Genomic DNA, 42,681 nt, shown 5'->3' with positions numbered 1-42,681 from the left:
GCACGGTGCTGTTCGTGGAGCTGGCCGTCGGCGGCTGTGTTTTCTAGCTCGGGCAAGGCCGCCCTGTCGCCTTCGGCGAGCGGCCTCGGGTCGGGTTGCTTGGGGGTTGCGGGCCGGGGTGGGTGGTGGGGTGGCGTGGGTGGTCGGCTGACGACGCCTGCGGGCAGGGCTCGTTCCTCGCCCTGCCCTTGTCGTCGTGTGGCGGCCGCCCTCGCCAAAGATCGGTCGACCCCAGCGCAGTTTCAAGATCGGCCGCCTCGCCAAGAATCGGCCGTCCTCGCCAAGATCGGCCGTCCTCGCCAAAGATTGGCGACCTCAGCGCAGTTTCAAAGATCGGCCGGCCCCGGCGCACTTTCGAAAGCCCGACCTTTAGCCGGCGAGGACTCCGTCGAGCCGGCCGGGGTGGTCGGCGAGGATGCGGCCGGCGTCGGCATCCAGCACGCCGGCCAGCAGGGTGGCGTAGATGTCGCGGAAGTCGGTGGTCTCCTTGAGGTCGCCGTCGACGAGGTCGGTCAGGCCGGGCTGGCGGCCGTGGAAGCCGCCGCGGATCCGCTCGCCGAGCAGGAACGCCGGGCCGGCGGTGCCATGGTCGGTGCCGTGGCTGGCGTTCGCGCGCACCCGGCGGCCGAACTCCGAGTAGACCAGCACCACCACCGCGCGCCCGCGGTCCGTGCGTTGCATGCGCTCGACGAACCCGGACAGCGCGGCGTCCAGCTCGGTGAGCAGCCGCTGCTGGGTGCCGCGCTCGTCGGCGTGAGTGTCGAAACCGCCGAGGGACACCGAGTACGCCCTGGTGGGCAGGGCGGCCTCGATCAGGGTGGCGACCAGGTCCAGCTGGGCGCCGAGCGCGCCGCGCCCACCGGCGGACGCACCCTTGGTGCGCTCCTCGTCTTCGGGCGGCTCCTCGTCCTGGCGGGCGCGCGCCTCGCCGAGCAGCCGGGCGGCCTCGCGCAGGTCCGCGATCGACCTGGCGGCCCGCGCGGCGTCGGCGGCCTCGCCCGGCTGCGGTGCGCCGAGCGCGAGGAACGCCTCGCCGAGCGGCCCGGTGGGCAGCCGCAGCCCCGACTCCGGCAGCGACGCGCCGGCGACGCGCTCGCCGGCCAGCAGCGGGGGCAGCGTCGGCTCGACGGACAGCGCGCGCATCGGGTCGTCGCCGGTCGCGTCGAGCCAGCGGCCCAGCCAGCCGGCCGTGGCTGGCCGGTCCGGGGAGGCGGTCTGCCAGATCGCCATGGAGCGGAAGTGGCTGTGATCCGGCTCGGGGTAGCCGACCCCGCGCACGATCGCCAGTTTCCTTGCGTCCCATAGCTTTTTCATGCCGGCCATGCCCGGGTTGAGGCCGAGCCCCTCGCCGAGGTCGAGCACCTCCTCCGGCTGGTAGGCAAGCTCGTGCCGGGCGTCCTGGTAGGCCGGGTCGGCGGCGGGGATCACCGTGTTCAGCCCGTCGTTGCCGCCGTAGAGCGTGACGACGACGAGCACGCCGGCGCCCGGGGCCAGCGGATCGCGCTGCGCCGCGGTGAGCAGGTCCATCCAGTTCACCTGGGTGGCGCCGGCGGCAAGCGTACCGGCCGCGGTGACCCCCGACATCGTCAGGAACCGGCGCCGCGTGACCTTGTCCACAGTAGACATCCTTTCTCACCCACCCACCATCCCCCTCCGCGTCCACGCTCTATCCGCTGACGACGTACTCGGGCGCGACCGCGGCCACCGTGGCGAGCTGCGCCGGCTGCCCGGCCACCCGGCGCAGCGCCGCGGCCGTCCGCTCGCTCCAACCGTCCACACCGAACAGAGCGCCGGCGGCGGCGACCGGATCCCGGCCGGACAGCGCGGAAAGGTCGGCGTGCGCGGTGAGCAGCCGGGCCACCTGCAGCCGGGCAAGGGCCGCGGAGGTGGTCAGCCAGGCGCCGCCGGACGGCCAGCCGCCGACGCTCGGCGGCAGGAACGGAACCTGGCCCATGCCGCGCAACCCCGCCAGCAGCTTGGTCCGGTCGGCCTCCGGCAGCGCCGACGGCCGGATCCGCAGCGCCCGCATCAGCCCGACGGCCCACTCGACCGGTTGCTTGACCAGCGTGCTGCGCTCGTCGCGAAAGCCCGGCTCGGCGGTGATCGCGCGCAGCAGCCCGCGCACGTCGCGCCCCGGCCCGTAGGCGGCGACCAGCCGGCCGAGCGCGTCGTCGTCCGCGGGAGCGGTGCTCACCAGGCGGAACCACAGTCGCTGCGCGACGAACCGGGGCGATGCGGGCTGCGCCACCAGCACGTCGACCAGCGACGCCGCGTCCAGCGCGCCGGTGTGCCCGAGCACGGTCTTGGCGCCGGCGTCGTGCTGCCTGCCGGCCAGGCTCGCGGTGATCGTGTTCCGGTCGACCTTCCAGCCGGTCAGCGCCCGCGCGCCTTCCCGGACGTCCTGCTCGGTGTAATTGCCGACGCCCAGCGTGAACAGCTCCATCAGCTCGCGCGCGAGGTTCTCGTTGGCCGCCTTCGCCGTGTTCTTCTGGCCGTCGAGCCAGATCAGCATCGCCGGATCCACCGCCATCGCCTTGGCCAGCACGGCGAAGTCGCCGAGCCCCAGCCGGCGCAGCGTCTGATTCTGCGCCAGCATGAGCCGGGCGCTGCGCACCTTCTGCGCGCTGGTGGCGAAATGCCCGTGCCAGAACCAGGTTAGCCGTTCCACCAGCGGCACACCGGCGGCCACCATCCGGTCCAGCCACCATACGGTCAGCGCGGCCTGCTCGAGCCGCAGTTGCTCCTGTGCCTGCCTGCGCGCCTGCTTGTCCTTGCCGGGCTTGGGCTCGGGCGCAAGGGCGGGCGGCGCCGGCGCCGCGGGATCGTCCGTGGCGGACAGCAGGGCGTCCGCCGCCCGGTCGAAGCCCCCGGCGGCATCCGGCTCGCCCGGCCGCGGGCCGAACCCGAACCGGTCGAGCAGCCGCCGCACCGCGGCACGTTCACTGAGCGGAGCCATGCGCCCAGTCTTGCCCACCGCGGGGCCCCACACACCCGTCCGAACACAACCCTTACACGGACCGAACGCAAGGATGACGCGGCGGACTCGAACCGGGGAGAAGGGCCTAGCCCGCCGCGTCAGGCGGCTACGGCTGCGCCGCGAGTCAGATACTATTTATGCTCGTAGCGTTGCCACAATCCCATGGAACAATGGGAAAGTTGCCGTTTACCCGATTTCCTCCCCGCGGGCTACTCGACGAATCCGGCGGTGGCGAGGCGGACGAGATAGTCGTTGAACATCCGGACCTGCCCGACCTTGTTGCTGACGCCGATCTGGTTCTTCGTGCGGTACAGGTAGATGATCGGCACGTCCTCGTGGATCTTGGTGATGACCTTGCCGTACAGCTCGCGGCGCTTGTTGACGTCCTGGCTGCGGCGGGCCTCGGTGAGCCAGGCGTCGACCTCGGGGTTGGTGTAGCCGGAGGTGTTCTGCGAGCCCTTGGTCTGGAAGAACTGGGAGATGTTGCCGTCCGCGTCGACGAGGCCCGACCAGCCGATCCGGAACATCTGGTACCTGCCGGCGTCGACGGCGTCCAGCGCGCTGGCGAACTCGACCGGCTCGAGCTGGATGTCGAAGCCGCCCTCGGTGGCCATCGACTTGATCGCCTCGCCGATCCGCTTGCCGTCCGCATTGTTGATCACGGTAAGGCTGACCTTGACCGGGGTGGCCACGCCCGCCTCGGCGAGCAGCCGCTTGGCCTGCGCCGGGTCGTGCGGCGGGCAGGCCTGCGCCGCGTCGGACGACAGCGGGCTGGCCGGGCTGATCGGCCCGCACGCCGGCGTGTAGACCCCGCGGAACACGGTGCGGTTGAGCGCCTCCCGGTCGATGCTGAGCATCAGCGCCCGCCGCACCCTGGCGTCGGTGGACAGCGGCGAGGCGAACGGCGCGGCGAGCGGGGCGGGATCGCTGGTCTTGCCGGCCGCGTTGCCGATGTTGATCGTGATGCCCTGGTACCCGATGCTGTCGTTGGCGATCAGGCGCAGGTTGCCGTCCGCCTTGAGCTCGTCGACGTTGATCGGGCTGACCGTGAGCATCACGTCGATGTCGCCGGAGCGCAGGTTGTTCAGCCGGGTGGTGGCGTCGGGGATGGTCCGGTAGATGATCTTGTCCAGCTTGACCTTGTCCGCGTCGTAGTAGTTGGGGTCCTTGACCACCTCGATGCGGTCCTGGGCGACCCGGGTGGCGAACTTGAACGGCCCGATGCACACCGGGGCGGTCGCGAAGTCCTTGCCGCTGGCCAGCGCGGTCGGCGACATCACGATCCCGCCGCTTGCGGTCAGCGAGCCGGTCAGCGGGGCGTACGGCTCGGCCAGCTTGATCGTCACGGTCGCCGGGTCGGCGACGGTGATCTCGGTGATCGGCCCCAGCTCGCTCTTGCGGGCCGAGCCGGTCAGCGTGCGGTGCCGGTCGAGCGAGGTCTTGACGGCGGCGGCGTCCATCGTGGTGCCGTCGGCGAACTTCAGCCCGGTGCGGATCTTGATGGTCACCGTCTTGCCGTCCTGCGACACCTCCGGCAGCGACGCGGCCAGCTTGGGCACGATCTCGAGCTTCTCGTCGACCTCGTACAGCGTCTCGCAGATCGACTGGAACACCTCGCGGCCGACCAGTGTGCGGGACAGCGTCGGATCGAGCTTGTCCGGCTCGGCGTCCAGCGCGAAGCGCAGCGTGCCGCCGGTCTTGATCGGTCGCGTGTCCTGATCGGCCGGCTGCTGCGGTTGCTGGCCACCGGAATCCTCGATCTTGCCGCATCCGGTCAGTACCAACGAGAACGTCGCTGCCGCCGCGATCAGGCGGGCACCGACGCGAGCACGGGAACGAATCATGGCGCCCTCCGCGGCGTAGCAGGGAACACTCGACCATACTGCATACAATTTCGCCGACGAAAGGGCCGAGGGGATGGCGGACAAGGAGCGGACGCGGGACCCGGGTGGGTGGCCGGGTTGGCCTCGCGGGAGCGACCATCGGACACACCGGTTGGGGCCGGACGGCGTCCACACCTACTGGAGCAACGAGCTGCCGCCGCGGCTGACCGTCCGGCCCGGCGACACCGTGACGTTCGAGACGCTGGACTCCAGCTACGGCCGGATCGCAAGGGAGATCGACGAGCTGGCCCAGCCCGGCGCCGACCCGGACCTGCTCGCGCTGATCTCCGCCGGCGCCTACCCCGAACAGTCCACAATGGATCATGCGGCGATCCTGGCCCGCGGCCACCCGCTGACCGGGCCGGTCGCGGTGGCCGGCGCCGAGCCCGGCGACACGCTGGCCGTGGAGATTCTCCGCGTCGACGTCGCGGACTGGGGCTTCACCGCGTGCAGCTCCGATCCCGACCGGCTCGGCCTGCTCAACGACTACCTCGACGAGGACGCCGGCTCGTACGTCCACATCTGGGACCTGCGCGGCGGAGTCGAGACGCAACTGCGGCCGGGCATCCGGATCCCGATCGACCCGTTCTGCGGGATCATGGGCGTCGCGCCGGACGAGCCGGGCCAGCACTCGACCGTCCCGCCGCGCCGCAACGGCGGCAACCTGGACCTGCGGCACCTCACCGCCGGCGCGACCCTCTACCTGCCCGTGCTGGTCCCCGGCGCCCTGCTGTCGCTCGGCGACGCGCATGCCGCGCAGGGCGACGGCGAGGTGTGCGGCACCGGCATCGAGACGGCGGCCGAGGTGACCGTGCGCCTGAACCTGATCAGCGGGGGCGCGCCGATCCCGGCGCCCCGGCTGGTCACGCCGGACCGGCCGCTGTCGATTCCCGGCCCCTACCACGTCGCCGTCGGCTGCGAGCCGGACCTGCGCGAGGCCGCGCGCACGGCGGTGCGCGGCACGATCGACCACCTCACCGCCGAGCACGGCCTGAGCCGCCCCGAGGCCTACGTGCTGTGCAGCGTGTGCGTCGATCTGAAGATCAGCCAGCTGGTCGACATGCCGAACTACACCGTCGGCGCCTACCTGCCGCTGGGCATATTCGCTTGACCATGGAGCGGGGTCCATGGTGCACCCTTGGTCACGGACACCGGGGGTGCGGATGAGCATGCGGACCGAACAGCCGGCGTGGCGGGTGCTGCTGGGCTATGTGCGCCCGTTCCGGGCGGCGCTGGTGCTGGGTGGCGTGTTGAGCCTGGCCACCGCGGCGACCGGGCTGGCGCTGCCGCTGGTGGTGCGGGAGCTGATCGAGGCGCTCAGCGCGGACGCCACGATCATCGGGTTGCTCGTGCTGATGACCGTGCTGGTGCTGGCCAACGCGGGGATCGGGGCGATCGGGTCGTTCCTGCTCGAGCGCACGGCCGAGTCGGTGGTGCTGGTCGCCCGGCGGCAGCTGGTGTCGCGGCTGCTGTGGCTGCGGATCCCGGCGCTGGACGACACCGAGCCGGGCGACCTGATGTCGCGGGTGAGCGCGGACACCACCCTGCTGCGCGAGGTGAGCACCCAGTCTCTGGTGTCGGCGGTGACCGGCAGCCTGACGCTGATCACCACCGTCACGATGATGGCGCTGCTGGATCCGGTGCTGCTCGCGGTCACCCTGGTGGCGCTGACCGCAGCCCAGGTCGTCGTCGGGGTCGTGGTGCCGCGGATCTCCCGGGCCGCCAAGCAGGCGCAGGAGTCGGTCGGGGAGATGAGCGCCGCGCTGGAGCGCGCGCTGGGAAACCTGCGCACGGTCAAGGCGTCCGGCGCCGAGGAGCGCGAGCGCGACCGGCTGCACCGGGCCGCGGCCGAGGCGTGGCGCGGCGGGATCCGGGCGGCCAAGTGGCAGGCGGTCGCGGGCAACACCGGCGGGCTGGCGATCCAGCTGTCGTTCATCGTGGTGCTCGGCCTCGGCGGGGCCCGGGTCGTCTCCGGCGCCATCGACGTCGGCACCCTCGTGGCGTTCCTGCTGTACCTGTACTACCTGATGCCGCCGATGCGGGAGCTGGCCCACGTGGCCGCGCAGTACCAGGTCGGGGCCGCCGCGATCGCGCGGATCCGGGAGATCGAGGCGCTGCCGGCCGAGCCGGCAAATCCACATGAGACGGTTGTGGGGAATCCCGATCCGCGCCCGGCGTCGATCGAGTTCGACACCGTGCGGTTCCGGTACCGCCCGGAGCTTCCCGAGGTCCACCACGGTGTCACGTTCGCCGTCCCGGCCGGCGGCATGACCGCGTTCGTCGGGCCGTCCGGCGCCGGCAAGACCACCGTCTTCTCCTTGATAGAGCGGTTCTACGAACCCGACTCCGGGCGGATCCGGCTGGACGGCGTCGACCTCGCGGACTGGCCGCTTGCCGAGCTGCGCGCCGCCATCGGCTACGTCGAGCAGGACGCGCCGGTGCTGTCCGGAACCCTGCGCGACAACCTCGTGTTCGGCGCCCCGGACGCCGGCGCCGACGACCTCGACGCGGTGCTGGCGATCACCCGGCTCGACACGATGGTGGCCCGGCTGCCCGAGGGACTGCATACCCCGGTCGGGCACCGCGGCATCAAGCTGTCCGGCGGCGAGCGCCAGCGGGTGGCCATCGCCCGCGCGCTGCTCCGCCGCCCGCGGCTGCTGCTGCTCGACGAGGTCACCTCGCAGCTCGACGCCGTCAACGAGGCGGCCCTGCGGGAGACCATCGCCGACGCCGCGGCCACCACCACCGTTCTGGTCGTGGCCCACCGGCTGTCGACGGTGACCATGGCCGACCGCATCATCGTCATGGACACCGGCCGGGTCCGCGCCGTCGGCACGCACGCCGAGCTCGTCTCCGCCGACCCGCTCTACGCCGAGCTGGCCGCCACCCAGCTACTCAGCCCCGCCGCCGACAACGCATAACTGAATATGTGGTCGCCGGGTGGACCGGTCAATACACTGCGCCCTCGTGATCGGAACTCGCGGTGTGGCACGGATATCGGTTCTGCTGGCGGCAATCGGGCTGGGGGTGGCCGTTCCGGCCGTGTCCCCCGCCGCGCCGGGATGGGTGCCGCGCACCGGTGCGGTGGTCAGCCTCGGCGACTCCTACATCTCCGGCGAGGCCGGGCGGTGGAAGGGCAACTCCGCCGACTCGGCCGGCGACCGCAACGGCACCGACCGCGCCTTCGTCGACACGCCAACGGGTCCGACGTACGACCCGGCCATCGTGTACGGCGCCACCGCGGCCAACGGGTGCCACCGCTCGGACGTGGCCGAGGTGCACCACGTCTTCCGGCTGCCGCCGCGCACGACGATCAACCTGGCCTGCTCCGGCGCCACCACCGCCAACGTGCTGCGGTCCAGCGCCGGCGGGGTGCCGTTCAAGGGCGAGGCCCCGCAGAACGACCAGCTGGCCCTGATCGCCGCGGCCAACCGGGTGACCGCCGTCGTGCTGTCCATCGGCGGCAACGATCTGGGCTTCGCCGACATCGTCACCAGCTGCGTGGTCGCCTACCTCACCGCGGGGCCGCCGTGCCGGACCACCCAGCAGGCCGTCATCGATGCGCGGATGCCGGCCATGCGCGAGGCGGTGGCGCGCACCCTCGACGACATCCGGGCGACCCTGGCCGCCGTCGGCTACCGGGACGGGTCCTACCGGCTGATCCTGCAGTCCTACCCGATCCCGCTGGCCCGCGCGGCCGACCTGCGCTACCCGGAGCAGGGCCCGGAGCGGCAGGCGGTGGGCGGCTGCCCGATCCTCAACGCCGACGCCGACTGGGACCTGGCCCAGCAGATCTCCAACAACCTGCGGCTGGTGGCCGCCGACCGGCGCGTGCAGTTCCTCGACGTGCGCGACGCCTTCCGCGGGCACGAGCTGTGCTCCGCCGCGGCCACCCAGTCCGACGGCACGCCGAACGAGGCCACCAACGAGTGGATGCGCTGGATCGACCTGGCCGCACAGGGCGACCTCAACGAGTCGTTGCACCCCAACGCCTTCGGCCAGCGCGCGCTGGGCCGCTGCCTGGCCCTGACGTTGCTGACCCGGCGGGACGTGAGCTGCCACGGCGTCCCCGGCCGGTCCACCTCCTGGATGTTCCTGCGGCCCCTGTGACATAAACCTGTCATCGTCCGGATCCACCGACGCCGAGGTAACCGAGTCGACTCCCATGGTGGTGATCTGGCAGGCTCGCCAGGATGCGTGAGGTGGCCTGCGACGAGTCGGGCTCGGAGGGCGAGAAGCTCATCGGCGGCGAGACCGACGTCTTCGCCCACGCCAGCGTGCTGCTGGACGCCGAGGCGGCCACCGCGTGGGTGCGGGAGGTCCGGCGCCGCATCGGTTCTCCCGCGTCGGAGTACAAGGCGAACCACCTGCTGCGCCGGAAGCACCGGGCGGTCCTCGAGTGGCTTCTCGAGCCGTCCGGGCCGATCGACGGCAGCGCGCACGTGCACCTGATCGACAAGGCCTTCCTTGTGGTCGAGCGGATCGTCGAGCTGCTCGACGGCGACCGGGAGATGGCCGTGACCCTGTATCGCGACGGGCCGCTTGTGTTCGGCCGGGAGCGTTGGGCGGCGTTTCTCGACTCGTTCAACACCGTGCTGCGGGTCAAGAACCGGCGCGGTGTGCCGACCACTGTGGACTCGTTCTTCGGCGCGGTCGACGAGCTGCGCGCCGCTCCGAGCCCGGTTCGTCAGATCATGGAGCGGCTGCGGCGGGCCAGGCCGCGGGTGGAGGCCTTCCGGGCACTGCTGCTCGACGACCCGGCGACCACGCCGCCGATGGATCCGATGATCCCGGCCCTCGCCAGGGCCATCGACTACTGGAGTGCCGACGGCACACCGGTGTCCCTCGTCCACGACGAGCAGCCGGGGTTGTCGCCCGAGCGGATCATGCGGCTCCCCGCGGCCGGCCGGCTGGCCGGCCTGCGGTTCGTCGACTCCCGGGACGACCCCCGAGTGCAGATCGCCGACTACCTCGCCGGGATCGCCCGGAAGATCGCCTCGGACGAGCTCGACAACCGGGGCGACGCGGAGCTGGTCGCGCTCCTCCGGCCCTACGTGGACCCGTTGTCGACCTGGGGTGACGACCGAAGCCGGGCGCTGCTCGCGGGTCCGCTCAGGCGGGCCGGCGCAGGCCGCGCGCGCCCACGATGATCGCGACCAGGCCGGCGACCGCGACCACGAGGCCGATCACCAGCCAGGTCGGCGAGTCCGTCATGAAGCTGCCGCCGATCACCCCCATCCCCTGCAGCGCCCAGACGCCGCCGATCAGAATGCACACCGCGCCGATCGTCACCAGCACCCAGCCCTTCATGCGGTAAGTCTGTCACGGTTTGCCAGCCGCACCTGCGCGGAAAAGCTATGGGGTTGGTGGGGTTGACCCGAGTCGTGGGCCTGCCCGGACTGACGCGTGGAAGTCGGGGGGCCGGGGGCGATCTCCCTGCCAGATCGTCCCCGGCCTCGGTTACCCCGCCTGGCCGATCGTGATGCCAGGGAGGTCGAGCTCGGCTGCTCGGTGGCAGCGAACACGGCGGCCGGGAGTGATCTCCTGCCAGACCGGGCGCTCCACTCGACAGACTTCCGTGGCGAACGGGCAGCGGGGGTGGAAATAGCAGCCGCTCGGTGGGTTGGTGGGGTCGGCGACCTCGCCGCGGGGCGGGCTGAACGCGAGCCGGGCGGTGGGGTCGGGCCGGGGGACGGCTGCCAGCAGGGTCGACGTGTAGGGGTGGCGGGGGGTGAACAGGACCTCGTCGCGGGTGCCGAGCTCGACGACCTGGCCGACGTACATGACGGCGATCCGGTCGCTGATGTGCTTGACCACGCTGAGGTCGTGCGAGACGAACAGGTAGGTCAGCCCGAGCCGATCCTGCAACTCCAGCAGCAGGTTGAGGATCTGGGCCTGCACCGATACGTCCAATGCGGACACCGGCTCGTCGGCGACGACCAGCCGGGGGTTCAGCGCCAGGGCCCGCGCGATGCCGATGCGCTGGCGCTGGCCGCCGCTGAAGGCGTGCGGGAACCGCCGCATGTACTCCTGCCGCAGGCCGACCAGCTTGAGCAACTCGGCGACGCGCTCGGTGCGCTCCTGCTTGGTACCGACACCGTTCACCAGCAACGGCTCGGCGATGATGTCGAGCACGGTCATCCGCGGGTTGAGCGACGAGTGCGGGTCCTGGAAGATCATCTGCAGCTCGGAGCGCAGCGGGCGGACCTGCTTTCGGGACAGCTTGGCCAGATCCACGGTCTCGCCGCCGGACTTGCGGAACAGGATCTCGCCGGAGTCGGGGTCGAGCGCCCGCAGGATGGCGCGTGAGGCGGTCGTCTTGCCGGAGCCGCTCTCGCCGACCAGGGCGAGGGTCTCGCCCTGGCGCAGGTCGAACGAGACCTCGTCCACCGCGCGGACCCTGGCCCGCACCCGGCCGAGGAAACCGGACCGGATCGGGAAGAACTTGGTCAGCTTCCGCACGTCGAGGAGCACCGGCAGGTCCGTACGGTCCACTGTGGCCGGTGTGATCTCGGCCTTGACCGGCTCGGCAACGCGCAGCTCGGCCAGCGGCACCGGGATCGCCGACGCCGGCGACACCGCCTCGTCGTACAGGTGGCAGGTCACCTCGTGGCGCGGGGCGATGGCCGTGGTGCCGGGCTCCGCCTTGTCGCACAGGCCTTCCACCGCGTGCCGGCAGCGCGGGTGGAACGCGCAGCCCGACGGCCGGTTGAACGGGTGCGGCACCGAGCCGGCGATCACCGGAAGCTTGCCCCTTGCCACGGCGTGCGCGCTGGGGATCGAGTTGAGCAGCGCCCGGGTGTACGGGTGGCGCGGCGCGGCGAAGATCTCCTCGACCGGGCCCTTCTCGACCACCCGGCCGAGGTAGATGACCAGGACCTCGTCGGCCATCTCCGCGATGACGCCGAGGTCGTGGGTGATCAGCATGATCGCCATGTCGGTCTGCCGCTGCAGGCCGCGGATCAGCTCGAGGATCTGTGCCTGGGTGGTGACGTCCAGCGCGGTCGTCGGCTCGTCGGCGATCAGCAGCTTGGGCTGGCCGGCCAGCGCCATGGCGATCATCGCGCGCTGGCGCAGGCCGCCGGACAGCTGCCAGGAGTACTCGTTGAGCACGCCTTCGGCCCGCGGGATGCCGACCATCCTGAGCAGCTCCAAGGCCCGCTTCTCGGCGTCCTGTTTGGACATCTCGCAGTGCAGCCGCACGGCCTCGATGATCTGGGCGCCGACGGTGTGCACGGGGCTGAACGAGCTCATCGGCTCCTGGAACACCAGGCCGATGTCGCCGCCGCGGACCTCGCGCATCTCCGGTCCGTTCGGGGGCAGCTTGGCCAGGTCCACCCAGCCGCTGTCCCGCCGGAGCAGCATCTCCCCCTCGATGATCCGTCCCGGCGGGGAGATGATGCCCAGCAGCGAGCGCGCCGTGATGCTCTTGCCGCAGCCGGTCTCGCCGACCACGCCGAGCGTCTTGCCGGCGGCCATGTCGAAGCTGACCCCGTCCACGGCGCGAGTGGTTCCCTCGTCGGCGAAGAAGTGCGTCTTGAGGTCGCGCACCGACAGCAGCGTGGTTTCGTCCTGCGGCGGGCTGATCAGCTCGCGGGCAGCAACGTTGCTAGAGGTCATAAGGGTCCGCCGCATCTCGTAGGCCGTCACCAAGGAAATTGAAGGCGAGAATCACCACGATCACCGGGAGCACCGGTAGGAGCATCCACGGCGAAAGCGCCACCGCCTGCACGTTCTGGGCCTGCTGCAGCATGGTCCCCCAGGAGATCGCCGGCGGGCGCAGCCCGAGCCCGAGGAAGCTCAGCGACGTCTCCGCGACGATCATCAGCGGCAGCGCCAGCGTGGTGGCGGCGATGATGTGGCTGGCGAACAGCGGCACCATGTGCTTGAAGATGATCCGGCGGGGCCGGCTGCCCACCAGCTCGGCCGCGGTCACGAAGTCCTCGCCGCGGATCTGCATCATCCGGCCGCGGACCACCCGCCCGAGCTCGGTCCAGCCGATGATCGACAGGATGACCGTGAGCGCAAGGTACACCTGGGTGACGCTCCACTCCCTCGGCATCGCGGCGGCCAGCCCCATCCACAGTGGAATGACCGGGATGGACCGCAGGATCTCGATCAGCCGCTGGATCACGGTGTCCACGGCGCCGCCGTAGTAGCCGGAGATCCCGCCGAGCACCACACCCAGCATGATGCTCAGCGCCACCCCGGCCAGGCCGATGAACATCGACGTGCCGGTAGCGTGGATCAGCCGCGAGTAGATGTCGCGGCCCTGCTGGTCGGTGCCGAACAGGAACAGCGACTCCTCGGCGCGGGTCCCCTCCGTTCCGATCAGGTGGATGTTGGTGGGAATGAGGCCGAAGAGCTTGTACTCGTAGCCGGAGGCGAACAGCCGGACCGGGATCTTCTGGTTCGGGTCCACCGTGTAGTGCCGCTGCAGCGTGATCGGATCGCGCTCGCCGCGCACCGCGTAGACGTGCGGGGAGAAGCTGCCGTTGTCGAAGAAGTGCACCGACTGCGGCGGCATCATCGACCGCTGGCCCTCGGAGGCGAGCGGGTCCGATGTGGACAGGAAGTCGCCGAACAGCGCCACGAAGTAGAAGAACAGCACGATGATGCCGCCGACCATGGCCAGCTTGTGCTTGCGGAACCGCCACCAGATCAGCTGGCGCTGGCTGGCTACGGAGATCCGCTCCTCGTCCTGGCTCGCGGTCAGGGTGGCGTTATCGGGCATGTCGGATCCTCGGGTCGAGCCACATGAGCACCAGGTCGGAGATCAACGTGCCGATCACGGTCATCACCCCGAGCAGCAGCACGATGGCCCCGGCCAGGAACATGTCCTGGGCCTGCAACGACCGCAGCAGCAGCGGGCCGACGGTCGGCAGGCTCAGCACGATCGACACCACGATCGCGCCGGAGACGACCTGCGGGAACAGGAAGCCGATTGAGCTGGCGAACGGGTTGAGCGCCACCCGCACCGGGTACTTGGCGACCATGCGGCGCTCGGAGAGCCCCTTGGCCCGCGCCGTGATCACGTACGGTTTCTTCAACTCGTCGAGCAGGTTGGCGCGCATGATGCGGACCAGCTGCGCGGTCCCCGTCATGCCGAGCACGACCGCCGGCAGCAGCAGGTGCTTCAGCAGATCCCAGGCCTTGGCGAAGCTCCACGGCGCGCTCTCGTACTCCGGGGAGAACAGGCCGCCCACGTTGGCGTCGAAGACGGCGAAGCCGAGGTACATCAGGATCAGCGCCAGCAGGAAGTTCGGGATCGCCAGGCCGAGGAATCCGAGGAAGGTGAAGGTGTAGTCGCCGACCGAGTACCGGCGGACCGCGGAGTAGACCCCGATCGGCAGCGCCACCGCCCAGGTGAAGATGATCGCGGCGACGGAGACCACCATGCTCAGCAGCAACCGGTCGCCGATGACGTCGGCGACCGGCCGGTTCCAGTCGAAGGACATGCCGAGGTTGCCCTGGATGACCTGACCGATCCAGGTGAAGTACTGGACGAAGATCGGTTGGTCGAGGCCGTACTCGGCGCGCAGCCGCTCCGCCTCGTAGACGGCGGACGGGTTGCCGGCCGCGGCGAGCTCGGCCAGCCGGGTGGTGGCGAAGTCTCCCGGTGGCAGCTGGATGATCAGGAAGGCCAGCACCGAGACCGCCCAGACCGTGAACAGGCCGAGGGCGAGCCGCCGCCCGATGTAGCTAAGCACTGTGGTCCCCGCCCCTCCTACGCGTAGAAGAAGGTCATCGGATAGGTGTTGTTCATGCTCTTCATGTGCAGCGAGTTGACCACCCGCGCCGGCACGTTGCGCAGGTTGTTGTTGGTCAGGTAGACGCCGTTGAGCGCCAGTCCGAAGCCGACGATGCCGATCGACCACACCTGGTCGGCATGCATCTTGTACAGCTCCTTGCCGATCCGCACCCGCTCCGCGTCGTCCGGTTCGGACAGACCCTTCTCGTAGAGGGCCATGGCGTCCTTGAGCAGCTTCATCGACTCCGGCGGCTCCTTGCCCTGCTTGCCGCCGGAGGCGAACCACTGGGCGTACGGAATGCCGATCATCCCGGGGTAGTTGTTGGTGATCGTCGGCAGGAACGTGTCCGCCTTGAGGAACGGGTCGTCGGTGCCGACCTGTTGCCCGGACAGCATCAGCTGGTTGGCGGTGGCCCGCTGGATGAGCAGGTTGGACTCGGCGGCCTGCACGTTGAGGTCGATGCCGATCGCCTGCCACTGCCGCTTGATCATCTCGCCGATCCCGATGAAGTCGGCGAAGCCGGGGAATGCCTGGTAGTCAAGGCGAATCCGGCCATTGCCGTCCTTGCGCAGCCGGTAGCCCGCGCTGTCCTTCGCGGTCAGCCCGATGCCGTCGAGCAGCGAGTTCGCCTGCGCCGGATCGTGCGTCGCCCACTTCGTGCGCCACTCCGGGCCGGGGTCGTAGATGCTGCCCTCGGCGGCCATCGTCGCCGACGGGGTGCAGGTGCCGAGGAAGAAGGCCTCGTTGACCTGGCCCCGGTCGATACCCATCGACAGCGCCCGGCGGAACTCGACGGTGCGGATCAGCTCGCCGAGCTCCTTGTCCTCCTCGTAGGCCAGGTTCACCCGGATCCCGCAGTCCAGCTCGGTGAACGGGGCGCGGTGAATCGTGTAGCCGCTGCGCTTCTCGTTCTCCAGCAGCACGGGCAGGTTCGTCACGCCGAGGTGGCGGTCCTGCATGTCGTACTCGCCCGCGGCCGCCCGCAGGCCGAGCACCTCGGTGTTCTCGATGTTGCCCATCGTGATCTTGCCGATGTACGGGAGCTGGTTTCCCTCGTTGTCCACCCAGATGCTGTACGGGTTCGGCCCGAACTCCCATGGCGGGTTGCTGATCGGCCGGGTGAGCACCCAGGGCGTGACCGTGGGCAGGTTCGGGTTGCGGTGCCAGGACGCCTGGTTGCGGAAGAACGCCGCCCACCCCTTGAACCCGGCCTCGGCGGCCAGCTTGTTCGCCGCGTCCACGGAGGAGTACTTCGGGTGGAACTGCGACAGGTAGTGCTTCGGCATGAACCCGCCCCCGCCGAGGTGCCCGGTCGCCACCATGCCGGCGACGTCGGTCCACCCGGCCAACCGCTCCGGCAGCAGCGGGTTGGGCACCTTCGACACGAACCGCACGGTCAGGTCGTCGACCTTCTCCACCCTGATCTGCTCGCCGCCGATGCGCATCGACGACGAGCCGGAGCCCAGCTCGGCGGTCAGGCTCACGTCCTCGCGCCAGAACACGATGTCGTCGGCGGTGAAGGGGTGCCCGTCGGACCAGCGCATGCCCTTGCGCAGGTGCAGGGTGAGCACCGTGTCGTTGTCGCTGAGCTCGAAGGCGCGGGCGATGTTGGGCACCACGTTCTCGAACTTGTAGTCCCAGTACAGCAGGCTGTCCGGACCGGAGCAGAACCGGACGGCGTTCTGCCAGTCGCCCTGCCCGACGAACCCGCGGCGGATCTGGCCGCCGTAGCGACCGACGCCCTCCACCGGCTTGAGCACCAGCGGCTCGGCCCCGACGCGCTCGGCGACCGGCGGGAGCTTGCCGTCGGCGACGAGCTTGGCGAGCTCGGGCGCCTCCCGGAACGTCTTGGGGAACCTGGCCGGATCGATGATCAGCTCGGCGCCCTGCACATCGGGCAGGCCGGCCATCGCGCGGCCGCCGCGACCGGCCGACGCTCCCGTTTGGGCGACCGGCGTCGAGGTGCACGCCCCCAGCACCAGCGCGCCGCCGCTGACCAGAACGACATCCCGCAGGAAGCCCCGTCTCGAGTAGCCGCCGGTGGTCATTGCGTGGCCTTCTTTCCGCATGGTCTAGTCCGGACAGTTGCGCGCGACGACTCAGCTCCGCCCGAAAACGACGCGGGCGAGAGTTATGAATTGTCTACTGTGGATGACGGGGATTCAGCGTGGTGCGTCAAGCGCCGGTTGGGGCGGTTCTTCGTCGCCCACCGGGATGCCCGACAGTGCGGGCATTGGCAAGAGCCCGCCGACGTGTTGCTCGATTCCCGGTGCCAGGCCGAGCTTTCCACGGCCACGCCGCCACCATCGCGGAACGGGCGCGCGAGCATTCGGTTCGCTGGTGATCGGCATCACGGTCTCCAATCCCGTTCAGCCCCGAGCGCCAGGAGATACCGCCACCGAATCCGCCCGTGGTATTAGAGAGACAGGCGATCGGCACCGTCACCCACTCGATGCCGATCGCCCACTTTCCTTGACGGATCCGGTGCCGATCACCGATCCCACCCGATGATCGACGGTGATTAACCTAAACATGCTACTTGTCGGTAACTGACACGACCGGTGGTACGACAGTGCGCCACCCGACGTGGCGCTGACCCCCTACGTGGCAGCTACTAGGAGTGTGAGTCATTAGTCCGGCCGCAGCGGGGTGGCCAGGGCGGACAGGATCTCGTCCGCGGTCCTTGTCCACAGGAACGGCTTCGGGTCGGCGTCCCGGGTGTCGATCCACCGGCGGACGGCGGTCTCGACGGCGCCGCGATCGGCGAGCCGGGCCAGCCAGCGCTGCACCAGGTTGAGCCAGGAGGCGCCGGCCGAGATGAAATGTACCTGGAAGCGGGACCGCCGCGACAGCCATTTCTTTGCCGCCGGCAACCGGTGAATGGCGTCATTGTCGCAGATCAGGTGCAGTTCCAGCTCGGCCGGCACCGCCGCGTCGACGGTCTGCAGAAAACGCAGGAGCTCCTCGTGCGGATCGGCGATCGCCAAGCTGGCCGGGATATCCAGCGCCGGAAACGAGCCGGCCATTGTCGGCGGGACCGACCGGAACGGATCCGCCGGGCCGGTCGCCCGCGCCGGAGTCGGCTTCTCGACGCACAGCGCCAGCACGTTCTGACCCGCCCACCGCCTTCCCACCGCGTCCCCGGCGTCCGGCGGAGCCAGGAAAAGGCCCACCACGTCCCGGACCCGCTCGACGAACTCCGGATCGGTGGTCAGCGTCCAGGTCTCCGGCAGGTGCGGCTTGAGCCCGGCGGCCCGCCAGATTCGGGATATCGCCGATTGGGACAATCCCGATAGCGTCGCCATCGACCGGGTGGACCAATGGGGGTCGCCATTCGGCGGCGGCCGGCGCAGCGTGGTCAGGATGACCAGCTCGATCTGATCATCGGTGATCGTGCGCGGGCGCCCCGGCCGGGGCTCGTCGGCCAGCCCGGCGAGCCGGCGCCGCAGGAACCGCGAACGCCAGGTGCGCACCATGTCGCGGGACACCCCGAGCTCGGCCGCGACCGCGGTGTTGGACTTCGCGCTCGTCCCGCACGCCAGCACGATCGCGGCCCGCACCGCCAGCGGACCCGCACCGTCCCGCGCCCAGTCCCGCAGCGTCCGGCGTTCGGCCTCGGTCAGCTCGAGCGGCTCCAGCCGCGGACTCGGCACCCCCGACACCGCCTCAGTAGCTGAGCACTCCCATGCGATCCGCCAGCGGCCGAAGCTCCGTGCGGGTCAACGAGTTCTCCCGGCGCAGCTGCTCGCGCACCATCGCCCGGACGTCCACGTTGAACCGCAGCTCCTCGGCCGACTCGCGCTCGGCCCGCAGCAGCATGTGGACCGCGGCGACGTCCTCGCCGCGCACGCTGTAGGCCCTTGCCAGCTCGACGAAATAGGAGAACCGCCGCTCCACGCTGGGCAGCGCGGTGACGTCGCACTGCTGCGCGGCGCGGATCGCCTCGCCGGGCTTGGACAGCTCCACCGCCAGCCACACCCGGTAGATGCCGACGTTGGTCGGGCCGAACACCGTGCGGAAGTCGTTGCGGAGGTCGCCGACCTTCGCCGCCGCCCGGTCGGCGATCTCCAACGCCTGCACCACCCCGTGCTCGTCGCCCAACCGCGCGAACTGCATGGCGCGCAACAGATGCAGGGCGCCGAAGATGCTCATCCGCTCCAGCGGGGCCGACGGCAGCGTCGGCTCCAGCATCGCGGCGGCGTCCCTGGCCAGCTCGGCGACCTCCTCGGTGTGCCCCTGCTCGGCCAGGATCATCCCGACGTTCCACGCCGCCGCCGCCCGGTAGTCCAGATCGTCGGCCTTGATCGCCGCGGCCATCGCCCGGTCCGCGGCCAGCAGCGACACGTCGTGCGCGCCGACCCGCTTGGTGAACGCCCGGGTCAGGAAGTACAGCATCGAGGCCGTGCGCAGCAGCTGGTCCCGGTCCGGCCCGTCCACGACGGGAATCGTGGCCCGCACCTCGGTGATCAACCCGGGCAGCATCGTGCCAAGCTGGGTGAACGGCCGCCGGTCCTGCCAGATGTCCCAGGCCGTCTCCACCGCCTCGCCGAGCCGCCGCACGTTCGGCTCGTCGGTCAGCACCGGGTTGAACGACACCATCGCCGCCCGGATCGCCGGCACCGTGTCGTGCTCGGTCGGCTCCTCGGGCAGCTCCCCCACCGGAAGCCCGGTCAGCTTGTACAGGTCCCGCACCCGCAGGATCCGCGCGATCTCGATCCAGTCCGAGAACGAGGCCACCTGCCGCTCGCCGGACTCCCACTTGCGCCACGCCGAGACCGTGCAGCCCTTCAGCTGCGCGCACTGCTCCTGGGTCAGCCCGACTCGTCGCCGGTACAACCGAATTCGCTCACCCGGGGGTAACCCGGGCTCCGCCGCTGCCGCCGCCGCCACACCACACCTCGCACACTAGGTTGGTCCGCTCATGCTAAGCCGCGAACCGCGCGGTGGCTGATCTTGCACCGGGAATTCTTCCCGCTCCGACGTTTCGTGTCCGATCGGTCGCTGTCCGTGTCCACCAGCTCAGCTCGCCTGGCGGTCCAGCCACTCCGGCCGCGCCTCGTCGGCACACCACTCCAGCGCGCTGACCGTCCACTTGAGCGCCAGCACGACCACCTCCACGCTGGCCTGCTGACCCCCGGCCAGCGCCAGCGCCACCTGATCGGCCGCGTCCTCCGGGCAGCCGTTCACCGCGGCCAGCATCGCCCGGATCAACGCGCGCACCGGCGGGTCGACCCCGTCGATGTCGATCAACGACTCGTCGGCGCGCCGTAAGTCCGCGCTGAACGTCCCGCTCAACCCCATTCCCGCGGCCCGCCACATCACCATCGACGCGCTCGCCTCGACCAACTCCCCCACGATGTGCCGCAGCCGCTCCTGCGGCCCACCCCCGGCATACGCCAGCAGGCTCAGCGACCCCCGCACCGCATCCCACTCCCCCGCGCGCGCCAGCGTCACCAACCGCCCCGCGGTCGCCCGCGCATCCCGACCCATGCCCACCACCCCGACTCGACGATCGTCTGCCGGCCGGATACCCACCCCGCCAATCGCCGAATCCAGGATCCGGGACGGCCATTGAGCTTGGCTTGCGCCGGCCACGATCACCGCCGGGTCACCGCACGGGTGGCCGCTCACCGTGGAGCTGGGAGTGGTCCTGCAGGTGCTGGAGCACGACGCTGGCGGCGTCGGCGAAGTTGAGGGCGTCGACCAGCTCGGGTCGGGTGAGCCGCCCGAGGGTGTCCCGGTACAGGCCAAGGAATCCGAGGCGGTGCGGACCGACGCCCAGCGGGAAGGCGAAGAGGGAACGGACGCCGATGGGCAGCACGGTCTTGCAGAACTTCGGCCAGCGGCTCGGGCCGGTCATCGCCAGCTCGGGGTGGAGCACCGGCCGGCCGGTGGCCGAGGCCTCGAGACCGGGGCCCTCGCCGAGGGCGAGCTGCAGCTCGTCCACCGCGCGGCACCGCGGGTCCGTGGCCGCCAGCACCCTCCCGCCGGCGGTCGTCAGCGTCATGGCGACACCGGTGACCGGCAGTGCCGACAGGCATTCGGCGCACAGCCGGACCGGCAGGGCGGAGCGCCGGACCCGGACGTCGGTGATCGCGGTCAGGATCGCGGTGACCCTCGGATTTCGCATCTGGTCAGCCGTTCGAGCCGATCATGAGCCGGCGCGGGCGCGATGAAGGACGGATGTCATGACCCCGTTTTCTGGATTGCCGGCGTGGCTGGCACTTCGAAACGGAATGTCACCGTGTCCGGATACCCCCACGCTACACGCGCCCGCCAGGGGGATGCTCCTACGCCGCGGGTTCCGGCGCCGGTGCCTTGAGCTTGCGGGCCAGGCGCTCGGGTCGCGGCCAGCGGACCCGGGTGGCCCAGCCGAGCTTCTCAAGGATCCAGATGATCCGCGCCGAGACGTCGATCTGTCCACGTTGGACACCGTGCCGGGCGCAGGTGGGGTCGGCGTGGTGGGAGTTGTGCCAGGACTCGCCCATGGAGGCGATGGCAAGCGGCCAGAAGTTGGCGGACCTGTCGCGGGCGTCGAAGGGCCGGTCGCCGATCATGTGGCAGATCGAGTTGACCGACCAGGTCACGTGGTGCAGCAGCGCGACCCGGACCAGGCTGGCCCAGAAGAACGCGGTCAGCGCGCCCCACAAGGACATGGTGATGAGCCCGCCGAGCACGGCCGGGGCGAGCAGGGTGACGGTGCTGAGCACCGGGAACAGCCGGTCGATGCGCCGGATGTCGGGGTCGGCGAGCAGGTCGGGAGCGAAGCGGCGTTGGTTGGTCTGCTCGCGGTTGAACAGCCAGCCCATGTGGGCGTGCCAGAATCCCTTGGCCAGCGCCACCGGACCGGTGCCGAACAGCCAGGGTGAGTGCGGGTCACCCTCCTTGTCCGCGTAGGCGTGGTGGCGGCGGTGGTCGGCCACCCAGCCGATGACCGGTCCCTGCATGGCCATGCTGCCGGTCGCGGCGAGGGCGATCCGCAGACCGCGGTTGGCCTTGAACGCACCGTGGGTCAGGTAGCGGTGGAAGCCGACGGTCACGCCCAGCGCGGTCAGCGTGTAGAAGAACAGGGCAAGACCGACGTCGACCCAACCAAGCCCCCACCCCCAGGCGATCGGCACGGCCGCGACAAGAGCCAGCAGCGGAACGATCGCGAAGACCTTGACCAGCGCGGCGTGGCCTGCGGATTGCTCTCCCGACACCATCGGCTCGGGACCGCTTGACGACGTCGGGGCGGAATGTTGGACAGTGGCGGTCACAGTGCTGCCTCCGGGGCTGTGGTGATGATCGCCACCGGGGTCTGGGGTGACTCGTCACCAGGATTGACTGTCCGACGACGGCACAAACCTGCCGTTCGCATCACCGGGGGTAACGTGGCGAGGCACAGGCCCCGGACCCCGGCGATGTCGGCCGATCGATGTGTCCGCCGGGAGTGACCATGGTGCACGACGCCCGGGTCAGCGAGATCCTGTCGCTGGTCGTCGCGGACGGCGGGCAGGACGCGTCCTTGCCGGTGCGGTTGTCCGTGCGCTGCCTGTCGGCGTTACCGGTCAGTGGCGTCGGAGTGGCGCTGATGACCGACGACGGGCCGAGCGGGGTCGTGCTCGCGGCCACCGACGGACGGGCCCGCCATCTGGAGGAACTGCAGTTCGCCCTCGGTGAGGGCCCGTGCGTCGAGGCCTCGCGCAGCGGCCGCCCGGTCCTGCAACCCGACCTCCTGGCCACCGGGCCGGCGCGCTGGCCGGGCTTCGCGGCGGCCGCGCTCGACGCCCGCATCAGCGCGATCTTCGCCTTCCCGCTGCAGGTCGGCGCCATCCGGGTCGGCGTCCTCGACCTGTACCGGGACACTCCCGGGCAGCTCGAGACGGCCGAGTTGGCCGACGCGCTCGCCTTCGCCGACGCGGCCACCGTCGTGGTCCTGCACCTGCAGGACACCGACGGGTCCGGTGGGCACCCCGCCCTTGCCGGGCCGATCGACAGCCGGGCGGAGATCCACCAGGCCACCGGCATGATCGCGGTCCAGCTCGGCGTCGGCCTCGCCGAGGCCCTGCTGCGGCTGCGCGCCCACGCGTACGCTGGGGGACGCCCGGTGGCCGACGTCGCCGCCGATGTGGTCAACCGGCGACTGCGCTTCGACGACAGCGCGTCCGGCGGCGAGAGACAGTGAGCCATGACGACCCGAGAGCAACTCATCGCGACGACGTTCGTCGATCTGGCCGACACGCTCGTGGCCGATTTCGACGTCATCGACTTCCTGCACACGCTGGCCATCCGCAGCGTCGAGTTGCTCGACGTCAGCGCCGCGGCGATCATGCTGGCCGACCAGCGGGGCGGGTTGCAGGTGATGGCGTCCTCCACGGAGGAGGCTCACCTGCTCGAGCTGTACCAGCTGCAGCGCAACGAAGGCCCCTGCCTGGACTGCTTCCGGTCCGGACGGCCGGTGGCGCGCCCGGATCTGCCGGCCATGCGCCGGTCGTGGCCGGTCTTCACCGAGCGGCTCCTCGAGCTGGGTTTCGCCTGCGCACAGGCGCTTCCGATGCGGCTGCGCAGCGAGACGATCGGAGCGCTCACCATCTTCCGGGTCGACCAGGAACCCCTTGCCGAGGCGGATCTGCGGCTGGGCCAGGCCATGGCCCACGTGGCCACCGTCGGCCTGCTGCAGGAACGCGCCATCGCGGCCCGCGAGCTGCTCGCCACCCAGCTGCAGGCCGCGCTGACCAGCCGGATCCGGCTCGAACAGGCCAAGGGAATGCTCGCCGAGCGCACCGGTCTTCCCATGGACCAGGCATTCCGGGCAATGCGCTCCTACGCGCGCAGCCACAACACCCGCCTTGGCGAGGTCGCCGCACAGATCATCGACGGAACGATCGACGACCTGCCCGGCGGGGACGCGTCTCGGCCGCCCACGTGAGGTTCGGCTGAGAATCGGCTGTGAGTATCCGGCGTCCGGCACCGACGCGGGCCGTGCCCGTGTTGTACGGGTATGAGAACCACGGAGGTGCGACCCATGACCACCGCATTCACGCCCGGTCCGTCGACCATGAACCTGCCGACGCCGCCGGAGGGCTGGCCGATCGGCTCCTACGACACCTACCGGGACGCCCAGCGCGCCGTGGACCACCTCGCCGACAGCGGGTTCCCGGTGCGCGGCGTCACGATCGTCGGCGTCGAGCCGATGCTCGTCGAGCGCGTGGACGGGCGGCTGACCTGGGGCCGGGTGCTGCGCTCCGGCGCGATCTCCGGTGCCTGGCTGGGCCTGTTCGTCGGCCTGCTGCTGAGCCTGTTCACGATCGGCGCCGGCCTGTTCCCGATCCTGATCGGCCTGATCACCGGCATCGGTTTCGGTGTCGCCTCCGCCGCGTTGCGGTACGCTGCCACCAGGGGAGAGCGCGACTTCGTTTCTCACAGCCAGCTGGTGGCCCGCCAGTACGACGTGCTGTGCGAGCCGCGCAACGCCCAGAGCGGACGTGAACTGCTCGCGGCACTCGCACTCAAGGGCGCCTGAGGGCCACTCGGAGCCACACCTCGACTGTCCAGAAAGGACGGTTCATCATCAGTACGAACACACCGAAGACAGACACGGCGGACAAGCGCCGAACCCTGTTCAGCCACCCGCCCACCCCGACCGCGCACGATCAGGACAACCCACGCGTCGGCGAGCCGATCTCGTACGACAACCTGTTCCGCGAGCCGACCGCCGGAGCGCCCAGCCGCCGGCACCGGGCCGCTTAAGCGCTCCTGGCCGCGTTGCGGCGCAGCGCGAGCTCGTCCTCCCACTGCGGGTGGCTGTAGGCGTGCATGGCCGAGACCAGGCGGGCGACGTCCTGCTGGGGCCGGACGACGAGGCGGACGAACCGGTTGGACATGCCCAGCTTGTTGCCGCACTCGCGGATGAACAGCTGGTGGCGGGAGATCAGGTAGTCGCGCAGCTCGGTGCCGTCGATCGCCGCGGACAGCTTCACCAGCAGGAAGTTGGCCTGCGAGGAGTACACGGTCAGCTCGGGGAGCTGGGCGAGGTGCATGCCCATCGTGTAGCGGTCGCGGGCCAGCAGGCGCAGGCTCTCGCGGTACTCCGCGCCGTGCTCGGCGAGCATGTACACCACGGTCTCGGCCAGGGAGTTGAGGTTCCACTTGGGCAGGGTCCGGCGCATCGTGCCGGCGAGGCCGGGGTTGGCCACCAGGTAGCCGAACCGGATGCCGTGCAGGCCGAAGTTCTTGCCGAGGCTCTTGAGCACGACGACGTTGGGGCGGATCGCGGCGTCCATCGCCACCGACGGGTCGCGCTCGGCGTCCACGAAGTCGATGAACGACTCGTCGATCACCACCAGGTCGAGGTCGGCGAGCTCGTCCATGAACCGGATGACCTCCCGGCGGGGCAGGTAGCCGCCGTCGGGGTTGTTCGGGTTGCACAGCACGGCGACCTTCGACCGGCGGGCCCGGATGAACCGCAGGTAGTGATCGACGTTGAGGCGGAAGCCGTCGATCTCCCGCAGCGGGAACATGTCGACCCGCTTGCCGGTCTCCATGGGCTGGTCGGTCCAGCGGCCGAAGGTGGGGATCGGGATGGCCACGCTCTCGGTGAACCACAGGTGATCCATCCACGTGATCAGCTCGGTGGAGCCGTTGGACATCGCCATCGTGGCCGGGTTGAGGCCGAGCACCCTGGCCAGCTGCGCGGCGATCGTGTCGGCGTCACTCGGGTAGAACTTGAGCACCGCCTCGAGGTTGCGGCTCAGCTCGTCGAACATCTCCGGTGTCGGGAAGTACGGGTTGCACGGGATGCAGAAGTCGACCAGCTGCCGGCCGCCGTCGCCGAGCCGTCTGGCCAGCTCGAAGTAGGACGGGCTGTGTGCGGTCTGCTGGAACAGACCCGCGTCCACGGAATGTCGCACACAAGCGGATACGTACGGAACCAGTGATCAGTTCACGGGATGGTTTCGCTCAGGTCTCGGCGGAGTAACGGTGAGTGATCACACCGAGACGCCGGTCGGGATGGCCATCCGCGACCGGCGCCTCGGGCTCCCCCGTTCAGAGTTGAGCTTTTCCTGCCTTGGCGGCCGACTTCGTCGCCCCCGCCCGCCGCTGCTCGATCCGCTGCGGCGCCGCGCGCTCGCGGCTCGGGGCGGCCAGCGCGGCCGCCGCGGCCGGTGGCTGCCAGTCACCGGTGATGCCGCCGCGGATCCGGTTGGTCGGCGCCACCACGGCCACCGGGTTGTTCGCGGTGAACTGCAGCTGGCCGTTGACGATGTTGTCGTCGACCCGGATCGGGCCGGTCGTGTCGGCGATGCTGACGTTCCGGCCCCAGTAGCCGCCGGAGGCGCAGCTGTCGAGGGCGCCGTTCGGGCCGAGCTGGACCCCGCCGCCGTTGCCGCTGAACGTCGCCGCGCCCTGGACCGCACCGCCGCACACCACGCTGCCGGTCGCGTTGCCCGCGACGGACAGCGTTCCGTCCACAAAGGAATCGTGGACGTCGGTGTAGTAGGCGCCGGTGGTGCCGAGGTTGCCGGTGATCTCGCTGCCGGCGTCCACGAGGACCTCGCCCACCGAGGACGCCACGTTCCCGGACACCCGGACGTGCTCGAGGAACAGGAAGCCCTCGATGGTGGCGGCGCCCTTCGGCTGGACCGTCACGCCGGCGGCCGCGGTGTCCCGCATGAAGATGCCGAAGCCGCCGGGCGCCAGCGTGACCTGGCCGTCGATCGTGGTGCTCCGGGCGTCGAAGTAGCCGTCGGCGTCGATCTGCACGTCGTGGTTGAACCGGCCGCCGGTGACCACGAGGTCGGCCCCCGCCGCCACCCGCACGTTGCCGGTGACCGTGGTGCCGTCGAGCGTGCAGGACTCGTTCGGGGGCACGAACAGATCGCCGGGCACGGTCACCGCCCCGCCGGAGCCGATGCAGTGCGTGACGAGATCGGCATCCGCGGTGGAGGCGGCCAGCGCCATGGACAGCGCGGTCAGGGCGCTCGCGGCGAGCGCGACGGTGGTCTGTCTGTTCATTTGCTGCTCTCCCTTGCTAGTTGCCGATGTCCGAGCGGGCCGCCGCGCGCACGATGCTGCCCTTGTCCCTGAGGGTGAGAGTTCCGCCGGCCACCAGCTCGTCGGTGACCGAGTCGACGTGCCTGACGAAGCCGGCATGATCGGCGTACGTGCCGTCCTCGTCGATCAGGTCGTTGATGGTGCAGCCGTTCCCGGTGTCCACATTGGCCACCCCGGTGTCGTACCCATCGATGATCACCATGCTCCGCGTGTCCGAGTCGGGACACGCGTCAGGCCCAGTCTCAACAACCCGGAACGACACGGTGCCCACATCCGACACGTTGCCGGCCACATCGGTCGCCCGATACTGAACAGTGTGGGAGCCGGTGGAGTCGATGGTCACGGGCTCGGTGTAGTCCGTCCAGTCGCCGCCGTCGCGAGAATATTCGATCCGGTCCACTCCGGACTGAGCATCCGTTGCCGTGATGGTGACCGTCGCACTGCCGATGTAGTTACCGTCGCCGTCCCGCGTCCCCGACACTACGGCCGACACGGTCGGCGGCGTCGTGTCGCCGGGATCCGGCGCCACGACCGTGAACGACTCCATCCGCTCCGGCGAGGTGTTCCCGGCAACGTCCCGCGCCAGGTAGTGCACCATGTGCGCGCCGAGCGCCGTCACCTCCACCGGCGCCGTGTACCGCACGAACGCCGCTCCGTCGAGCGAGTACTCGATCCGGTCCACTCCGGACTCGGTGTCGGACGCGCTGATGGTGACCGTGGCGCTGCCGATGTAGTCCCCGTCGGGCTCCCGGTTGCCGGAGATCACGGCCGACACCGTGGGCGGGGTGGTGTCCTCGACCGGCGGCGCCACCACCGTGAACGACTCCATCCGCTCCGGTGAGGTGTTCCCGGCAACGTCCCGCGCCCGGTAGTGCACCATGTGCGTCCCGACCTGGTTGACCAGAACCGGCTCGGTGTACCGCACGAACGCCGCCCCGTCCAGCGAGTACTCGATCCGGTCCACTCCGGACTCGGTGTCCTCGGCGGACAGGGTCACCAGCGCCGACCCGATGTAGTCCCCGTCGGGCTCCCGATCACCGGTCACCACGGCCGACACAACCGGCGGGGTGGTGTCCACGGGTGTGGGCTCGACGACCCGGAACGACACCGAACCGTCCGGGGACACGTTGCCGGCCGCGTCGGTGGCGCGGTACTGCACCGAGTGATCACCGAGCGTGGACACCACGACCGGCCCGGTGTACCGCTGGAACCCCGTGTCGTCCACCTCGTACTCGATGAGCGCCACCCCGGACTGGGCATCCGACGCCGTGACGGTGACCGTGGCGCTGCCGAGGTAGTCCCCGTCGGGCTCCCGGTTGCCGGAGACCTCGGCCGTGACCGTCGGCGGGGTGGTGTCGCCGCCGCCGGAGGTGACGGTGAGCTCGCCGACCATCGTGCTGTGGCCGGGGATTGCACAGAAGTACCGGTATGTGCCCGGGGTGAGGGTCACCGTCGCCTCGTGCCGGCCGCCGTTGGCGTCGAACGGGTTGGCCAGGATGTTCAGGTTGACGTCGTGGTTGTAGCCCGGCGTCGAGGTGTCGAAGGTCAGCGTGTGCGGCATGCCGCTGGTGTTGCCGGTCGCCGCGCTGTTCTCGAAGACGATCGTCGTCTCCCCGGCGACGGCCGTGGTCGGCGCGGAGGCGTACCGCGTGGTGCTGTCGTTCGCCGTCCAGGTCAGCACCTGCGCCACGACCGCCTGCGGTAGGGCCGAGCTGGGCACGGCGACCAGCGCTGCCGCCAGCGCCGTGCCCAGAACGGTTGCGAGCACTCGTCGGATCATCACAGCCTGCGCACCCGGATGTTCCTGAAGTCGATCAGATCGTTGTTGCTGTGGTTCTGCAGCCCGATGAAGCCGCTGGCGAACTGCCGCAGATCGGTCGGCGGGTCACCCGGCCGGGACGACTGCTTCCCGGGGGTGTTGTCGAACTCGTTGATCACCACGCCGTTACGGATGATCGTGTAGTGCTGCCCGACGACCTTGATCTCGTAGTTGTTCCAGGTGCCCTTCGGGGTGACGCCGGCCTGGTCGAGCCCGAGCGGATCGAAGTTGTAGATCGACCCGGTCTTCTGCGGCTCACCGGTGTCCCCGTCGTAGATCTGGATCTCCTGGCCGCAGAAGATCGCCACCCAGGCCTGCTGCGTCCTGGCGTTGCCGATCGTGCCGCAGCTGTCGGGTGGCCGCTCGGCCAGCGGGATCCGCGGATCCGGGAACCTGGTGAACACACCGCTGTTGGCCCGGAACCCCTCCGGCGAGGAGTCGCGGAACTGCAGCCGCAGCGAGAAGTCGCCGAACTCGCGCTGCGCGTACCACAGCATGCCGAGCCCGCCCTGGGACCGCAGCGAGCCGTCCGGCTGGATCGCGAACGATCCGGACGGCGCCTGTGTCCAACCGCGCAACGAGTCCGCGCTCCCGTCGAAGATCGGCTCGTAGCCGGTGGAGCCGGGCGTGCCGATCGGCGACGCCGACGCGGCCCGGTTGATCGTCCCGCCTTCGCGTGCCGTGAGAATCCCGGACGCCACAAGGGGATCGATGCCCGCGGCGACGTGCCTGACGAACTCGGCGTGATCGGTCCACAGGCTCTCGTCATCGATCAGGTCGTTGACCGTGCAGCCCTGGCCGACCTGCTTGTTGGCGACGCCGGTGTCGGTGTCGCCCAACCACACCGTGGCCCTGCCGTCGGACACCGCGCACCCGACCCTGACCTCGGTCCGGGTGGTGGCCCGCTCGCCGTCGGCGTAGGTCACCGTCAGCGTGGCGGTGTAGGTGCCGACCCTGGCGTAGGTGTGCCGCGGGTTCGCCTCGGTCGACGTGCCGCCGTCGCCGAAGTCCCACTGGTACGCCACGCCGCCGGACTTCGTGCCGGTGAACGCCACCGTCAGCGGCCTGTTGTGCAACGAGACCGACGACGCGGTGGGCGCCGGGGTGGGCGCGCCACCCTGGTAGGTGATCCTGAGCAACTTCTGGTTGGCGTGCACCGTGAAGAACCCGCCACCGTAGTCGAGCAGGTAGAGCGCGCCGTCCGGGCCGAACTTGGCGTCCATCCAGCTCTGCAGCCGGTCGGCGGCGCCGCCACCGGGGATGATCGCCCGCAGCGACTCGGCGAACGCCGGCGGGGCCGCCTGCGCCACGCCGGCCGGGTCCACCGTGACCGCGACCCGGTTGGCCGAGTTGCACTCGTCGCCGATGAACCACTTGTCTTCCCAGTACGCCGGCCACGCCACGCCGCTGTTGACGTTCACCAGCGAGCGGTGGTACGTCGGGCCGTTCATGACCGCCTGGCAGCCACCCTTGAGGTACGGCTGGGTGTACGTGGCGGTGGCCGCGGTGTAGGTCGGGATCCCGCTGCCGTCCGGGCGTTCCGGGAAGACCGGGCCGCCGCCGTCGGGCGCGTACCAGATCATGTTGTCCCGGACCGGTGGCAGGTCCACCAGGCCGGTGTTGCGCGGCGAGGTGTTCTTCGGGTTGTCGCATTCGTACCAGCCGGTCAGCACCGTGGCGTCGGTGTTGCTGCGGTCCCGGTACGGCTGCCGGTTGCCCATGCAGTACGGCCAACCCTGGTTGCCCGCCGAGGTGATGATGGTGGCGTGCTCGTACTTCGCCGGGCCGAGCTCCGGGCTCGGCGAGGTCGCGTCCGGACCGACCCAGGCCGCGGTCAGCCACTGGTGCACCGGGTCGATGGCCAGCCGGGAGATGTTGCGCACGCCCATCACGTAGATCTCCGGCCGGGTCTTGTCACCCGGGTCCTGCGCCTCGGGGAACAGGTTGCCCTCGGGAATCGTGTAGGTGCCGTCGGGCTCCGGGTGGATCCGGATGATCTTGCCGTTGAGGTCGTTGGTGTTGCCGGCCGTGCGGCGCGCGTCCTGGAACGAGAGGCCGGCGAACTCCTGGGTCCAGTTGTTCCCGGAGTACCCCATGGACCCCTGTGAGGAGTTGCTGTCCCCGGAGCCGACGTAGAGGTTTCCGTCGGCGTCGAAGGACATGCCGCCACCGGCGTGGCAGCAGCTGTGGGTCTGGACCTCCCACTGCAGCAGATCCTTGCGGGACGCCAGGTCGATCGTCTGGTCGGCGAACCTGTAGGTGAACCGCGAGATCGTGCGCTTGCCGGTGTGCCGGACCCGGTCGACGGTCTCGTGCGGCATCCAGTACACGTAGATCCAGCCGTTGAGCAGGAACTGCGGGTCGTGCACGATGCCGAGCAGGCCCTCCTCGTTCTTGACCAGCTCACCGCCGCTGCCCCGGTTTCCCATGACCGGCAACGTGGTCAGCAGCTTGACCTGCTTGGTGTGCGGGTCCCAGCGGTGAATCGTGCCGCAGCCGAGACCGATGTTGGGGTTGGTCCAGTCGTTGGGCTGGGGCACGGTGTTGCCCGCGCAGGCCGCCTTGCCGACGTAGAACACGGCCCCGTCCGGGGCGATGGCCAACCCGTGCGGCTCGCCGATCTGGTCCAGCTGCCCCGGCTGGTTGGCCGCGGTCAGCCGCTCGACCTTGTAGTTCGCCGCGATCGTGGCCTGGCAGTCGGCCCGCACCAGACCGGTCGTCCACTTGAGAGCGCCGGCGAGGTGGCTGCGGAAGTTGCCGTCGCGGTAGCTGCCCTCGACGCCGCCCATGCCGGTGTAGAAGGACCGGCCGCCGTCGTAGTCGCGGCACCAGGAGACCGGGTGGAACGGCCCGTTTGCGCCCTGACCCGGGTTGTAATGCCGCTCCTCGACCTGCGCGACCGTGTGCACGGTGCCGACCGGGTTGGGCTCCCAGTTGATCCACCGGTCGGTTCTGGTGAGGTTGAGCGGAAGTCCCTTGTTCGCCGGGTGCTGCCGGTCGACGAGGTTGACCACCGACCGGGCGATCGGGGGCTCCGGCGGCGGGGTCGTGGCGCCGGTGAACAGCTTCAGCTCGGCCAGCTGGATGATCGTCGAGCCGGAGTTCGCCGTGATGTTGAGCCGGTAGTGCGGGTAGACGGTGGTGTTGGTGAAGTCGTACCTCTTGGTCTGGAACCGGTCGTCGAAGACCTGGCCGGTGCGCCGGTCGAGGTCGACCCAGGTGGTCCCGTCCGGCGAGCCCTGCAGGGTCCAGTCCTTCGGGTCCCGGGTGGGCGCGTCGTTGGCCGAGGTGAGCGCGTAGCCGTTGACCGCGGCCGGCGTGGTCAGCCGCAGCGCGGCCCAGCCGGTCGTGGCGAACGTCAGCCACTTGGTGCTCTCGTTGCCGTCGACCAACTTCTCCTTGGTCTCGTTGGGCGGGTTCTCGCCGCTGGCGGTGACGGCCGCCACCGGCTCGGGGACGAGCACCGCGCCGGCCGGCCGGGAGCCGATCAGGCCGGTGAACCAGGTGGAGTCGATCTGGGCCTTGGCCGCGTCGGAGATCCCGAGGAACCCGCCGCCGCCCTTCATATAGCTCTGCAGCGCGCCTTCCTGGTCCCTGGTGAGCGTCACGCCCTGCGCGGACAGGAATACCACGCCGCGAACGGTGTCGAGGTTCGCCGCGGTGAACACGGCCGGGTCGGACGACACGGTCGTCGACAGACCGCTTGCCGCGGCCAGCTCGGTGATCGTCGCGGCCGCACGCGCGACCGGATCACGCTGATCGGCAACCGGCCCGTGGAACACCAGCACGGATGCCGCCGCGGCCGGCGCGGCCGCCACCGGTTGCGCGGTCGCCGGGGTGGACAGACTGCCCATGGCAAGCGCGGTGGCACTCACCACAATGGACACTCGAAGCCGGTAGGAACCTGTAGAGAATCTTCGCCCCATCCCTCACTCCTTTGTTGGTCGGGGAGCCATGGCGGGTCCGTGGGTTAGCCGTGGTTGTGGCTCGCGGTGGGATGCGTATGGCCGCGGAAACGATCGATGCTCGCCTGCGCGCCGGCGGGCATGCTGCCGTCCGGGTTGCGGACTAAGAAGATGCCGACCATGCCACCGTCCGAATGGAACTGAACGTGGCAGTGGTACATCCACGCGCCGGGGCCGACGCCCTCGCCGGCGAGCACCTGGAAGCCGAACGAGCTGCCCGGGTCGAGGTTCTTGTTGTCGATCACGTGGCTCGGGTCGGCCGGGCTCTCCAGGTATCCGGTGCGGTTGTCCACCCAGCGGTGCGCGTGCAGGTGGAACGTGTGCGGCAGGCCGCCGTGCCCGATGCAGATGAACTCCACCCGCTGGCCCGCCTTGGCCTCGAACATCGGGGTGTTCGGCGCCACCTTGTTGTTGATCGTCCCGTCGTTGAACACGACGGTGAACTGCTTGTCCGGCAGGATGTCCCCGCGGCGGCGCACGATCAGCGCGCCGTAGAGCCCCTTCGCGACCCCGCCGGTGCCGTGGTCGGTGCCCATGGCGTGGTCGTGGTAGTGCCAGTAGCCGGCGCTGCCTGGCAGGTAGCGCCGGCCGATCGCGGGGGACATCTCCCTGGTGCGCCAGACGTACCGGCGGGTCTGGCCGGGGTTGTTGAAGGAGTTGTTGAGCGGGCTGCCATCCGAGTCGACGGAGTAGTCGACCCCGTGCGGGTGGATGGACAGCCGCTGGTCGGTGTTGTTGACCAGGTCGATCTCGAGGATGTCCCCCTCGTACATCTCCAGGATCGGCCCGGGGATGGTCGCCTGGCCCGGCGCCAGGCCGTAGCCGAACAGCCCGCCCGGCAGCGCCTCGGCGTACAGGGTGATCCGCCGGGTCACGCCCTCGGCCATGGTCGCGGCGACCGGGGCCGCCGCGAGCGGCGCGGCGCCGACGGTCACGGCGGCCGGCACGGCCAGACCCGCCGCGGCGCCGGCGAGCACGGATCGGCGGGACACGTGCTGGTCCATCGTGATCTCCATTCGGCTCAGGGAGAGGGGGCGTCTCAATGCCGTGCAGCCTGGAGACGGCGACGAGATGGGGAGCGGCGCCGGTTCATGTGATGCTCATCAGCGGCGCCGCGGTCAGGGCGGCTCGAACGCCATAGCCGACGGTGGGCGCGCTCGTGCCGCCCCTACCTGGAGATCCTGTGCCACGCTGCCCTCGCCTTCAACCGGTTCCTGCTGCTGTTCCGATTGAGTGAGTCGAACTTATGCATCCCATGAGCGAAAGTTAAGGGCCGAATGGCGTAACGCGACGAGACAAGAGTGGACAGCTCTCCGATGACCACGCTGTCGCCTCGACCGATTTGTCCAACGGTCAAACAAATCGGGTGCCGGACCTCGGGCTCAGGCGCGGCCGCCGCTGATGTCGTACGGAACGTTCACCGACTCGTCGGCGCCCGGGTTCGGCCGCCAGCCTCCGCTGAACGTCTCGCCGTCCGCGCTCCACCTCCCGGTGAAGGTCGCGTCCATGGGGCCGTACCTCACGGTGATCGTCACCTCGTCGCCGTCGATCTTCCACGTGTACGGCAGGGGCTGCGGCGACAGGTTCGAGTACACCGTGGACGGGAAGGTGTCGGTCTCCGGGTCGTAGCTGATCAGCTCGAGGCCGTCGATCTGGGCGAACCCGGCGAAGTCCAGCGTCACGTGCTGCTCCATGAAGAACCCGCCGGGCAGCCACCGGAAGGTCGCCTGCCCCTTGATCGTCTTCTCGTCGGAGCCGAGCAGGTTGCCCGCCATCGTCCACGTGCCGACCCACCGGTCCAGCTTCCTGAGCGCGGGGTGCGGGGTGAGCGCCGCCACCTGGTTGTCCTGGTCGTTCGTCATGATGTCCTCCGTTTCCGTCCGGTGTCGTGGTTCCACGATGTCGCGGCCGGACCGGCGGAAGATCGGCCAGCTGGCCGATATCCGGGCCGCCCCCGGTTGAGGCCGCGGGCACACTGGCCGGTGATGTCCGGCCACCGCCGCGCGGCAGATCATCCCGTGAAGGCCAGCGACGACGCCGCACCCCGGCTCAGCGCGTCGACGTGCTCGGCGAGGTTGAGACCGTCGCTGAGCGTCCCACCGGCGTCCAGCCGCTCGATGAGCCTCGCCTCTGCCGCCTTGACCGCCGCAGCCGAATCCAGCAGCGCGTCGATTCGAGCGGGCTCGACGACGACAATGCCCTCCTCGTCGGCCAGCACGATGTCGCCCGGATTCACCGCAACACCACCGCAGGTGATCGGCACCTGAAGTTCGCCGAGCTCTTTCGCCGTACCCGCCATAGGAGTGACGAAACGGCTGTAAACGGGAAGCTCGCAGGTCGCCACATAGCCGATGTCGCGGTATCCGCCGTCGACGATGATTCCGCCCAGCCGGCGCCGAAGGGCACCCCGCGCGAACAACTCGCCGGCCAGCGCGATCTCCCGCCCACCACCGTCCACCACCACGACATCCCCCGGCGAGGCCGACTCGACGGCCCGCAGCACGGCAAGGAAATCCGTCCCACACCGCACCGTGAAAGCCGGCCCGACAATCCGCTTCCCGGCCGACCGGGCCCGAATAGCGCTCGACATCACCCGTATCGTCTTGTCCACATCACACAGGGCAGTAGTGTCGACCGCGAGGAAGCGTTCAAGGAACATGTGATGAGCCTAGCCATCAGATACCCCGCTCCGCTCAAGCCCGGTGACCGGGTGGGTGTCACCGCGCCGTCGTCGGGTGTGCCGGCGACATCGAGTGCGGGCACGCAGCCTACATGCCGATCGTCAACGGCGCCCTCGGCCGGCTCGAGTGCACCTTTGTCCACAACAGACCGGATCAGACCCTGGCGTAGGCCAGCTCGGTGCGGGTCTGGTCGCGGTAGGCGTCGACGGCGGCCTGGCGGGTGACCGGGTCCCAGCCGAGGTGGGGGGCGACGAGGCCGGCGACCTCGTCGGCGGCGGCGAGGCCGCGGTCGGGGTACTCGATGGAGATCCGGGTTCGGCGGGACAGGACGTCGTCGAGGTCGAGGGCGCCCTCGTGGGTGACGGCGTAGACGACCTCGACGGCAAGGTATCCGTCGGCGGCGGTGAGCGGCTCGGCCAGGCTCCGGTTGCGCTGGATCATCGACAGCAGGTTGGTGGTGGCCGAGCCGTAGCGGTCGAGCAGTTGCTCCACAGTGGACACCGGCAGCCCGGCGCGCGCCGCGAGCTGCTCCCGGTCTGCCCAGAGCTCGCGGTAGCCCACCGCGCCGTGGATGGGCAGGTGCCTGGTCAGCGACGGCGCGACGGCCCGGCCGAGGCCGCGGGTGGCGGCGTCGACGACGTCGGCGGCCATGACCCGGTAGGTCGTGTACTTGCCGCCGGCGACGACGAAGAAGCCCGGGACGGGCTCGGCGACGGCGTGCTCGCGGGAGAGCTTGGTGGTCTCGGTTGACCGGCCGGCGAGCAGCGGGCGGAGCCCGGCGTAGACGCCGACGATGTCGTCGGTGGTCAGCGGGTCGGTCAGCCAGTCGTTGACGTGGTCGAGCAGGTAGTCGATGTCCTCCCGGGTGGCGGTGGGCCGCGACCGGTCGGCCGACCACGGCGTGTCGGTGGTGCCGATGATCCAGTACCGGCGCCACGGGATGACGAACAGGACGCTCTTCTCGGTGCGGGTGACCAACCCGATGTCGAACCGGATGCGTTCGCGCGGCACCAGGATGTGCACACCCTTGGACATCTGGACGTGGAACGGCGCCTCGTCGGCAGCCAACAGTTCCCCGGTCCACACCCCGGTCGCGCTGATCACCCGACGCGCCCGGACAAGGTACTCCTTGCCAGACAACAGATCCACGACACGAGCTCCGACGACCGCGCGTCCGTCGCGCACGAGGGAGACTGCCCGAGCGCGGGTGAGCACCACCGCACCGTGCTGGGCGGCGGTGCGGCCGATCAACACGGTGAGGCGGGCGTCGTCGACCTGAGCGTCGAAGTAGCTCACGGCGCCGGTGAGCCCGTCCGGGCGCAGCGCGGGTGCCAGCTCGAGCGCCTTCTGCCGGGACAGGTGCCGGTGCATCGGCAGCGCCCGAGCGCCGCCGATGCTGTCGTAGAGCAGCACGCCCGCGCCGACGTAGGCGCGTTCCCATCCGCGGTGGCGCAGCGGGTACAGGAAGGGCACCGGCTTCACCAGGTGCGGGGCCAGGCGGTGCAGCAGCAGGCGGCGCTCCCGCAGCGCCTCGCGCACCAGGCCGAAGTCGCCCTGCTCCAGGTAGCGCAGCCCACCGTGGATCAGCTTGCTCGACCGGCTCGACGTGCCCGACGCCAAGTCCCGCGCCTCGACCAGCGCGACCGACAGGCCACGCGCGGCCGTGTCGAGGGCGGCGCCGGCTCCCACCACGCCGCCGCCCACGACGAGCACGTCGAACTCGGTCTCGGCAAGGGATCGCACCGCCGCCGCGCGGTAGGCGGGATCCAGCCGTGCGGACATCCACACTCCCTATCGGACGTCGGCGTCGACCCAGTCGAAGGACTTGGTGACCGCCTTCTTCCAGTTGCGGTAGATCCGTTCCCGCTCATCGGCGTCGAGCTGCGGCTCCCAGCGCTTGTCCTCGGCCCAGTTCGCGCGCAGGTCGTCGAGGCCGTCCCAGTAGCCAACCGCGAGCCCGGCCGCGTAGGCCGCGCCGAGCGCCGTGGTCTCGGCAACCTTGGGCCGCACCACGGGAACGTTGAGGATGTCGGCCTGGAACTGCATGAGCAGCTCGTTTTGCACCATGCCGCCGTCGACCTTCAGCCCGGTGAGCGAGACCCCGGAGTCGGCGTTCATCGCGTCGAGCACCTCGCGGGTCTGGAACGCGGTCGCCTCCAGCACCGCGCGGGCGATGTGCTGCTTGTTGACGAACCGGGTGAGCCCGACGAGCGCGCCGCGCGCGTCGGCCCGCCAGTACGGGGCGAACAGCCCGGAGAACGCCGGCACGAAGTAGGCCCCGCCGTTGTCCGGCACGCCCCTGGCCAGGGTCTCGATCTCCGGCGCGGACCCGATGATCCCGAGGTTGTCCCGCAGCCACTGCACCAGCGCACCGGTGATCGCGATGGAGCCCTCGAGCGCGTAGACCGGCTTGGCCTCACCGATCTTGTAGCACACCGTGGTCAGCAGGCCGTTCTCGCTGGCGACCTTCTCCTCGCCGGTGTTGAGCAGCATGAAGTTGCCGGTGCCGTAGGTGTTCTTCGCGGTGCCGACCTCGTAGCACACCTGGCCGAACGTCGCGGCCTGCTGGTCGCCGAGGATCCCGGCGATCGGGACGCCCTTGAGCACGCCGCTCGGCCCGCCGGCGCCGTAGGTCTCCGACGACGACCGGATCTCCGGCAGCATCGACATCGGGATGCCCATCTCCGCGGCGATGTCGGCGTCCCAGGACAGCGTGTCCAGGTCCATCAGCATGGTCCGCGACGCGTTGGTCACGTCGGTGGCGTGCACCCCGCCGTTGGGCCCGCCGGTGAGGTTCCACAGGGTCCAGGTGTCGGTGTTGCCGAACAGCAGGTCCCCGTTCTCCGCGCGCTGCCTTGCACCGTCCACATTGTCCAGTATCCAGCGCACCTTGGGACCGGAGAAGTACGTCGCCAGCGGCAGGCCGACCCTCGACTTGTAGCGCTCGGCGCCACCCCCCAGGGCCCCGAGCTCCTCGACGATGGCCTGCGTGCGGGTGTCCTGCCAGACGATGGCGTTGCACACCGGCTCGCCGGTTTCGCGGTCCCACACCACGGTGGTCTCGCGCTGGTTGGTGATGCCGACGGCGGCCAGGTCGCCGAGGTTCAGATCGGCCTTAGCCAGCGCCTGCCCGATCACGTGCCGCGTGTTGGCGGTGATCTCCAGCGGGTCGTGCTCGACCCAGCCGGCCCGCGGGAAGATCTGCTCGTGCTCCTTCTGTCCTACCGAGACGATCGTGCCGGCGTGATCGAAGATGATCGCCCGCGTGCTGGTCGTGCCCTGGTCGACGGCGAGTACGTACTGAGTCATCAAATGTCCTTTCTAGAACACGACCTGAGAGAGCAGACCGGCAAGAGCGCCGCCGACCAGCGGGCCGACCACCGGGATCCACGAGTAGCCCCAGTCGGAGTCCTTGCCGCTCGACCGGGCGGGGGCCAGCTCCCCGGCGCCCGCCGCGCCCACTCCCACGGCGGCCGCCGACTTGTAGTGCACCGGCAGCACGGCGTGCGCGATGCGCGGACCGAGGTCGCGTGCCGGGTTGATGGCGTAGCCGGTCGGGCCGCCGAGCGAGGCGCCGATGCCGACGACCAGCAGCGCCACGGCGAGCGGGCCGAGCTGGTGCGGCGTCTTTCCGAACGAGAGCACCACGATGACCAGGACGAACGTGCCGACGACCTCGGTAACCAGGTTCCAGGTGGTGTTGCGGATCTCCGGCGCCGTGGAGAACACCCAGAGCTTCTTCTGCTCGTCCTCCTCGGCGTCGAAGTGCTTCTTGTAGGCCAGGAAGCACGCGCACGCACCGAGGAACGCCCCGACCATCTGGCCGGCCACGTACACCAGCGTCGACCCGACCGTGACGGCGACGCCGGGGACGAACTCGCCGGCGCCGCTGGCGATGACGCCCAGCGTCACCGCCGGATTGAGGTGCGCGCCCGACTTGTACGCCACGAAGACGCCCGCCATGACGGCGAACCCCCACCCGATGTTGATCAGCAGCCAGCCCCCGTTGAACCCCTTGGACTTGGTCAGCAGTACGTTTGCCACCACGCCGGCACCGAGCAGGATCAGCATCCCGGTGCCGAGCACCTCGCTGACGAACACCTCTCCGAGGGACACGTCGCCTCCATTCGTCGCTGAACGGCTGCACAGGTTTGTACTTAGGTGCTCGCCGACCGGCAACGCGGATGGGTCGACAATGCCGAACGGATTCGTGCGCCGCGCGACTAGCCGGAGTGTCCTCGGCCTGGTCGGCGAGTCCGGGGTGTTCGACATTGCCGACAACGCCGTCGTTCGGCTAGCTTGCAGCACTGTGCCGGGACCCATCCAGTCGATCGAGCGCGCCGCGGCGATGCTGCGGCTGCTGGCCCGCGGCTCAGGACACCACGGGCTGGCGGAGATCTCCGCGTCGCTCGGGCTGCCGAAGGGCACCGCGCACGGGATCCTGCGCACCCTGCAGCGGGTCGAGTTCGTCGAGCAGGACCAGGCCACCGGGCGGTACCGGCTCGGCGCCGCCCTTCTCCACCTCGGCACCAGCTACCTCGACGCCAACGAGCTGCGCTCCCGGTCGATCAACTGGTCGGACACCCTCGCCGCGCGCAGCGGCCAGGAGGTCCGGATCGGCATGCACCACGACGGCGCCGTGCTGGTGGTGCACCACGTGTTCCGGCCGGACGACACGATGCAAACGTTAGGGATCGGCGCCATGCTCCCGCTGCACGCCACCGCCCTCGGCAAGGTGCTCCTCGCCTACGACGCGGACCTGTCGGCGACCGTGCGGCGGCGCGAGCTCACCTCGCTCACCCGCCGCACGATCGTCAAACCGGCCGCGCTGGAACGGGTGCTGGCCGAGGTCCGGGCCTCGGGCTGGGCCAGCGAGGCCGAGGAGTACATGCCCGGCGAGGCCAGCGTCGCCGCGCCGATCCGGGTCCCCGGCGGGCTCGTCGTCGGCGCCATCGGCGTCTCCGGCGCCGTCGACCGGATCTGCGACACCGCCAACCGCCCCAAGCCGGCCATGGTGCAGCACGTGTGCTCCGCGGCCGAGGCCGTCACCCGCGCCCTTGGCGCCGGAAGCTGAGGCGCGGCAATGGCGCAACGCTTCGTGATGGCGATCGACCAGGGCACCACCTCGACCCGGTGCATCCTGTTCGACCAGAACGCCCGGCTGGTGTCCATCGCCCAGCGCGAGCACCGCCAGTACTATCCCCGGCCGGGCTGGGTGGAGCAGGACGCGGTCGAGATCTGGCGCAACGTCGACCGGATCGTGCCGCAGGCGCTGCGCGAGGCCGGGATCTCCGCCGACCAGGTCGTCGCCCTCGGCATCACCAACCAGCGCGAGACCTGCGTGGTGTGGGACCGGCACACCGGCGTCCCGATCGGACGGGCGATCGTCTGGGAGGACATCCGCACCGAGGAGCTGATCTCCCAACTGGAGGCGCAACCCGGTGTCGAGGAGGTCCGCAACCGCTGCGGCCTGCCCCTGGCGACCTACTTCTCGGCGCCGAGCCTGCGCTGGCTGCTGGACAACGTGCCGGGCCTGCGCGACCGCGCCGGCCGCGGGGATGTGCTGTTCGGCACCATGGACACCTGGCTGATCTGGAACCTCACCGGCGGCGTCAACGGCGGCCTGCACGTGACCGACGTGACCAACGCGTCGCGCACCATGATGATGAACCTCACCACCCAGAAATGGGACACCGAGCTACTGTCCTTTTTCGACATTCCACAACAGATGCTCCCCGAGATCCGCCCCTCCACCGAGATCCATGGCCGCACCAGCCGTGTCGTCCCCGGCATCCGCATCGCCGCCGCCCTGGGCGACCAACACGCTGCCCTGTTCGGTCAAACCTGCTTCTCCCGCGGCGAAACCAAGTGCACCTACGGCACCGGCAGCTTCCTGCTCATGAACACCGGCACCCAACTCGTCCGCTCCGGCAACGGCCTGCTCACCACCATCGGCTACCAGATCGGCGGCGAACCCGTCACCTACGCCCTCGAAGGCTCCATCGCCGTCACCGGCTCACTCGTCCAGTGGTTCCGCGACAACCTGGGCCTGATCCACAGCGCCCCCGAAATCGAAACCCTCGCCCGCACCGTGAAGGACAACGGTGGCTGCTACATCGTCCCCGCCTTCTCCGGCCTGTTCGCCCCCCACTGGCACTCCGAGGCACGCGGCATCATCGTCGGCCTCACCTCCTACATCACCAAGGGCCACCTAGCCCGCGCCGTGCTCGAGGCCACCGCCTGGCAAACCCGCGAAGTCGTCGACGCCATGAACGCCGACCTAGGCACCCGGTCCCCAGCGCTAAAAGTGGACGGCGGCATGACCGCCGACCACCTCCTGATGCAATTCATCGCCGACGTCCTCGACATCCCCGTCACCCGCCCCCTGGTCGCCGAAACCGTATCCTTGGGTGCCGCCTACGCCGCCGGCCTAGCCGTGGGCTACTGGCCCGACCTAGAAGGCCTCCGCCGCAACTGGCACCTCGCCGCCCGCTGGATCCCCCAAATGGACCCCCACCACCGAGACACCGAATACGCCAACTGGAAACGCGCCGTCGAACTCACCTTCGGCTGGGCCCGCCCCAGGTAACACAGCCCGACAGTCCTCCAAAAGATCTTCCCCAACTTTGAGCCATTTCATCCTGGCCTGGATGTGTTGGCAGGCAAGGCTTCTTGCCGGTCACAGGTTGATGATCATTGGCGTGTCGGTGTCCGGATATGGCTCGGTGTGGCGGGTGCTCAACCCGGGCCAGCAAGCCCTGCTGGTGCTGGTGTACCTGCGCACGGGTGAGCCGTTCGCCGAAGTAGGAGCCGGATTTGGAGTCTCTACCACGACCTGCTGGCGGTAGGTCAACGAGACCGTGGAGTTGCTGGCCCAACGGGCACCGAAGCTGCGGGCGGCGCCGCGGGATGCCAAGCGGCAGGGGATGGCGTACATGGTGATCGACGGCACGCTGATCCCGATCGACCGCATCGCCGCCGACCGGCCGTTCTACTCCGGTAAGCACCGGATACACGGGATGAACCTGCAGGTGATTGCCACCCCGGACGGGACGATCCTGTGGGTGTCCGGCCAGTTGCCCGGCAGCACGCACGACACCGCAGCGGCTCGGATCTGGAACATTCCCGCCGCGCTGCGCGACGCCGGGCTCATCGCCTTGGGTGACAAGGGCTACCACGGCTACGACGACACCGGCGAACAGGTGATCACTCCGAACAAAGGGCGAAACAAGCCCGAGTCGCAGAAGGACGCCGACCGTACTCACGCCCGTCTCCGCGGCCCCGGCGAGCGCGCCAACGCCCAACTCAAGACCTGGCGAATCCCGCGCAAACTCCGCTGCAGCCCCGACGCGCCGCCCGACTGGCCAAAGCCATCCACGTCCTACAGAACTACCAACTCACCACCAGATGAAAAAGGCTCAGTTCCCTAAAAGATCTTCCACCAATTTGTTGATCAAGCCGTTGGTGGCCGGAATTGTCGGTGGGGTCGGCTAGCGTGTCGGTGTGCTCGTCATCCAGGACCACTCCACCGCCGCCGAGCCCCAGGACCTGTTGGGGCAGGCGGCGTT

At 70.0% G+C, this 42,681-nt stretch carries 32 protein-coding genes and 1 pseudogene; 10 read left to right on the top strand and 23 right to left on the bottom strand.

Annotated features, from left to right (window positions below; translation table 11 throughout):
- Positions 1 to 369: 369 nt before the first annotated feature.
- The 3 genes from VGX25_RS27235 to VGX25_RS27225 all read right to left on the bottom strand — a co-directional run bounded on the left by VGX25_RS27235 (position 370) and on the right by VGX25_RS27225 (position 4,821).
- Entirely contained in the window at positions 370 to 1,626 is a 1,257-nt protein-coding gene (locus tag VGX25_RS27235; RefSeq protein ID WP_326920761.1) for a DUF1501 domain-containing protein, read from the bottom strand.
- Between the two features lie 40 nt (positions 1,627 to 1,666).
- Positions 1,667 to 2,956 carry a DUF1800 domain-containing protein gene (locus VGX25_RS27230; protein WP_326920760.1) on the bottom strand — a complete coding sequence of 430 codons (1,290 nt, stop codon included), beginning with the start codon at positions 2,954 to 2,956 and terminating at the stop codon, positions 1,667 to 1,669.
- A 230-nt stretch (positions 2,957 to 3,186) separates the two neighbouring features.
- Positions 3,187 to 4,821, bottom strand: coding sequence for an ABC transporter substrate-binding protein (locus VGX25_RS27225; protein ID WP_326920759.1), 1,635 nt, complete (start codon positions 4,819 to 4,821; stop codon positions 3,187 to 3,189).
- Positions 4,822 to 4,972: 151 nt separating this feature from the next.
- Here VGX25_RS27225 and VGX25_RS27220 point away from each other — a divergent pair, with 151 nt between their 5' ends.
- From VGX25_RS27220 to VGX25_RS27205, 4 genes are all read left to right on the top strand, one after another.
- Positions 4,973 to 5,971 carry an acetamidase/formamidase family protein gene (locus VGX25_RS27220; RefSeq protein WP_326920758.1) on the top strand — a complete coding sequence of 333 codons (999 nt, stop codon included), beginning with the start codon at positions 4,973 to 4,975 and terminating at the stop codon, positions 5,969 to 5,971.
- 58 nt (positions 5,972 to 6,029) lie between these two features.
- A complete protein-coding gene (locus tag VGX25_RS27215) occupies positions 6,030 to 7,781 on the top strand; it encodes an ABC transporter ATP-binding protein (protein ID WP_326920757.1) in 1,752 nt (583 codons plus the stop codon).
- A 46-nt stretch (positions 7,782 to 7,827) separates the two neighbouring features.
- On the top strand, positions 7,828 to 8,970 hold the full coding sequence (locus VGX25_RS27210; RefSeq protein WP_326920756.1) for a GDSL-type esterase/lipase family protein: 1,143 nt from the start codon (positions 7,828 to 7,830) through the stop codon (positions 8,968 to 8,970).
- An 83-nt stretch (positions 8,971 to 9,053) separates the two neighbouring features.
- A complete protein-coding gene (locus VGX25_RS27205) occupies positions 9,054 to 10,010 on the top strand; it encodes a DUF3800 domain-containing protein (protein WP_326920755.1) in 957 nt (318 codons plus the stop codon).
- Here the strand turns inward: VGX25_RS27205 and VGX25_RS27200 are convergent.
- The 10 genes from VGX25_RS27200 to VGX25_RS27155 all read right to left on the bottom strand — a co-directional run bounded on the left by VGX25_RS27200 (position 9,973) and on the right by VGX25_RS27155 (position 21,817).
- Positions 9,973 to 10,170: a hypothetical protein gene (locus VGX25_RS27200; RefSeq protein WP_326920754.1), complete on the bottom strand. Its 198-nt coding sequence runs from the start codon at positions 10,168 to 10,170 to the stop codon at positions 9,973 to 9,975. The genes VGX25_RS27205 and VGX25_RS27200 overlap by 38 nt on opposite strands.
- A 150-nt stretch (positions 10,171 to 10,320) precedes the next feature.
- Positions 10,321 to 12,480, bottom strand: a complete 2,160-nt coding sequence (locus tag VGX25_RS27195) for an ABC transporter ATP-binding protein (RefSeq protein WP_326920753.1) — start codon at positions 12,478 to 12,480, stop codon at positions 10,321 to 10,323.
- The gene (locus tag VGX25_RS27190) at positions 12,470 to 13,594 is read right to left on the bottom strand and encodes an ABC transporter permease (protein ID WP_326920752.1); all 1,125 of its coding nucleotides are present in this window, start codon (positions 13,592 to 13,594) and stop codon (positions 12,470 to 12,472) included. The genes VGX25_RS27195 and VGX25_RS27190 overlap by 11 nt, the downstream gene beginning before the upstream one ends.
- Entirely contained in the window at positions 13,584 to 14,570 is a 987-nt protein-coding gene (locus VGX25_RS27185; RefSeq protein ID WP_326920751.1) for an ABC transporter permease, read from the bottom strand. The genes VGX25_RS27190 and VGX25_RS27185 overlap by 11 nt, the downstream gene beginning before the upstream one ends.
- Positions 14,571 to 14,587: 17 nt before the next feature.
- On the bottom strand, positions 14,588 to 16,660 hold the full coding sequence (locus VGX25_RS27180; RefSeq protein WP_326920750.1) for an ABC transporter substrate-binding protein: 2,073 nt from the start codon (positions 16,658 to 16,660) through the stop codon (positions 14,588 to 14,590).
- 582 nt (positions 16,661 to 17,242) lie between these two features.
- Positions 17,243 to 18,265, bottom strand: a complete 1,023-nt coding sequence (locus VGX25_RS27175; RefSeq protein WP_326920749.1) for a helix-turn-helix domain-containing protein — start codon at positions 18,263 to 18,265, stop codon at positions 17,243 to 17,245.
- Between the two features lie 13 nt (positions 18,266 to 18,278).
- Positions 18,279 to 19,502, bottom strand: a complete 1,224-nt coding sequence (locus VGX25_RS27170; protein WP_326920748.1) for a helix-turn-helix transcriptional regulator — start codon at positions 19,500 to 19,502, stop codon at positions 18,279 to 18,281.
- A gap of 129 nt (positions 19,503 to 19,631) precedes the next feature.
- Complete coding sequence (locus tag VGX25_RS27165; protein ID WP_326920747.1) at positions 19,632 to 20,102, bottom strand: hypothetical protein; 471 nt, start codon at positions 20,100 to 20,102, stop codon at positions 19,632 to 19,634.
- A 118-nt stretch (positions 20,103 to 20,220) separates the two neighbouring features.
- A complete protein-coding gene (locus VGX25_RS27160; protein WP_326920746.1) occupies positions 20,221 to 20,742 on the bottom strand; it encodes a GAF domain-containing protein in 522 nt (173 codons plus the stop codon).
- 160 nt (positions 20,743 to 20,902) lie between these two features.
- Positions 20,903 to 21,817 carry an acyl-CoA desaturase gene (locus VGX25_RS27155; protein ID WP_326920745.1) on the bottom strand — a complete coding sequence of 305 codons (915 nt, stop codon included), beginning with the start codon at positions 21,815 to 21,817 and terminating at the stop codon, positions 20,903 to 20,905.
- Between the two features lie 233 nt (positions 21,818 to 22,050).
- Between VGX25_RS27155 and VGX25_RS27150 the strand changes: the two genes are divergently transcribed.
- From VGX25_RS27150 to VGX25_RS27140, 3 genes are all read left to right on the top strand, one after another.
- Complete coding sequence (locus VGX25_RS27150; RefSeq protein ID WP_326920744.1) at positions 22,051 to 22,779, top strand: GAF and ANTAR domain-containing protein; 729 nt, start codon at positions 22,051 to 22,053, stop codon at positions 22,777 to 22,779.
- A gap of 3 nt (positions 22,780 to 22,782) precedes the next feature.
- Positions 22,783 to 23,523, top strand: a complete 741-nt coding sequence (locus tag VGX25_RS27145) for a GAF and ANTAR domain-containing protein (protein ID WP_326920743.1) — start codon at positions 22,783 to 22,785, stop codon at positions 23,521 to 23,523.
- A 96-nt stretch (positions 23,524 to 23,619) separates the two neighbouring features.
- Positions 23,620 to 24,117 (top strand): general stress protein, encoded by a 498-nt coding sequence (locus VGX25_RS27140; RefSeq protein WP_326920742.1) that lies wholly within the window; start codon positions 23,620 to 23,622, stop codon positions 24,115 to 24,117.
- 223 nt (positions 24,118 to 24,340) lie between these two features.
- Here the strand turns inward: VGX25_RS27140 and VGX25_RS27135 are convergent, their stop codons facing one another.
- From VGX25_RS27135 to VGX25_RS27090, 10 genes are all read right to left on the bottom strand, one after another.
- Positions 24,341 to 25,492, bottom strand: a complete 1,152-nt coding sequence (locus tag VGX25_RS27135; RefSeq protein ID WP_326920741.1) for a histidinol-phosphate transaminase — start codon at positions 25,490 to 25,492, stop codon at positions 24,341 to 24,343.
- Between the two features lie 148 nt (positions 25,493 to 25,640).
- On the bottom strand, positions 25,641 to 26,609 hold the full coding sequence (locus VGX25_RS27130; RefSeq protein ID WP_326920740.1) for a hypothetical protein: 969 nt from the start codon (positions 26,607 to 26,609) through the stop codon (positions 25,641 to 25,643).
- A gap of 16 nt (positions 26,610 to 26,625) precedes the next feature.
- Positions 26,626 to 28,428 (bottom strand): OmpL47-type beta-barrel domain-containing protein, encoded by a 1,803-nt coding sequence (locus VGX25_RS27125; RefSeq protein WP_414635990.1) that lies wholly within the window; start codon positions 28,426 to 28,428, stop codon positions 26,626 to 26,628.
- Positions 28,428 to 32,393, bottom strand: coding sequence for a ThuA domain-containing protein (locus tag VGX25_RS27120; RefSeq protein WP_414635989.1), 3,966 nt, complete (start codon positions 32,391 to 32,393; stop codon positions 28,428 to 28,430). The genes VGX25_RS27125 and VGX25_RS27120 overlap by 1 nt, the downstream gene beginning before the upstream one ends.
- Positions 32,394 to 32,437: 44 nt before the next feature.
- Positions 32,438 to 33,436: a multicopper oxidase domain-containing protein gene (locus VGX25_RS27115; protein ID WP_326920738.1), complete on the bottom strand. Its 999-nt coding sequence runs from the start codon at positions 33,434 to 33,436 to the stop codon at positions 32,438 to 32,440.
- A 378-nt stretch (positions 33,437 to 33,814) separates the two neighbouring features.
- Positions 33,815 to 34,294, bottom strand: coding sequence for a DUF1579 family protein (locus tag VGX25_RS27110; RefSeq protein WP_326920737.1), 480 nt, complete (start codon positions 34,292 to 34,294; stop codon positions 33,815 to 33,817).
- 149 nt (positions 34,295 to 34,443) lie between these two features.
- On the bottom strand, positions 34,444 to 35,091 hold the full coding sequence (locus VGX25_RS27105) for an RraA family protein (RefSeq protein ID WP_326920736.1): 648 nt from the start codon (positions 35,089 to 35,091) through the stop codon (positions 34,444 to 34,446).
- 175 nt (positions 35,092 to 35,266) lie between these two features.
- Positions 35,267 to 36,895 (bottom strand): glycerol-3-phosphate dehydrogenase/oxidase, encoded by a 1,629-nt coding sequence (locus VGX25_RS27100; RefSeq protein WP_326920735.1) that lies wholly within the window; start codon positions 36,893 to 36,895, stop codon positions 35,267 to 35,269.
- 9 nt (positions 36,896 to 36,904) lie between these two features.
- Positions 36,905 to 38,422 (bottom strand): glycerol kinase GlpK, encoded by a 1,518-nt coding sequence (gene glpK, locus VGX25_RS27095; protein WP_326920734.1) that lies wholly within the window; start codon positions 38,420 to 38,422, stop codon positions 36,905 to 36,907.
- Positions 38,423 to 38,434: 12 nt separating this feature from the next.
- A complete protein-coding gene (locus VGX25_RS27090; protein ID WP_326920733.1) occupies positions 38,435 to 39,229 on the bottom strand; it encodes an MIP/aquaporin family protein in 795 nt (264 codons plus the stop codon).
- Between the two features lie 193 nt (positions 39,230 to 39,422).
- Here VGX25_RS27090 and VGX25_RS27085 point away from each other — a divergent pair, with 193 nt between their 5' ends.
- The 3 genes and pseudogenes from VGX25_RS27085 to VGX25_RS27075 form a co-directional block, all read left to right on the top strand.
- Complete coding sequence (locus VGX25_RS27085) at positions 39,423 to 40,187, top strand: IclR family transcriptional regulator (RefSeq protein ID WP_326920732.1); 765 nt, start codon at positions 39,423 to 39,425, stop codon at positions 40,185 to 40,187.
- A gap of 9 nt (positions 40,188 to 40,196) precedes the next feature.
- Complete coding sequence (gene glpK, locus VGX25_RS27080) at positions 40,197 to 41,702, top strand: glycerol kinase GlpK (protein WP_326920731.1); 1,506 nt, start codon at positions 40,197 to 40,199, stop codon at positions 41,700 to 41,702.
- Between the two features lie 130 nt (positions 41,703 to 41,832).
- A pseudogene (locus VGX25_RS27075) lies at positions 41,833 to 42,524 on the top strand (transposase family protein); the annotation flags it as partial.
- Positions 42,525 to 42,681: the final 157 nt, after the last annotated feature.

Source organism: Actinophytocola sp., from assembly GCF_035942955.1.
GTDB lineage: Bacteria > Actinomycetota > Actinomycetes > Mycobacteriales > Pseudonocardiaceae > DASYTH01.
Note: the sequence above shows the minus strand (reverse complement) of the source record. Positions and strands in the feature narration are given on the sequence as shown.

Bases quoted from the DNA above. Each gene is read 5' to 3' on its own strand.
- VGX25_RS27145 (WP_326920743.1), top strand. From the start codon at position 22,783: ATGACGACCCGAGAGCAACTCATCGCGACGACGTTCGTCGATCTGGCC.
- VGX25_RS27125 (WP_414635990.1), bottom strand. From the start codon at position 28,428: ATGATCCGACGAGTGCTCGCAACCGTTCTGGGCACGGCGCTGGCGGCA.
- VGX25_RS27110 (WP_326920737.1), bottom strand. From the start codon at position 34,294: ATGACGAACGACCAGGACAACCAGGTGGCGGCGCTCACCCCGCACCCC.
- VGX25_RS27225 (WP_326920759.1), bottom strand. From the start codon at position 4,821: ATGATTCGTTCCCGTGCTCGCGTCGGTGCCCGCCTGATCGCGGCGGCA.
- VGX25_RS27235 (WP_326920761.1), bottom strand. From the start codon at position 1,626: ATGTCTACTGTGGACAAGGTCACGCGGCGCCGGTTCCTGACGATGTCG.
- VGX25_RS27155 (WP_326920745.1), bottom strand. From the start codon at position 21,817: ATGGTGTCGGGAGAGCAATCCGCAGGCCACGCCGCGCTGGTCAAGGTC.
- VGX25_RS27150 (WP_326920744.1), top strand. From the start codon at position 22,051: ATGGTGCACGACGCCCGGGTCAGCGAGATCCTGTCGCTGGTCGTCGCG.
- VGX25_RS27195 (WP_326920753.1), bottom strand. From the start codon at position 12,480: ATGACCTCTAGCAACGTTGCTGCCCGCGAGCTGATCAGCCCGCCGCAG.
- VGX25_RS27130 (WP_326920740.1), bottom strand. From the start codon at position 26,609: ATGAACAGACAGACCACCGTCGCGCTCGCCGCGAGCGCCCTGACCGCG.
- VGX25_RS27160 (WP_326920746.1), bottom strand. From the start codon at position 20,742: ATGCGAAATCCGAGGGTCACCGCGATCCTGACCGCGATCACCGACGTC.
- VGX25_RS27215 (WP_326920757.1), top strand. From the start codon at position 6,030: ATGCGGACCGAACAGCCGGCGTGGCGGGTGCTGCTGGGCTATGTGCGC.
- VGX25_RS27205 (WP_326920755.1), top strand. From the start codon at position 9,054: ATGCGTGAGGTGGCCTGCGACGAGTCGGGCTCGGAGGGCGAGAAGCTC.
- VGX25_RS27190 (WP_326920752.1), bottom strand. From the start codon at position 13,594: ATGCCCGATAACGCCACCCTGACCGCGAGCCAGGACGAGGAGCGGATC.
- VGX25_RS27230 (WP_326920760.1), bottom strand. From the start codon at position 2,956: ATGGCTCCGCTCAGTGAACGTGCCGCGGTGCGGCGGCTGCTCGACCGG.
- VGX25_RS27120 (WP_414635989.1), bottom strand. From the start codon at position 32,393: ATGGGGCGAAGATTCTCTACAGGTTCCTACCGGCTTCGAGTGTCCATT.
- VGX25_RS27115 (WP_326920738.1), bottom strand. From the start codon at position 33,436: ATGGACCAGCACGTGTCCCGCCGATCCGTGCTCGCCGGCGCCGCGGCG.
- VGX25_RS27200 (WP_326920754.1), bottom strand. From the start codon at position 10,170: ATGAAGGGCTGGGTGCTGGTGACGATCGGCGCGGTGTGCATTCTGATC.
- VGX25_RS27140 (WP_326920742.1), top strand. From the start codon at position 23,620: ATGACCACCGCATTCACGCCCGGTCCGTCGACCATGAACCTGCCGACG.
- VGX25_RS27100 (WP_326920735.1), bottom strand. From the start codon at position 36,895: ATGTCCGCACGGCTGGATCCCGCCTACCGCGCGGCGGCGGTGCGATCC.
- VGX25_RS27165 (WP_326920747.1), bottom strand. From the start codon at position 20,102: ATGGGTCGGGATGCGCGGGCGACCGCGGGGCGGTTGGTGACGCTGGCG.
- VGX25_RS27180 (WP_326920750.1), bottom strand. From the start codon at position 16,660: ATGACCACCGGCGGCTACTCGAGACGGGGCTTCCTGCGGGATGTCGTT.
- glpK (WP_326920731.1), top strand. From the start codon at position 40,197: ATGGCGCAACGCTTCGTGATGGCGATCGACCAGGGCACCACCTCGACC.
- glpK (WP_326920734.1), bottom strand. From the start codon at position 38,422: ATGACTCAGTACGTACTCGCCGTCGACCAGGGCACGACCAGCACGCGG.
- VGX25_RS27105 (WP_326920736.1), bottom strand. From the start codon at position 35,091: ATGTTCCTTGAACGCTTCCTCGCGGTCGACACTACTGCCCTGTGTGAT.